At 63.6% G+C, this 48,475-nt stretch carries 80 protein-coding genes and 5 tRNA genes; 47 read left to right on the forward strand and 38 right to left on the reverse strand.

Going from position 1 to position 48,475, the window contains the following annotated elements; all coding sequences use genetic code 11:
• Nucleotides 1-1,059: 1,059 nt before the first annotated feature.
• The 46 genes from H3V53_RS29350 to H3V53_RS29565 all read left to right on the forward strand — a co-directional run bounded on the left by H3V53_RS29350 (nt 1,060) and on the right by H3V53_RS29565 (nt 21,048).
• The gene (locus tag H3V53_RS29350) at nt 1,060-1,371 is read left to right on the forward strand and encodes a hypothetical protein (RefSeq protein ID WP_336600907.1); all 312 of its coding nucleotides are present in this window, start codon (nt 1,060-1,062) and stop codon (nt 1,369-1,371) included.
• A 135-nt stretch (nt 1,372-1,506) separates the two neighbouring features.
• Nucleotides 1,507-2,229, forward strand: a complete 723-nt coding sequence (locus H3V53_RS29355) for a GP88 family protein (protein ID WP_015979670.1) — start codon at nt 1,507-1,509, stop codon at nt 2,227-2,229.
• A 7-nt stretch (nt 2,230-2,236) separates the two neighbouring features.
• Nucleotides 2,237-2,401 carry a DUF5419 family protein gene (locus tag H3V53_RS29360; RefSeq protein ID WP_015979669.1) on the forward strand — a complete coding sequence of 55 codons (165 nt, stop codon included), beginning with the start codon at nt 2,237-2,239 and terminating at the stop codon, nt 2,399-2,401.
• A gap of 2 nt (nt 2,402-2,403) precedes the next feature.
• Entirely contained in the window at nt 2,404-2,670 is a 267-nt protein-coding gene (locus H3V53_RS29365; RefSeq protein ID WP_336600908.1) for a hypothetical protein, read from the forward strand.
• A gap of 14 nt (nt 2,671-2,684) precedes the next feature.
• Nucleotides 2,685-2,879 (forward strand): hypothetical protein, encoded by a 195-nt coding sequence (locus H3V53_RS29370; protein WP_015979667.1) that lies wholly within the window; start codon nt 2,685-2,687, stop codon nt 2,877-2,879.
• Nucleotides 2,880-2,967: 88 nt separating this feature from the next.
• Nucleotides 2,968-3,099 (forward strand): hypothetical protein, encoded by a 132-nt coding sequence (locus H3V53_RS29375; protein ID WP_015979665.1) that lies wholly within the window; start codon nt 2,968-2,970, stop codon nt 3,097-3,099.
• Nucleotides 3,096-3,617, forward strand: coding sequence for a hypothetical protein (locus H3V53_RS29380; protein WP_336600909.1), 522 nt, complete (start codon nt 3,096-3,098; stop codon nt 3,615-3,617). The genes H3V53_RS29375 and H3V53_RS29380 overlap by 4 nt, the downstream gene beginning before the upstream one ends.
• Nucleotides 3,614-4,423 (forward strand): RecB family exonuclease, encoded by an 810-nt coding sequence (locus H3V53_RS29385; RefSeq protein WP_015979663.1) that lies wholly within the window; start codon nt 3,614-3,616, stop codon nt 4,421-4,423. The genes H3V53_RS29380 and H3V53_RS29385 overlap by 4 nt, the downstream gene beginning before the upstream one ends.
• Nucleotides 4,424-4,470: 47 nt before the next feature.
• Complete coding sequence (locus tag H3V53_RS29390) at nt 4,471-4,713, forward strand: hypothetical protein (RefSeq protein WP_015979662.1); 243 nt, start codon at nt 4,471-4,473, stop codon at nt 4,711-4,713.
• A gap of 40 nt (nt 4,714-4,753) precedes the next feature.
• Nucleotides 4,754-4,987, forward strand: coding sequence for a hypothetical protein (locus H3V53_RS29395; protein ID WP_015979661.1), 234 nt, complete (start codon nt 4,754-4,756; stop codon nt 4,985-4,987).
• Nucleotides 4,984-5,124, forward strand: a complete 141-nt coding sequence (locus H3V53_RS29400; protein ID WP_154494649.1) for a hypothetical protein — start codon at nt 4,984-4,986, stop codon at nt 5,122-5,124. Before H3V53_RS29395 ends, H3V53_RS29400 begins: the two co-directional genes overlap by 4 nt.
• A complete protein-coding gene (locus H3V53_RS29405; protein ID WP_015979659.1) occupies nt 5,121-5,720 on the forward strand; it encodes a metallophosphoesterase in 600 nt (199 codons plus the stop codon). Before H3V53_RS29400 ends, H3V53_RS29405 begins: the two co-directional genes overlap by 4 nt.
• A gap of 320 nt (nt 5,721-6,040) precedes the next feature.
• Entirely contained in the window at nt 6,041-6,592 is a 552-nt protein-coding gene (locus H3V53_RS29410) for an AAA family ATPase (RefSeq protein WP_336600910.1), read from the forward strand.
• A 31-nt stretch (nt 6,593-6,623) separates the two neighbouring features.
• Nucleotides 6,624-7,010 (forward strand): beta-sandwich lipoprotein, encoded by a 387-nt coding sequence (locus H3V53_RS29415; RefSeq protein WP_336600911.1) that lies wholly within the window; start codon nt 6,624-6,626, stop codon nt 7,008-7,010.
• Nucleotides 7,011-7,172: 162 nt separating this feature from the next.
• Nucleotides 7,173-7,409, forward strand: coding sequence for a hypothetical protein (locus H3V53_RS29420; protein ID WP_015979657.1), 237 nt, complete (start codon nt 7,173-7,175; stop codon nt 7,407-7,409).
• Complete coding sequence (locus H3V53_RS29425; RefSeq protein WP_015979656.1) at nt 7,406-7,561, forward strand: hypothetical protein; 156 nt, start codon at nt 7,406-7,408, stop codon at nt 7,559-7,561. The genes H3V53_RS29420 and H3V53_RS29425 overlap by 4 nt, the downstream gene beginning before the upstream one ends.
• On the forward strand, nt 7,561-7,938 hold the full coding sequence (locus tag H3V53_RS29430) for a DUF2493 domain-containing protein (protein ID WP_015979655.1): 378 nt from the start codon (nt 7,561-7,563) through the stop codon (nt 7,936-7,938). Before H3V53_RS29425 ends, H3V53_RS29430 begins: the two co-directional genes overlap by 1 nt.
• Complete coding sequence (locus H3V53_RS43760) at nt 7,935-8,597, forward strand: alpha/beta fold hydrolase (protein WP_419539592.1); 663 nt, start codon at nt 7,935-7,937, stop codon at nt 8,595-8,597. The genes H3V53_RS29430 and H3V53_RS43760 overlap by 4 nt, the downstream gene beginning before the upstream one ends.
• A complete protein-coding gene (locus tag H3V53_RS43765; RefSeq protein ID WP_419539593.1) occupies nt 8,578-8,772 on the forward strand; it encodes a hypothetical protein in 195 nt (64 codons plus the stop codon). The genes H3V53_RS43760 and H3V53_RS43765 overlap by 20 nt, the downstream gene beginning before the upstream one ends.
• Nucleotides 8,769-8,912 (forward strand): hypothetical protein, encoded by a 144-nt coding sequence (locus H3V53_RS29440; protein ID WP_015979653.1) that lies wholly within the window; start codon nt 8,769-8,771, stop codon nt 8,910-8,912. Before H3V53_RS43765 ends, H3V53_RS29440 begins: the two co-directional genes overlap by 4 nt.
• Nucleotides 8,913-8,940: 28 nt before the next feature.
• Nucleotides 8,941-9,360 (forward strand): endonuclease VII domain-containing protein, encoded by a 420-nt coding sequence (locus H3V53_RS29445; protein ID WP_336600913.1) that lies wholly within the window; start codon nt 8,941-8,943, stop codon nt 9,358-9,360.
• Entirely contained in the window at nt 9,357-9,746 is a 390-nt protein-coding gene (locus tag H3V53_RS43770; RefSeq protein ID WP_015979651.1) for a CHC2 zinc finger domain-containing protein, read from the forward strand. Before H3V53_RS29445 ends, H3V53_RS43770 begins: the two co-directional genes overlap by 4 nt.
• Before the next feature lie 31 nt (nt 9,747-9,777).
• Nucleotides 9,778-10,206: a toprim domain-containing protein gene (locus H3V53_RS29450; RefSeq protein ID WP_336600914.1), complete on the forward strand. Its 429-nt coding sequence runs from the start codon at nt 9,778-9,780 to the stop codon at nt 10,204-10,206.
• A gap of 8 nt (nt 10,207-10,214) precedes the next feature.
• Entirely contained in the window at nt 10,215-10,478 is a 264-nt protein-coding gene (locus H3V53_RS29455; RefSeq protein WP_229774544.1) for a glutaredoxin domain-containing protein, read from the forward strand.
• Nucleotides 10,475-10,930 carry a DUF6378 domain-containing protein gene (locus tag H3V53_RS29460; protein ID WP_015979648.1) on the forward strand — a complete coding sequence of 152 codons (456 nt, stop codon included), beginning with the start codon at nt 10,475-10,477 and terminating at the stop codon, nt 10,928-10,930. The genes H3V53_RS29455 and H3V53_RS29460 overlap by 4 nt, the downstream gene beginning before the upstream one ends.
• Nucleotides 10,923-11,690, forward strand: coding sequence for a metallophosphoesterase family protein (locus H3V53_RS29465; RefSeq protein WP_015979647.1), 768 nt, complete (start codon nt 10,923-10,925; stop codon nt 11,688-11,690). Before H3V53_RS29460 ends, H3V53_RS29465 begins: the two co-directional genes overlap by 8 nt.
• 3 nt (nt 11,691-11,693) lie before the next feature.
• Nucleotides 11,694-11,846, forward strand: coding sequence for a hypothetical protein (locus H3V53_RS29470; protein WP_015979646.1), 153 nt, complete (start codon nt 11,694-11,696; stop codon nt 11,844-11,846).
• A complete protein-coding gene (locus H3V53_RS29475) occupies nt 11,843-12,550 on the forward strand; it encodes a hypothetical protein (protein ID WP_336600915.1) in 708 nt (235 codons plus the stop codon). Before H3V53_RS29470 ends, H3V53_RS29475 begins: the two co-directional genes overlap by 4 nt.
• Nucleotides 12,534-12,719 carry a hypothetical protein gene (locus H3V53_RS29480; protein WP_015979644.1) on the forward strand — a complete coding sequence of 62 codons (186 nt, stop codon included), beginning with the start codon at nt 12,534-12,536 and terminating at the stop codon, nt 12,717-12,719. Before H3V53_RS29475 ends, H3V53_RS29480 begins: the two co-directional genes overlap by 17 nt.
• The gene (locus H3V53_RS29485) at nt 12,716-12,913 is read left to right on the forward strand and encodes a hypothetical protein (protein WP_015979643.1); all 198 of its coding nucleotides are present in this window, start codon (nt 12,716-12,718) and stop codon (nt 12,911-12,913) included. Before H3V53_RS29480 ends, H3V53_RS29485 begins: the two co-directional genes overlap by 4 nt.
• Entirely contained in the window at nt 12,913-14,994 is a 2,082-nt protein-coding gene (gene nrdJ, locus H3V53_RS29490; RefSeq protein WP_015979642.1) for a ribonucleoside-triphosphate reductase, adenosylcobalamin-dependent, read from the forward strand. Before H3V53_RS29485 ends, nrdJ begins: the two co-directional genes overlap by 1 nt.
• A gap of 11 nt (nt 14,995-15,005) precedes the next feature.
• Nucleotides 15,006-15,584 (forward strand): hypothetical protein, encoded by a 579-nt coding sequence (locus tag H3V53_RS29495; protein WP_336600916.1) that lies wholly within the window; start codon nt 15,006-15,008, stop codon nt 15,582-15,584.
• Between the two features lie 67 nt (nt 15,585-15,651).
• Entirely contained in the window at nt 15,652-16,359 is a 708-nt protein-coding gene (thyX, locus tag H3V53_RS29500; protein ID WP_015979640.1) for an FAD-dependent thymidylate synthase, read from the forward strand.
• Between the two features lie 51 nt (nt 16,360-16,410).
• Nucleotides 16,411-16,569: a hypothetical protein gene (locus H3V53_RS29505; protein WP_229774536.1), complete on the forward strand. Its 159-nt coding sequence runs from the start codon at nt 16,411-16,413 to the stop codon at nt 16,567-16,569.
• Nucleotides 16,569-16,979, forward strand: a complete 411-nt coding sequence (locus H3V53_RS29510) for a helix-turn-helix domain-containing protein (protein WP_015979639.1) — start codon at nt 16,569-16,571, stop codon at nt 16,977-16,979. Before H3V53_RS29505 ends, H3V53_RS29510 begins: the two co-directional genes overlap by 1 nt.
• Nucleotides 16,979-17,314 carry a protein GP44 gene (locus H3V53_RS29515; protein ID WP_015979638.1) on the forward strand — a complete coding sequence of 112 codons (336 nt, stop codon included), beginning with the start codon at nt 16,979-16,981 and terminating at the stop codon, nt 17,312-17,314. Before H3V53_RS29510 ends, H3V53_RS29515 begins: the two co-directional genes overlap by 1 nt.
• 7 nt (nt 17,315-17,321) lie before the next feature.
• The gene (locus H3V53_RS29520; protein ID WP_336600917.1) at nt 17,322-18,596 is read left to right on the forward strand and encodes a DNA polymerase; all 1,275 of its coding nucleotides are present in this window, start codon (nt 17,322-17,324) and stop codon (nt 18,594-18,596) included.
• Nucleotides 18,596-19,144: a DNA polymerase gene (locus tag H3V53_RS29525; RefSeq protein WP_336600918.1), complete on the forward strand. Its 549-nt coding sequence runs from the start codon at nt 18,596-18,598 to the stop codon at nt 19,142-19,144. Before H3V53_RS29520 ends, H3V53_RS29525 begins: the two co-directional genes overlap by 1 nt.
• Before the next feature lie 10 nt (nt 19,145-19,154).
• Nucleotides 19,155-19,295 (forward strand): hypothetical protein, encoded by a 141-nt coding sequence (locus tag H3V53_RS29530; protein WP_015979636.1) that lies wholly within the window; start codon nt 19,155-19,157, stop codon nt 19,293-19,295.
• Nucleotides 19,295-19,501, forward strand: a complete 207-nt coding sequence (locus tag H3V53_RS29535) for a hypothetical protein (RefSeq protein WP_015979635.1) — start codon at nt 19,295-19,297, stop codon at nt 19,499-19,501. Before H3V53_RS29530 ends, H3V53_RS29535 begins: the two co-directional genes overlap by 1 nt.
• On the forward strand, nt 19,501-19,701 hold the full coding sequence (locus H3V53_RS29540) for a hypothetical protein (RefSeq protein ID WP_015979634.1): 201 nt from the start codon (nt 19,501-19,503) through the stop codon (nt 19,699-19,701). Before H3V53_RS29535 ends, H3V53_RS29540 begins: the two co-directional genes overlap by 1 nt.
• The gene (locus H3V53_RS29545) at nt 19,685-19,969 is read left to right on the forward strand and encodes a hypothetical protein (protein ID WP_015979633.1); all 285 of its coding nucleotides are present in this window, start codon (nt 19,685-19,687) and stop codon (nt 19,967-19,969) included. Before H3V53_RS29540 ends, H3V53_RS29545 begins: the two co-directional genes overlap by 17 nt.
• Nucleotides 19,956-20,342, forward strand: a complete 387-nt coding sequence (locus tag H3V53_RS29550; protein WP_015979632.1) for a hypothetical protein — start codon at nt 19,956-19,958, stop codon at nt 20,340-20,342. Before H3V53_RS29545 ends, H3V53_RS29550 begins: the two co-directional genes overlap by 14 nt.
• Entirely contained in the window at nt 20,339-20,491 is a 153-nt protein-coding gene (locus tag H3V53_RS29555; protein ID WP_015979631.1) for a hypothetical protein, read from the forward strand. Before H3V53_RS29550 ends, H3V53_RS29555 begins: the two co-directional genes overlap by 4 nt.
• Complete coding sequence (locus tag H3V53_RS29560) at nt 20,491-20,877, forward strand: deoxycytidylate deaminase (RefSeq protein ID WP_015979630.1); 387 nt, start codon at nt 20,491-20,493, stop codon at nt 20,875-20,877. The genes H3V53_RS29555 and H3V53_RS29560 overlap by 1 nt, the downstream gene beginning before the upstream one ends.
• The gene (locus H3V53_RS29565; protein WP_015979629.1) at nt 20,878-21,048 is read left to right on the forward strand and encodes a helix-turn-helix domain-containing protein; all 171 of its coding nucleotides are present in this window, start codon (nt 20,878-20,880) and stop codon (nt 21,046-21,048) included.
• 123 nt (nt 21,049-21,171) lie between these two features.
• On the opposite strand, the gene H3V53_RS29570 is transcribed toward H3V53_RS29565, so the two are convergent.
• Nucleotides 21,172-21,609 (reverse strand): DUF2637 domain-containing protein, encoded by a 438-nt coding sequence (locus H3V53_RS29570; RefSeq protein ID WP_015979627.1) that lies wholly within the window; start codon nt 21,607-21,609, stop codon nt 21,172-21,174.
• A gap of 390 nt (nt 21,610-21,999) precedes the next feature.
• Here H3V53_RS29570 and H3V53_RS29575 point away from each other — a divergent pair, with 390 nt between their 5' ends.
• Nucleotides 22,000-23,124 carry a tyrosine-type recombinase/integrase gene (locus H3V53_RS29575; protein WP_473766666.1) on the forward strand — a complete coding sequence of 375 codons (1,125 nt, stop codon included), beginning with the start codon at nt 22,000-22,002 and terminating at the stop codon, nt 23,122-23,124.
• Between the two features lie 55 nt (nt 23,125-23,179).
• Here the strand turns inward: H3V53_RS29575 and H3V53_RS29580 are convergent, their stop codons facing one another.
• From H3V53_RS29580 to H3V53_RS29750, 37 genes are all read right to left on the reverse strand, one after another.
• A complete protein-coding gene (locus H3V53_RS29580) occupies nt 23,180-23,383 on the reverse strand; it encodes a hypothetical protein (RefSeq protein ID WP_015979626.1) in 204 nt (67 codons plus the stop codon).
• An 8-nt stretch (nt 23,384-23,391) separates the two neighbouring features.
• Nucleotides 23,392-24,063 (reverse strand): glycine-rich domain-containing protein, encoded by a 672-nt coding sequence (locus H3V53_RS29585; protein WP_336600919.1) that lies wholly within the window; start codon nt 24,061-24,063, stop codon nt 23,392-23,394.
• Nucleotides 24,063-25,916, reverse strand: a complete 1,854-nt coding sequence (locus H3V53_RS29590) for a DUF7257 domain-containing protein (protein ID WP_336600920.1) — start codon at nt 25,914-25,916, stop codon at nt 24,063-24,065. The genes H3V53_RS29585 and H3V53_RS29590 overlap by 1 nt, the downstream gene beginning before the upstream one ends.
• The gene (locus tag H3V53_RS29595) at nt 25,913-26,179 is read right to left on the reverse strand and encodes a DUF2746 domain-containing protein (RefSeq protein WP_015979623.1); all 267 of its coding nucleotides are present in this window, start codon (nt 26,177-26,179) and stop codon (nt 25,913-25,915) included. The genes H3V53_RS29590 and H3V53_RS29595 overlap by 4 nt, the downstream gene beginning before the upstream one ends.
• On the reverse strand, nt 26,176-26,619 hold the full coding sequence (locus H3V53_RS29600) for a phage gene 29 protein family protein (protein WP_015979622.1): 444 nt from the start codon (nt 26,617-26,619) through the stop codon (nt 26,176-26,178). The genes H3V53_RS29595 and H3V53_RS29600 overlap by 4 nt, the downstream gene beginning before the upstream one ends.
• A 16-nt stretch (nt 26,620-26,635) precedes the next feature.
• Nucleotides 26,636-28,450 carry a Gp37-like protein gene (locus H3V53_RS29605; RefSeq protein ID WP_336600921.1) on the reverse strand — a complete coding sequence of 605 codons (1,815 nt, stop codon included), beginning with the start codon at nt 28,448-28,450 and terminating at the stop codon, nt 26,636-26,638.
• Between the two features lie 63 nt (nt 28,451-28,513).
• Nucleotides 28,514-29,434 (reverse strand): hypothetical protein, encoded by a 921-nt coding sequence (locus tag H3V53_RS29610; RefSeq protein WP_336600922.1) that lies wholly within the window; start codon nt 29,432-29,434, stop codon nt 28,514-28,516.
• A gap of 20 nt (nt 29,435-29,454) precedes the next feature.
• Nucleotides 29,455-31,968, reverse strand: coding sequence for a phage tail protein (locus H3V53_RS29615; protein ID WP_336600923.1), 2,514 nt, complete (start codon nt 31,966-31,968; stop codon nt 29,455-29,457).
• Nucleotides 31,958-32,344: a hypothetical protein gene (locus tag H3V53_RS29620; RefSeq protein ID WP_336600924.1), complete on the reverse strand. Its 387-nt coding sequence runs from the start codon at nt 32,342-32,344 to the stop codon at nt 31,958-31,960. Before H3V53_RS29620 ends, H3V53_RS29615 begins: the two co-directional genes overlap by 11 nt.
• A gap of 32 nt (nt 32,345-32,376) precedes the next feature.
• The gene (locus H3V53_RS29625) at nt 32,377-32,781 is read right to left on the reverse strand and encodes a phage tail assembly protein (RefSeq protein WP_015979617.1); all 405 of its coding nucleotides are present in this window, start codon (nt 32,779-32,781) and stop codon (nt 32,377-32,379) included.
• Between the two features lie 113 nt (nt 32,782-32,894).
• A complete protein-coding gene (locus H3V53_RS29630) occupies nt 32,895-33,491 on the reverse strand; it encodes a phage tail tube protein (RefSeq protein WP_336600925.1) in 597 nt (198 codons plus the stop codon).
• A gap of 15 nt (nt 33,492-33,506) precedes the next feature.
• A complete protein-coding gene (locus tag H3V53_RS29635) occupies nt 33,507-33,926 on the reverse strand; it encodes a hypothetical protein (protein ID WP_015979615.1) in 420 nt (139 codons plus the stop codon).
• 9 nt (nt 33,927-33,935) lie between these two features.
• Nucleotides 33,936-34,271 (reverse strand): DUF5403 family protein, encoded by a 336-nt coding sequence (locus tag H3V53_RS29640; protein WP_015979614.1) that lies wholly within the window; start codon nt 34,269-34,271, stop codon nt 33,936-33,938.
• On the reverse strand, nt 34,271-34,639 hold the full coding sequence (locus H3V53_RS29645; protein WP_336600926.1) for a hypothetical protein: 369 nt from the start codon (nt 34,637-34,639) through the stop codon (nt 34,271-34,273). Before H3V53_RS29645 ends, H3V53_RS29640 begins: the two co-directional genes overlap by 1 nt.
• Nucleotides 34,639-34,833, reverse strand: coding sequence for a hypothetical protein (locus tag H3V53_RS29650; protein WP_015979612.1), 195 nt, complete (start codon nt 34,831-34,833; stop codon nt 34,639-34,641). The genes H3V53_RS29645 and H3V53_RS29650 overlap by 1 nt, the downstream gene beginning before the upstream one ends.
• Entirely contained in the window at nt 34,830-35,204 is a 375-nt protein-coding gene (locus tag H3V53_RS29655; protein ID WP_154494663.1) for a Gp19/Gp15/Gp42 family protein, read from the reverse strand. The genes H3V53_RS29650 and H3V53_RS29655 overlap by 4 nt, the downstream gene beginning before the upstream one ends.
• A gap of 3 nt (nt 35,205-35,207) precedes the next feature.
• Entirely contained in the window at nt 35,208-35,363 is a 156-nt protein-coding gene (locus H3V53_RS43775; RefSeq protein ID WP_015979610.1) for a DUF7302 family protein, read from the reverse strand.
• Nucleotides 35,364-35,432: 69 nt separating this feature from the next.
• The gene (locus H3V53_RS29660) at nt 35,433-36,389 is read right to left on the reverse strand and encodes a phage major capsid protein (protein ID WP_015979609.1); all 957 of its coding nucleotides are present in this window, start codon (nt 36,387-36,389) and stop codon (nt 35,433-35,435) included.
• Nucleotides 36,390-36,429: 40 nt separating this feature from the next.
• Entirely contained in the window at nt 36,430-36,951 is a 522-nt protein-coding gene (locus H3V53_RS29665) for a hypothetical protein (RefSeq protein ID WP_336600927.1), read from the reverse strand.
• Nucleotides 36,952-37,002: 51 nt separating this feature from the next.
• On the reverse strand, nt 37,003-37,863 hold the full coding sequence (locus tag H3V53_RS29670) for a VG15 protein (protein ID WP_473766667.1): 861 nt from the start codon (nt 37,861-37,863) through the stop codon (nt 37,003-37,005).
• Nucleotides 37,860-38,036, reverse strand: coding sequence for a hypothetical protein (locus H3V53_RS29675; protein WP_336600928.1), 177 nt, complete (start codon nt 38,034-38,036; stop codon nt 37,860-37,862). Before H3V53_RS29675 ends, H3V53_RS29670 begins: the two co-directional genes overlap by 4 nt.
• 26 nt (nt 38,037-38,062) lie before the next feature.
• On the reverse strand, nt 38,063-39,316 hold the full coding sequence (locus H3V53_RS29680) for a phage portal protein (RefSeq protein WP_336600929.1): 1,254 nt from the start codon (nt 39,314-39,316) through the stop codon (nt 38,063-38,065).
• Nucleotides 39,313-41,100 (reverse strand): gp13, encoded by a 1,788-nt coding sequence (locus H3V53_RS29685; RefSeq protein ID WP_015979605.1) that lies wholly within the window; start codon nt 41,098-41,100, stop codon nt 39,313-39,315. The genes H3V53_RS29680 and H3V53_RS29685 overlap by 4 nt, the downstream gene beginning before the upstream one ends.
• Nucleotides 41,101-41,113: 13 nt before the next feature.
• Entirely contained in the window at nt 41,114-41,878 is a 765-nt protein-coding gene (locus H3V53_RS29690) for a cutinase family protein (RefSeq protein WP_015979604.1), read from the reverse strand.
• Nucleotides 41,875-42,300 carry a phage holin family protein gene (locus tag H3V53_RS29695; protein ID WP_015979603.1) on the reverse strand — a complete coding sequence of 142 codons (426 nt, stop codon included), beginning with the start codon at nt 42,298-42,300 and terminating at the stop codon, nt 41,875-41,877. Before H3V53_RS29695 ends, H3V53_RS29690 begins: the two co-directional genes overlap by 4 nt.
• The gene (locus tag H3V53_RS29700) at nt 42,297-43,778 is read right to left on the reverse strand and encodes a glycoside hydrolase family 19 protein (protein ID WP_015979602.1); all 1,482 of its coding nucleotides are present in this window, start codon (nt 43,776-43,778) and stop codon (nt 42,297-42,299) included. Before H3V53_RS29700 ends, H3V53_RS29695 begins: the two co-directional genes overlap by 4 nt.
• Before the next feature lie 26 nt (nt 43,779-43,804).
• Nucleotides 43,805-43,884 (reverse strand) — tRNA-Tyr (locus H3V53_RS29705).
• A gap of 4 nt (nt 43,885-43,888) precedes the next feature.
• A tRNA-Glu gene (locus tag H3V53_RS29710) sits at nt 43,889-43,961 on the reverse strand.
• A gap of 35 nt (nt 43,962-43,996) precedes the next feature.
• Nucleotides 43,997-44,068 (reverse strand) — tRNA-Gln (locus H3V53_RS29715).
• A 7-nt stretch (nt 44,069-44,075) separates the two neighbouring features.
• Nucleotides 44,076-44,151: transfer RNA gene (locus H3V53_RS29720), tRNA-Trp, on the reverse strand.
• A 40-nt stretch (nt 44,152-44,191) separates the two neighbouring features.
• Nucleotides 44,192-44,266 (reverse strand) — tRNA-Asn (locus tag H3V53_RS29725).
• Nucleotides 44,267-44,275: 9 nt separating this feature from the next.
• Nucleotides 44,276-45,244, reverse strand: coding sequence for an LtfC-like domain-containing protein (locus H3V53_RS29730; protein WP_336600930.1), 969 nt, complete (start codon nt 45,242-45,244; stop codon nt 44,276-44,278).
• A gap of 63 nt (nt 45,245-45,307) precedes the next feature.
• Nucleotides 45,308-45,799 (reverse strand): phage terminase small subunit, encoded by a 492-nt coding sequence (locus tag H3V53_RS29735; protein ID WP_336600931.1) that lies wholly within the window; start codon nt 45,797-45,799, stop codon nt 45,308-45,310.
• A gap of 35 nt (nt 45,800-45,834) precedes the next feature.
• The gene (locus H3V53_RS43780) at nt 45,835-46,131 is read right to left on the reverse strand and encodes an HNH endonuclease signature motif containing protein (protein WP_015979599.1); all 297 of its coding nucleotides are present in this window, start codon (nt 46,129-46,131) and stop codon (nt 45,835-45,837) included.
• The gene (locus H3V53_RS29740) at nt 46,128-46,379 is read right to left on the reverse strand and encodes a hypothetical protein (RefSeq protein ID WP_015979598.1); all 252 of its coding nucleotides are present in this window, start codon (nt 46,377-46,379) and stop codon (nt 46,128-46,130) included. Before H3V53_RS29740 ends, H3V53_RS43780 begins: the two co-directional genes overlap by 4 nt.
• Nucleotides 46,379-47,326, reverse strand: a complete 948-nt coding sequence (locus H3V53_RS29745) for a hypothetical protein (RefSeq protein ID WP_336600932.1) — start codon at nt 47,324-47,326, stop codon at nt 46,379-46,381. Before H3V53_RS29745 ends, H3V53_RS29740 begins: the two co-directional genes overlap by 1 nt.
• Nucleotides 47,272-48,015, reverse strand: a complete 744-nt coding sequence (locus tag H3V53_RS29750; protein WP_336600933.1) for a DUF4417 domain-containing protein — start codon at nt 48,013-48,015, stop codon at nt 47,272-47,274. Before H3V53_RS29750 ends, H3V53_RS29745 begins: the two co-directional genes overlap by 55 nt.
• Nucleotides 48,016-48,475: the final 460 nt, after the last annotated feature.

A 48,475-nucleotide genomic window follows, 5' to 3' on the forward strand; every position in this document is an offset into this window, starting at 1 on the left:
CAGGAAGGCGCCCCTGGGGGGAACCCCCCTACCCCCCCGTGACCTGCGACGATGGCATGCACAGCAAACGCTCACGGCACGCGTGCCTCGAGGGGCACACGATGCCCAGCAACCGAGGACACATGCACGCATACGCGTGCTGACCTGCGACGATGCGAATGCCGGCCTCAGCTCACAGCTAACTCACACGCATACTGTGCCCATACGCTGACCAGCGCATACACACCAGCGCACACGGCACACCACACCAGCACGTGACCAGCTCACACACGTGTGCAAGGGCATACCGATGCGATAGTGAGCAGCCTATGGACCTGCGACGACGGTGCTTATTTCGCTTATTTCGGTGGGCGACTGGACAGCCACCCGGCGACGACAGCGACAGCGTGACGACAGCCCGACAGCCCGCGATTGTGCAGCTCACAGCACCCATACCGGGCACATAACGAGCAGCCTATGCACGCGGCTACCGGCCGCTAGTGGGTTGCGTCTGGCCTGCCACACGTGCCCTACGTGCCCTTTACAGCCACCCGGACAGCGGCGTAACCGCACGTCACACACCAATTTGCAATTCGGGCTTGACAGCTACCCGGCCGTGGTGTTTACTTGTGTCATCGCAGCAAGCACGACGCGATAGGCGGATCGGAAACGATCGCGCCGGATCCGGTGAAAATCCGGTGTGATTCTCCGCTTGACAGCCACCGACTAGTCCGGTAGAGTGAGAATCACGCAAGACCGGGAAGGGCCGCAGCCCGACCCAACATTCGCGAATGGCTTCGACAGCATTCGCGGGTGAGGCGGAAGTCCGATGCCGATAAAGTGCGGACACTGCGGATAACTGAATGTAGACCTGTGGCGAGGATCCGATAGATTCTGTTGACCCACGGGGAGAACAAAAGACTACCGGGTAGCTCTGGCGCGATGGAATGATCGCTGAGCTATGGTCTGGCGGATACCTGAGCTTTGGTATCGCGGCATCACGACTACCAGGTTCGATTCCTGGCTACCCACTACCTGAGCTTTGATTCTTGACTTGACAGCTACCGGAAGGGGTGAGCTATGTCCGTCTTCACCGAGCACCGCGAGGTTCGCGTCACGGCACGCGAGTCCATCAAGACACCGTTCGTCGCACCTGAGCTGTCGCCGGTTCGCACCGTCGACGCTGAGCTGGAGAAGGGCACCAAGGGGTGGACTGACTTCAGCAACAAGCCGGAAGTGGTCAACGTCCCGACCTCCGAGATCGCTGCAGAGCGTGAGGCTGCCCTGGTCGAAGACATCACGATCACTGGCGACACCGTCATCCGCAAGGCACCGCGTAAGAACGCTCCGAAGGTTCGCCACCCCCGGCCGACGAAACGTCGCTGGGCCTGAGACTTGACAGCCACCGAGAAAGGATTCACTATGTCCTCCGAGCGCAAGGTGTACATCGACGGCAAGATCTACGTCTGCCGAGGCACCAACATCATTCGCGTCCGCTGACTTGACAGCCACCGAAGGGTTTTAGACATGGCATCGCTGAAGCGATCGAACGACCGCAAAGTCACCAACTACGTCCACGTCACCAAAGGCGGCAACGCCACCGTAGGCATCGCGAACAGCATCGGTCTGCCCAGTGGGCAAGGGTTCTCCTGCCCGGACGCGACCGCGTTCTGTGCCAAGGTGTGCTACGCGGGCAAGCTGGAGAAGGTCCGCAAAGCCGTGAGCAGTGTGCTGCTGCACAACTGGGAGCTGTTGCGTGACGCTGACTTGACAGACACCGTGACCCTGCTGTCCGAGATGATGGCAGACTTCGTCAAGGATTGCGACAAGAAGAAGGCTCCGAAGCTGTTCCGTATCCACTGGGATGGCGACTTCTTCAGCCCGACCTACGTCGCAGCGTGGGCGCGTGTCATCCGAGACTTCAGCGACGTGCAGTTCTGGGCCTACACCAGGGTTCAGACCGCAGCGGTCTACCTGCACGCACAGAAGCTGTCGAACCTGTCGCTGTACTTCAGCGCGGATCCCGACAACGTAGACGTGGCCCGGTTCCTGGAAGGCAAGGGCATCAACATCGCCTACGTCGACACGACGTTCGCCGAAGGCAAGGCACAGTTCCCGACGGCCGTGCGCTGCCCGGAGCTGAACAACCGAGACTTCGACCTGATCAACGCCAAGGGATCGGCCTGCGCTAGGTGCGGTCTGTGCATCAACGGACGCAAGAGCGTTCTGTTCTCCACCACCAAGAAGTGAGGTAGCTGTGAGCTTCCACCTGTGGATGGCCAACCTGGACGCCTACATGCAAGAGACGTTCGGGGTCGGCCGACGAGACATCGCGGACTGGACCTACCACGACGCGTACGACGACGGGCTGACCTTCCGTGAGGCTGCCCACCAAGCCATCGCCAACGAGCTGGGGAGCTGATCATGGCCAACAACTACCGCTACGTCGAAGCTGTGCGTGACGCCGAAGGGTTCATCATCGACGGCGATTACGCCGCGTGGGACTGCTCATGGTGCGGCCATGAGGTGCAGAGGTACCGAGGCCAGAGCGACGTGGACTGTCGCAACTGCGGTGCCTGCTACAACGCCAGCGGCCAGAGGCTTCGCGACGACTGGCGCGGCAACCCGTCCGCGTGGGACGACGAGGTCGGTGACCTCGAAGGCTTCGAACTCCAGCACTCCGACTACTGAGAGGTACCTGACCTGTGTTCACCTTGACTGCCACCCGTGACCGCGACGGCAAGAATACGAAGGTATCGGCGAGCCATCGCCAGATCCTCATCGACCACCTCGAAGCTGCCGCTTCGCGCAACGGCCTGGTCATCGACCAGCTCGGCGATGGAGGTCACATCTACCTTCGCGGCGAAGCCGTTGGTACGTGGGAGGTTTCGGCCTCATGAACGTCGAGATCATGGTTGCCATGCGCCGCGCTCGGCGGCTGGGCATGAACCCCTGGAAGACACCGCCTGCCAAGCCGAAGGGATCGAAGTGATCAACGTCGAAGACGAAGCGATGGAGCGCGAAGGCGAGGACCGCGAGATCCTCGCGGCCATCGAAGTCTTGAGTCGGACCCGACGCTTCAGCGTCAAAGACAACTACCTGGATGACTGGATCGCATGAACCCCAAGCCAATTCGCGTCTTCGTCTACAAGAACCTGCACTTCACGCACCGTGAGGGCAAGCCGTGGTACTCCGTCCAAGCCTTGGAAGGCGACTTCAAGGGTCGAGTCATCCACCGCAGCGGCCACGTTCTGCTGGCCCACGCGAAAGGTGTGGTGAGGCCGGCCGGCCGTGAGCGTGTGCGCCGTGAAGGCAAGAAGAACGTCCACGCTGGCCTGGTCGGCGAGCTGATCACCCTGCTGCTCGCGTACCGGAGCCCGCTGTGCCGAGACACGAAGCCGATGTATCGGCCTGTCGCCGAGGAGATTCTGAAGGCCGACCAGGTTGACGTGCTCGCACGTGGCTTCCGGCATGACGACAACATGATGCACGGGAGAGGAGAGTTCTTGGTAGCCAGGCTGAGGCCACACAGTTTCGTTGAGTCCCCGATGTGCCCATCGCTGGATGAGATCCGAGAGGTCGTGGGCTCGACGGTGGAGACTGCGTTGACCGGCAACGGCGAAATGGCCGCGCCGTGACGCAGATCAAGCTTCCGCTGCGCTCGGTGAGCCAGATCAACCAGTACACGAAGTGCCCGATGGCGTACAAGCTCGCTCGGATCGACAAGGTGTGGCAGCGGCCAGCGGCCTGGCTGCCGCAGGGGACCGCGTTCCACGCTGTCGCCGAGGCGGTCGAGGTATGGGAGTCCTACGGCATGCCGCTTACGCTTGACGAGGCCAAGGACATGTTCCGCTGGCACTACGCCAACGACGTTGGAGCCTTCACCGAGGAGACCCCGAACTTCGAGTGGTGGACGTGGTCAGGTCCGTACAACGGCCAGCGAGACATCGAGCGCCGGTACACCGTCGGCCTGGAGCAGGTCGAGAAGTTCTTCGCGTGGCGGGGGACTCCCGGCCAGGAGATCTGGGTGACCCCGGACGGTACGCCAGCGATCGAGCTGTACTTCGAAATCGAACTCGACGGGATCCTGGTTCGCGGATACATCGACGCCGTCGTCGTGGTCGACGGGGAGCTTCGAGTCCGGGACTACAAGACCGGGAACCAACCGGGAGACGACTTCCAGCTCGGCGTGTACGCGCTCGCGGTCGCGATGACTTACGGTGTCGAGGCTCCGAAGACCGGCGACTACTTCATGGTGGGGAAGAAGGGCAAGGCACCGAAGCCGACCAAGCCCTACGACCTGACGAAGTGGACGCGTGAAGCCATCACCGAGGAGTTCCACAGGGTCGAGGAAGGCATCGCAGCCTCGATGTTCGACCCGTTGCCGGAACCGGACAAATGCAAATTCTGTGATGTGTCCTACAGTTGCCCCGTTTTTAAGTGATCGCAACTTGACAGCCACCCGCAGACTCCTTCCCCATTAAGGCAGGCATGAAGGAATACCGGAAGACGCTCGATCTCAGCACCGGGACGAGCTACACCTACGTGGAGCTGGGTCCGATCCCAGACATGCCGAAGTGGCACCAGTCGGCCCAGCCCTCGCGCTGGCCGTTCCCGACGCCAGAAGCGGCGTTCCGGTTCGCTCGCGCTCACAGCGAGGAGCGGCCCGACCGGGAAGTCATCATCGCCTACCCAGATGGTCGGCGGTGGAACGGCAAGGAGTGGGTCGCGTGAACATCGTCATCGAACTTGACAGCCACCAAGAGGAGAAGGCATGAAGAAGGATTGGGATCCCAACGACCCGAAGCTGAAGTCGCCGTACGCGCCGCATGAGACGGCGGCGGTCCTGCGGATGCACCGCGTCGGATTCAAGGGTGCTCACACCATGAAGCTGCTGAAGCTTCGAGGCACCCAACTGATGAACCAGATCCAGCGAGCGATGGACGCGGAGCAGGCGGCGCACCGAGCTGGCCGGCCGATCCATGACGCGGGGGTGGTCAAGCAGTGATCCGAGACAAGATCCTGGCGATCCTGATGGGGCTCCCGACGAAGATCGACGGGGATGACCTCTTCATCGCGGTCGACCAGATCGAAGAGTTCATCTGGCAGACCTACGGTCGGCCCGACGTGAGGGAGCCAGCGTGAGCAACGTCTGGTTCACCTCCGACCTACACATCGGCCACGCCAAGGTAGCGGAGGACCGAGACTGGGCTGGCCCGGACCACGACCTCCACCTCGCGGAGCTGTGGGACGAACAGGTCGGCAAGGAAGATGTGGTCTGGATCCTGGGGGACATCAGCTCAGGCGGCACCCGAGCGCAGCTCGATGCTCTGGGCTGGCTGCTGAACCGGCCAGGCCGCAAGCGGCTGATCCTGGGCAACCATGATCGGCCTCACCCGATGTACCGGGACGCTCCCCGGCTGTCCCGGCTGTACTGGAACGTGCTCGATTACATGTCGACGGCCGCGAGGCTTCGCGTCCCCCTCGACGGAGGCGGTCACACCAACGTGCTGCTGAGCCACTTCCCGTACGTCGGCGACCACACCGCCGAGCAACGCTTCACGCAGTGGCGGCTGCGGGATGAAGGATTGATCCTACTGCACGGCCACACGCACTCCCGGATCATTCGGTCGACCATGACCAACCCACGGCAGATCCACGTCGGGCTGGACGCCTGGCACGACCTGGTGCCGATGGACGAGGTCCGCGAGATGGTCAACGACATCGAGGAGGGTCTGTGAGCTTCAACAACGTCATCCCCGGTTGGATGCTCCGGGAGATGCTCGAACGAGAAAAGGAGGAGGACGCTGTACACACCGAGGCAGAGCCTGTACATCCGAGGGAACGCGGGTGACCCACTCCCAACGGTGTGGAACGCACTTGATCAGAAGGGGACTCGTCTACGACGAGGTCAGTTGGTCCTTGTATGCGCCGGTCCTGGCACTGGTAAATCGGCTTTTGTCCTGGCTTACGCGCTGAAGTCGAAGGTACCGACGCTGTACTTCTCGGCGGACTCCGACGCGTTCACCCAGATCTCGCGGTCAGTCTCCATCCTGAGCGGATGTCGCTCGAGCGATCGACGCGGGCAGTCCGGGAACAGAGCATCGAGGAGTCGATTGCCAACGACCTCGATGAGATCCCGATCCGGTTCAACTACAAGGCATCTCCGTCGTTGGACGAGATCGAGAACGCCCTCGCAGCGTACGACGCGCTCTACGAGGACTTCCCTGCGCTGATCGTCGTGGACAACATCACCAACGTCCGCACCGAGTCGGGGGACGGGGATGACCCGTTCAGCGGCCTGGAGTCGCTGATGGACTATCTGCACGAAATGGCCAGGGAGACTGGCTCTTGCGTGATCGGGCTCCACCACGTCACCGGCCCGTACAACGACGGCGACAAAGCGATCCCGCTAGGAGGGATCAAGGGTCAGATCGGGCGTGTGCCCGAGATGGTCCTCACGCTCCATCGCGAGTCGGACGGCTTCGGCCCGGACTCGCTCAACGTCTCCACGGTCAAGAACCGGGGTGGCAAGTCTGATCCGTCGGGGAATGACTACGCCGCCTTGGAGTTCATCGGAGACACCATGCAGATCAACGACTTCGATCACTGACTTGACAGCCACCAACCAGAAAGTAGCGCACATGAAGAAAGCCATCGCCACCGCAGCCATCGCCCTCGCCGCCGGTCTGGGCTTGGTCGGGTGTACCTCCGACGCCGACGTGGCCTCAGAGAACCTGGGCAAGGCCGCTGACAACTTCGAGATCCCGCGCCGGATCGTGTTCTTCAACGGGATCACCGATAAGTACCTGCTGGAGATCCAGGGTCGGTGCTCCATCGAGCCCGACACCGGAGCCCAGAAGCTGGACGTGACCTGCAAGCAGAACGGCCAGTTCAAGAAGCACTTCCTGGGCCTGTCGGACAACGTCACGTACTTCGTGGAGCAGATCGAAGGCGCGAACGTCTCCGACGACTTCTACCAGGTCAACTTCAAGCCGCAGCCCATCCTCCCGGACATCGAGCTTCGTTGACCAAGGGGGTTGGGGGCGCAGGGCGTCACCGTACGTGACCTAGGCTCTCGCGTCTGCTCGGTAAGGCGAGCGCACGGGAACCGCCCTGGCTTAAACGACAAACGGTCATGTGCCCCAACCCTTTTCATCCATCCCTTGACAGCCACCGAAAGGAACACCCAGATGACCACTCCGAACGCCATGCCCCGCAAGGCCAACCCGCTGCACCAGCAGGTGCTGGGCGCGCTGATCAAGACGCGTCCGACCGTCTGGACGCACAAGGCGATCGACCCGGAGAGCCCGGATCCGAAGAAGCCTCGGGTGATCGAGACCAAGGTCCACGGCCGCGAGGTCACCGGCCTGGCCCGCAACGTCTCGGAGGAGAACGTCGACCGACTGGCCAAGAGGTGGATCAAGTGAAGTACGGAGTCCGCTACCCGCGCAGCGGAGTTCACGAATGCCCGTTCGGGATTCTGCAGGCCCAGCAGATCGAGTACCTGGCGATCATCAACGGCGTCTACGGCGCGAAGTTGGTCGAGTCCGAGGACGGGCTGCATTGGAGGGAGATCTGATGCGTCGGGTACTGATCACCGGCTCGCGAGTCTGGAAGGACCGCACCACGGTGTGGGACGCCCTGGCTGACGAGCTGCACCGGTCCCCGTATGGCCTGGTGGTGGTTCACGGCGGCGCTCGCGGCGCTGACGACATCGCTGACCGCTGGGCTTGGGGGATGCGCCAGGAAGGCTTCAACGTCACCCCGGAGCTGCACCGTGCGGACTGGGAGTGGCACGGCAAGAAGGCTGGCGTCCTCCGCAACATCGAGATGGTGAGGGCTGGGGCTGATGTCTGCCTGGCGTTCCCTCTCGGTAGGTCAGTCGGCACGCGCCACTGCATGCGTGAGGCCCAGAAGGCTGGCATTCCTGTCATCAACTTCGGAGACAAGCCATGAAGCACGAAACCATCGTCCTCGCTGACGGTTTCCGCGTCGGGGTCTCAACGGTAGGCACCGGCGCCCCGCTGGTGTTCCTGCACGGGCTCTCGGTGAGCGCCAAGGCGTACGAGGAGATGCTGACCCGGCTCGCCGAGCACGGGTTCCGAGTCATCGCACTCGACGCGGCCAACCACGGCCGCAGCGGCTCACTGCCGACCGGCCACACGGTCGAGGACATGACCCGCGTGACCCTCAAGACGTTGGACGAACTTGACATCCACCGAGCGATCTTCGCGGGCCACTCGATGGGGGGGCGGCATGGTGGTCGAAATCGCGGCGCGTCACCCGCACAGAGTCGCGGCAGCGGTCCTGCTGGACGCGGCTGCTGGCCAGGAACACCACGACAACATCAAGGTGGGCCACTACGCCACGCTGGCGTTCCGAGCTGCCAAGAAGCTCGGGGAGGCCGTGACCGACATCGCCGGCGACGGCTACGAGGCCATGCACCTGCGAGATACCGGCGAGAAGCTGAGCTTCCTTGGAATGCTGCGGGATTCGGTGTCCGGGCTCAGGTTCGTTCGCGCTGCGTTCGCGCTGATGAAGGCCGACACGACACCGCTGCTGCACGCGATGTACCGCCACGGCGTACCGACCGCCGTGCTCCACGGGCTGCATGATCAGATCGTTCCGTACGAGGCCGGCCTGAGCACGGCCAAGATCACCAACGCCTCCTTCTACGGAGTCGACGGCTTCCACTCATGGATGCTGGCTGACCCGGAGCTGGCGGCTGATCTCATCGCGCTGGCTCTGCTGGATCTGTTCCCACGGCGATACATCACAGGTGCCGGATGAACCCGGTGCTGTTCGCGCTCGACGCACACATCATCGCGTGTGCGGTGCTGTCGTACTTCTGCCTGCTGATGGACAACCCGAAGGGGAGCGATGGGGAGAGCCGCGAAGAGGACTCCGGGGTACCGGGTGCAGAATCGTAAGCACAAACGGAAGCCGTGCAAAGACTGTGTGGCCCAAGGGTTGCCGCTCACACGGGACGCCAAGTATCCCGGCCCACGGTGCGCCACGCACCACCGGGAGTTCAAGGCTGCTCGCAGCTCAACGAGCTGGGAGACCCGGATCCTGGCCACCTACGGCATCACCGCTGAAGAGTACTGGGCCATCTATGAGTTCCAGGGTGGCCGCTGCTACATCTGCCAGCGGGCGAACGGAAAGAGGAAACGGCTATCGGTAGACCATGACCACAAGACGGGCATCGTTCGAGGGCTGCTCTGCACGATGTGCAACAAGTACATCCTCGGCTGGGCGCGGGATTGCATCGAGATGCTCCAGCGAGCGATCGACTACCTGCGTAAGCCCCCGGCCGTCCAGGTCATCGGGGAGCGCATAGCGCCGATCGAGGCCGACAAGCTGAGGAGTCAAACTTGACAGCCACCGGCATCGCGGAGGTCATCCAGCGGTACTACCCGGACTGGGATCCTCCACCGGATCACTACGAGTGGAACAAGTGCCTGTGCCCCTTTCACGGGGACGAAACACCCTCGGCCGCAGTCAGTTACGACCTCCAAGGGTTCAACTGCCTGGCCTGCGGAGTCCGAGGGGACGTGATCTCGATCATCCGACACGAAGAGGAGGTGAGTTTTGCAGAGGCTGTCCGAATCGCAGAGGGACTATCTGTGGGAGGCAACATCCCAGTACAGAGGAAGCCTGCACGGAAGCCCAGCCGCCGAGTATTTGGAGAGTCGCGGTCTTCAGGTTCATCAGGTTCTACCGTTCGGCCTGGGATTCGTGGGAGATCCACTCCCTGGTCATGAGATGTACCGAGGCTGCCTGGCGATCCCGTACATGCGGTGGTCGCCCTGGCGTAACTGGTCGGTTGCAGCGATCCGGTATCGCCGTCTGGACGACGGCAAGCCGAAGTACATGACCATGCCGGGGGATAAGCCCCGGCTGTACAACACGGTCGCACTGACCCGCTACTCGCGGGACATGGCGATCACCGAAGGTGAGATCGACGCGATTACCGCTGAGCTGTGCGGGATCCCGACGGTCGGCGTTCCAGGGGCTCAGATGTGGAAGCCGCACTTCCGCGAGCTGTTCCTCGGGTATCGCAACGTGAACATCCTGGCTGACGGCGACGAGCCCGGTATGGAGTTCGCGAAGTCGGTGGCCAAGACGCTGCCGAACGCACGAATCATCCCCATGCCAGAAGGCGAGGATGTCAACTCACTAGTCACATCGCAGGGCAAAGACGCTCTGCTGGAAAGGATCTGATGCGAACGATGTTCACACCGATCACGATCTACACCCAGCCGGGTTGCCGCCCGTGCCACCGGATCCAGCAGTTCCTGGACGACGCTGGGGTCGAGTACGACGTGGTCGACCTGACGCGCAACGCCGAGGCCAAGACGTACGTCCAGGACGTACTGAAGGCGTCCTCGGTTCCGGTCATCGTGACCGACCATTTCGAGCCGATCATCGGCTATCAACCCGACAAGGTCGATGAGTTGATCGACTACTACACCGCATCGGAGACCGGACTGTGAGTGAATCCATCCTCGAGGAAGCTCAGCGCCTCATCCACGGTGAGCGCAACAAGAACTACGGCCACCCGCGAGAGAACTTCAAGGACATCGCCCTGCTGTTCTCGGGCTACCTGGAGAAGGAGATCTCCGACATCGACGTGGCCAACCTGATGATCCTGATGAAGATCGCCAGGGTCAAAGGCACCGGCTACCACCGTGATTCGTTCACCGACATGGCCGGTTACGCCGGTTGCGTCGAGCGGATCTACGAGGAGCCTGTCGAGGGCGAACCTCGCCAGTGGGACACCTTGGCCGACGTACCGAAGGACGTGAAGACCGTGCGGAGCGCGGGCAACGCGTTCTGGTCGCGGTACCCCGACTACAACGAGCGCCTGTGGGGGCACCGCGACGGTTTCAAGCTCGACCACGCCAAGATCTCCGAGGGTCCGTTCGTGGAGGTACTGGGTGAGTAAGCGCATCGTCGTCATCTCCGACACGCAGATCCCGTTCGATGACCGCAAGCAGCTCAAGGCTGTGGTCGGGTTCATCGGCGACACCCAGCCCGACGAGGTCGTCCACATCGGCGACCTGATGGACTACCCGAGCCCGTCTCGGTGGACCAAGGGTTCGTCGGAGGAGTTCGCCCAGCGGATCAAGCCCGATTCGGAGCAGGCCAAGACGAGGTTCCTGGCCCCGCTGCGGGCCGTGTACGACGGCCCTGTCGGCGTCCACGAAGGCAACCACGACCGCCGGCCGTTCGACTATCTGCACAAGTTCGCACCAGCTCTGGTCGAGTACGCCGACCAGTTCAAGTTCGAGAACCTCTTGGACTTCGACGGTTTCGGCGTGACGGTGCTGCCTGAGTTCTACAAGGTGGCTCCGGGCTGGATCTCGACGCACGGCCACCGTGGCGGCGTCCGGGTGACGCAGAAGTCGGCTGACACCGCGTACAACGCGATGCAGCGGTTCGGCACGTCGGTGATCATCGGTCACACCCACCGGCAAGGCATCAAGCCCCACACCTGGGGCTACGGAGGCCACCAGAAGGTGCTGTGGTCGATGGAGGTCGGCAACCTGATGAACATGAAACTGGCCCAGTACCTCAAGGGTGCAACGGCCAACTGGCAGAGCGGGTTTGGTCTGTTGACGGTTGACGGCAACCACGTCAAGCCCGAGCTGGTTCCGATCGTCGGAGGCCGATTCTCGGTCGACGGCCACGTCTGGGAGGTCTGAAACTTGACAGCCACCAAGCTGCCGTACCTGCACAAGAACGCACGGTCGCGGCGGATCAGCTCCAGCGAGGTCCGTGAGGTCTTCGCCGAGGAGATCACCCGCAACCTCGACCGTCGTCTGGACAGGGAGGAGTACCTACGGAAGGTGATGCCTTGACAGGCGACATCAACAAGCTCTTCATGCGGGCCACCCGCAAAGCGATGATCGGCTGGGAGACCAACCTGACAGCGGACGAGATCGTCCAGGAGCTGTGGGTCTGGTACCTCGAAAGTCCGTACATCCAGAAGAAGCTCGGCGAGCTGCGGCCCGGTGAGGCCGTGATCTACGTCCGCAAGCAGGTCCACAACATCCTGTCGGGCTCGGCCAAGGCCAGGGATCTCTTCCAGGAGCGCAGCCACTACTCGTCGGACAACGTCAAGGACGCGCTGCGGGGTGAGTCGACCAATCGGTACCTGGTCGACATCCTGCCGCTGGCGATGAAGGAACTGGGCTCCAAGAACGAGCGCCACGCAGAGGCGATCAGGGTTCGGTACGACGACGGCGTCGTCCCGGAGAGGGGTTCGGCTGCCGAGGCGATGCTGAAGCGAGCCGTGAAGTCGCTCACCGAGCACGTCAACATCATCGCGATCACCGCTGGTGTTGAGCGAGATGACAACGGCAAGGTCATCGTCAAGGACGGCCCTGGCAGCAAGCACGCCATCTTCCCTGACATCCGAAAGGTGCAGGGGGAGGGCCACTCTGACCCGACGGCGAACATCGCGATCATGCTGGTCGAGCACCCCGAGCTGCGCGACGAGTACCTCTACGAGCCGCCGATCCCGGAGTTCCTGGGAGGGAGGTGCTATGCAAAATCTGCTTGATCCCACGTTCAACGGGATGCCTGGCTCGGAGATGTACCGAGCCGAGGTGTTCCCGGAGCTGTTCCCACACCAGAAGCCGATGCTCCTGGAGAACTGGTCGCAGGACGACCTGGAGCAGTACGTCGGCGGCGTGTTCACCCCTGGCTACGGCCAGCGGAGGCCGACGTGAAGAAGGGCACCAAGGTCATCGTCCAGCGCGACGAGACCAAGTACCCCGCCAGAGGCACATGGCGCTGGTTCCGGGGCAAGAAGGGCGTCGTTGTCACCGGCCTGATCGGTGGCGATGAGTACGGTGTCTCGTTCTCCAAGGGCGATTCGGCTGACGCCTATTTCAAGGCATACGAACTGACTGAGAGGAAGTAGTGACAGAGGGTGAAATCCCTTGGGGGCCAACAGGAGAGCTTGTCTACAATCGGACGTACTCCAGGGTTAAGCCTGACGGAACGCGAGAAACTTGGCCGGAAACTGTGGAGCGAGTGGTTTCTGGGAACCTCGCGCTTGTTGATAGTCGGTATCAGCTCCCAGGAGAGCGAGAAGATCTGCTCCGACTCATGCGGGAGTTCAAGATCCTGCCCGCTGGTCGACATCTGTGGGCGTCGGGCGTCAAGAACGCCCAGCACCTGTTCAACTGCTGGGTGAGCGGGTGGACCGAGAAGCCCTCGGACCACTTCGAATTCACGTTCATGCGCCTCATGGAGGGCGGTGGCGTCGGGGCGAACTACTCGAACCGATTCCTCGCTGACTACCCGCACGTGAAGCAGGAGCTGGAAGTCCACATCGTCTGCGACGAGGACCACGACGACTACGCTGACCTGGCCGAGGCGGGTCAGTTGTCGAGCCGCTACGACTCTGACTGGGTCGATGCGTTCGTGATCGAGGACTCCCGCGAGGGCTGGGCAGCCGCCTTGGTCGACCTGATCGACACCCACTACCGGGATGATGTCGCCCACAAGGAGCGCGTCTACGACGTGTCCCGCGTCCGGGCGGCGGGTCGCAAGCTGAAGACGTTCGGCGGCACGGCCTCTGGGCCGGTGCCTCTGGCGAAGATGCTGACCGAGGTCTCCGAGATCCTGAGCCGGTGTGCCCGCGAAGGCGAGCAGTACAGGTTCGAGGACGGCGGTGCGCTGACCGGTCTCGATGCGATGGAGATCGACCACGCCATCGCGCAGTGTGTGGTGGCAGGCGGTGTTCGCCGGTCGGCTCGCATGGCGATGATGCACTGGGCGGACTGGCAGGTCGAGACGTTCACCAACATCAAGCAGGACAGCGGATCTCACTGGACCACGAACATCTCCGTCGAGGTGGACGATGCGTTCTGGAGCCTGGCCAAGGCTCCTGTCGACCCGCTCAACCCGCGCTCCACGAAGGCACACCGGGTGCTGAAGGCTCTCTCCGAGGGAGCCGTACGCAACGGCGAGCCGGGGATGTGGGACAGCAGCCTGTCCAACGTCGGTGAGCCCAACGAGGTCGTCTGCACCAACCCGTGTGGAGAGATCACGCTGGAGCCGTGGGAGCCCTGCAACCTAGGGCACATCAACCTCGCGGCGTTCGTTACCGACGCCGGGAAGACCGACTACATCGACCTGATCCGAGCCCACCGTCTGATGACGCGGTTCCTGATCCGGGCGACGTTCTCAGCGGTCGCTGATCCGAAGAGCCGAGAGGTTCTGGATCGCAACCGGCGCATCGGTGTTGGGCACCTCGGAGTGGCCTCCTATTTGGCCCTGACAGGCCGAAGGTATTCGCAGGCACCCGGAGACAAGCGGTTCACCGCTTTCTTGCGGGAGATGGCCGCTGAGGTCGACAGAGCGGCCGAGGAGTTCAGCCATGAGTTGCGGATCCCGGTGCCGGTCAAGAAGCGCACGGTGGCCCCGACAGGGACCATCGCGAAGATGCCTGGAGTCAGTGAGGGTATCCACCCGATCTTCTCCCGGTACTTCATCCGGCGCATCCGGTTCTCGGTGCTGGACAACGACCAGTTCCTCACCGCGTCCCAGTACGCGGCTGACGGGTACCACGTCGAGAAGGACCAGTACGACAAGTCAGGCAACACCTGGGTGGTCGAGATCCCGACGAAGGACACCTTGGTCGAGGCCGTGGCCGCACGGTTCGGCCGAGACGCCGAGGACATCGTGGAGTCAGCCAACGAGCTGACGCTGCACCAGCTCCTGGCGTTCCAGGCGCTCTACCAGACGTGCTGGGCCGACAACGCTGTGAGCTTCACGGCCAACGTCGACCCGGACGCCTACGAGGGCGTGGATGTCGCCGCCGATCTGCAGAGGTTCTCTGGGCTGATCAAGGGCTCCACGATCTTCCCGGAGGAGAGCTTCCCGCAGGCTCCCTACGAGCGAATCACCAAGCAGCAGTACGAGGCTGCTGCGATCAAAGCCGTCGCTGACGGTGTCGATGAAGAGTGCGCCAACGGCGCATGCCCCATTAAGTGAGAGGAAACCAATTGTCCTACGAAGACCCGTTCGCCAGCGCGCCGGTCGACACCGCTCCTGCTGAAGAAGCGCAGCAGCAGACGCCGACTGAGTCGCCCTGGGATCCCCCTGCCCAGCAGACCCAGACCGTGGAGGTGCGGCCTGCGCCGGCCGACGCGTTGTCGATCACGTTCAAGGGTGACGGCAGCTACTCCGCGCCGTGGCTGGTGCCGAAGTACGCCAGCGTCACGGAGGCTCTGGTCGACCTGGGCGTTGATCCCGACGAGGTTGCCAAGCTGGGCCAGGGCCAGAAGTGGTTCGCCCTGATGGACCGGGTGACCAAGATGGCCGATCACTTCGCCAACCTGGGTGGCGGCAGCAAGCCGAACTCCGGTGGCGGCGGTAGCGGCGGCGGTGGCCAGCAGCGCCAGTCTCGGGCTCCGCAGCAGGCGCAGGAAGCCCCTGGCGGCGAAGAGCGGTTCTGCAAGCACGGCAAGATGGAGTTCAAGTCCGGTGTCTCCAAGGCGGGGAACACCTACGCGCTGTTCTCCTGCACCGCTCCTCGCAACGAGCAGTGCCCCGCGCAGTACCCCAGCAAGAAAAACGGCTGATCCACGCTTGACAGCCACCGGGGGCCAGCAACGACGACTGGCCCCCTCACAACTCTGAGCGGAGAGTATGAAAGTCCAACTGATCGCATCCACGATCCTCGAAGACCCGAGCTGGGCAGGCACCGACTACGTCGGTGATGACGAAACCGTCACGTCGGCAGACGAACTCGCGGAGTTCGCTGGCCGGAACTGCTACCTCAGCTTCGACCGACCGAACCCCAAGACGCGGGAGAACGTCGACTACCTCAACCACATCCTCGACGTGGGCCATGAGTCGGTGCTGGAGCATTCCAGCGCGACGTTCTACATCGAGGCCAGCCGGTCGGTCCTGACCGAACTGGAGCGTCACAGGCACCTGAGCTTCTCGGTGGTGTCGCAGCGGTACGTCGATCCCACGGAGCTGGGAATCCATGTGCCCCCGGCGTTTACGGAGCTGTCGGGCTCCGACGCCGACAAGGCCAAGGAAGTCCTGCTGGACGTTCAGTCGTTCGCCCAGGAGGCGTACGAGTACCTCGTCCACATCTTCAGCGATGCCGGATTCCCCCGGAAGAAGGCGCGTGAAGCGGCTCGGGCCGTTCTGCCGAACATGACCAACTCGCCGATGGTCGTCACGGGCAACCACCGGGCGTGGCGGTACGTCATCAAGAACCGCTGGCATGAGGCCGCGGATGCCGAAATCCGGGAACTGGCAGGGGAATTGCTTCGGCAGCTCCGGGAGATCGCTCCCAACACCTACCAGGACATCCCCACCGAACCCTACAGCTACGGAGGCTGAGCATGTCGCAACGAGCAACCATCGTCAACCTCGCCAACGGCCGCTACCAAGGTGCTCAACGGCGAGCCGATCCTCGACACCCAAGAGGGTGTCCTGATCATCGCGTTCGAAGACGGCACGTCCCGAACCATCAACTGGGACTTCGTCCTCGACTTCTACTACATGACCGCCGAGGAGACCGAGCGGTTCCGTCGAGAGGGAGGCCGCTGATGCGGAAGAAGCACCTGAGAGAAGCGAACACCAAGCTCGCCCGAGACCTCGGGGTCGCCAAGGTTGAACTGGCGCAGGAGATCCAGAAGAACGAAGACCTGACCGCCGCGAACGGTCGGTTGGTCACTGCGGTCAACCGCCAGGTGGCTGTGAACCAGAACCTGCGGTCGGAGAACGCCGATCTGCGGAGTCAGCTCGACACCGCGAGGCGGACCTTCGGTGAAGCGTTCGTCAAAGGCAGCTTGGCTCCGGTCGGCCCGAACCGGCCGAACCGCCAGAAGCTCACCGAGCGTGAGGTCCGGGACATCCGGGAGGCGTACCGGGGTGGCATGAAGCAGAAGGATCTCGCCGACAACTACGGCGTGAACCCCGCCACCATCTCGCGCACCGTCCGGGGGATCTACCACTGATGGCCGATCGGATCCAGGTAGTGATCGCGCTGCCGCGTGATGAGGCGCTACCGATCGATGTGCAGGCTGTTGGCCTGCGGCGCATGGCGATTGACCTGATGAAGGAGGTCGCCGATGTCGAAGAGAACACCGTCCGGTACACGGGCGGCACCGACAACGCCACGATCAACTTCGGTGGCGAGATCGGACTCCTGACGACCTGGCAGCACAACCTGCTGGCTGCCCGGTTCGTCGCTGACGGCACGGCCAAGAAGGAGGTCGTCGGCCCAATCGTCCACAGGGACACAGTCACTCGCGTTCATTCGTCGGCCTCGGTCGAACGGAACCCGTACTAGGAGAAGCATGATCGAGCTGCGGCATGAGGTCCAAGGAGACCTCGTCACCATCAACGTCGTTGAACACCCAGAGGATCTGGACGGCTTCCGCGACTTCATCCGGGCTCATCAGAACTGCCTCGCCGTCGACACCGAAACCACCGGGCTGGACATCTACAGCGCCGACTTCCGTTGCCGCCTAGTCCAGTTCGGTACTCAGACCGAATCCTGGGTGCTGCCCATCGAGGATCTGGAGATGCTGGGGCGGGAGGAGGTGCATGAGGCGCTCGACGTGCTGAACAAGATCGTGATGCAGAACGCCTCGTACGACCTCCAGGTGCTCGACCGGTGCTTCGGGATCAAGATGGAGTCGCTCTGGCCTAAGATCCTGGATACGCAGATCCTGGCGAAGCTGGTGGACCCCCGGCCTTTCGGGGCCGGTGGGTTCGGCCACTCGCTGGAGGAGCTGATCGCGGAGTTCATCTCGAAGGAGCAGGCTGAGAACGTCAAGGGGCTCATGGCCAAGCTGGCCAAGGAGCACAAGACGACCAAGGCCAAGATCTGGTCGACCATCGACCTGTACCACCCGGAGTACCTGACGTACGCGGGGATGGACACGGTCTTCACGGCCCGGATCTGCAGTGCGCTGGCACCGCTGGTGCCCGACGTGAGCCGGCCGTTGGTGCCGTACGAGCACAAGATCTCCGAGATCTGCAGCTACATCGACCGGCGCGGGTTCCTGCTCGACGTGGAGTACTCGCAGCAGCTTGCCGACAAGTGGCTGGGGGAGCAGCAGGTCTGGGAGGCCGTGCTCCTCAACGAGTACGGGATCGAGAAGGTCAACGCGACCGAGGATGTCGCGGAGGCGTTCGAGGAGCTGGGACACAAGTTCACCGCGTTCACCGACTCCGGTAAGCGGAAGGTGGACAAGGGGTTCTACGCGGACATGATCGCTGCGGGAGGCGAGAAAGCTCACCTGGCCGAGATGGTCCAGGAGGCCAAGAAGCTCGGGAAGTGGCGCACGTCGTGGGTCCAGACGTTCCTGGACACTCGGGACTCCGAGGACCGGTGCCACACGTTCGTCAACCCGCTGCAGGCGCGGACCTCGCGCATGTCGATCACTGGCATCCCGGCGCAGACGCTGCCCGCGTCCGACTGGACGGTGCGTCGGTGCTTCCTCGCTGACCCCGGTCACGTCATGGCCTCGATCGACTACCAGGCGCAGGAGCTTCGCGTCCTGGCCGCGCTCTCGGGCGACCGGACGATGATCCAGGCGTTCAAGGACGGTGCGGACCTCCACTGATGACAGCTCGCGCTGCCTTCGGGGACCACATCACCAAGGACGACCCGGAGCGGAAGTATGCCAAGACGGTGAACTTCGGCCGGGTCTACGGCGGTGGGGCCAACACGGTGGCCGAGCAGACTGGGATCTCGATCGAGACCGCGAAGCAGGTCGTGGACGGGTTCGACAAGGCGTATCCCGGAGTGACGCGGTACAGCCGCAAGCTCGCCAACGAGGCGAAGCGCAACGGGTACATCATCAACCCGATGGGCCGGCGGCTGCCGGTGGACCGCTCTCGGACGTACTCGGCGCTGAACTACCAGATCCAGTCCACGTCTCGGGATGTGACCTGCAAGGCGCTGATTCGCCTCCACGAAGCCGGATTCACCCCGTACCTACGTCTGCCCATCCACGACGAGATCGTCGCGTCTCTGCCCGCTGAGAAGGCCAACTGGGGCGCTCGCGAGATCGCTCGACTGATGGCCGAGGAGATGGGTCCGGTGCTGATCGGCACCGACCCCGAAGTTGGAAAGCGTTCGTGGGGCTCGCTCTACGGCGCTGATTACTGAGGAGGGCAACTTGACAGACACCAACTACCTGGAAGAAGCCAAGAGGGTGGCTCGTCGCCGTCGGATGACCTTCGACGCGGACTTCGAGCTGAAGGTGGCGCAGTTGAACGCGCTCATCGCAATCGCAGAACTACTGAAGGAGAAGAACTGATGGCACAAGCCAACGTAGTGCTGCCCGCACCGAACGGGAAGCTCACCGAGGAGCTGATGGGTCTGGCGATCCACAAGCTCAGCCAGCTAGGCACGATCGAGGGAGACGAGATCGGCGTCTACACCGCCGATGTCCCCGAAGGTCGGCCTCCCGGCTTCTACTTCGAGTTCCGGGCCAACATCATCCCGTACCTGGGTCGGCGCTGATGGCCGACGACGTAAAGGTCAACTGGGAGTTCGAGTTTCGTGTTCGGACTCCCGACGGCAAGGTGCTGACCCACAAGTCGTTCTCTGCGTTCGAGCACATGGCTCCGGTCTGGTTCGGGGGCCACGTCAACCAGGTCGTGGACCAGGTGTTCGAGGCCCTCACCAAGGAGGGGTACATCAACGATGCACCATTTTCCTGATGTCGTGGTGACAGACCGGGCCGTCTTCTTCGACGGCCAGGAGCTGCCCTGGTACATCGCCGAGGAGGGCATCACCTTCCAGGTGAGCAACACCGGAATCCACACGCTGACAGTCGATTTCCTTGTCGAGGATGTGGCGTTCAAGAGCCAGTGGGAGATCAACCACGACGGCGAGTGGGCGTGGCTGAAGCGGACGGTTGCCCTGGAGATGCGCGTGCAGCAGCGAGCGTTCGACCGAATCATGAAGGAGTTCGATGTACGAGGCTGAGGACCACGAGTTCTTCGACGTGCTGTACCAGCAGTGGTCGCACACCACGGAGGCCAAATCCCGCTACTGGGTGGTCGAGTTCGACGGTGACGAGCACCTGCAGTGGCAGGTCTTCGCTGTCGACCAGACCGACGGCAGCAAGCTGTGGCTCGGCTCATTCCACCGGGAGCAGGACGCGGACTTCGTCGCGGGTCTCCACGGAGCCCTCCCGGACCTGATCCGTCGACTGCACGACGCTACCGACGAGGCCGTCCGCAAGGACGAGGCCAACGACATCGCACAAGGCCAGCTCGCCGAGGCGCTGCTGGAGAACCAAGGGCTCAAGGCCCAAATCCTCGAACTGGAACGACAACTCGACAAGGAGACCTCATGAAGACCATCGCAGTCCTGCTGCTCGTCGTCGCTTTCGCCCTGGGCCTCACGGCCTGTGACGGTGGCGGCTCCGCACCCGGTTACACCGGCCCGAACGGCGTGATCTTCGTGCCCGCCGGGGGCGGCGTCAACGTGCCGATCTTCTTCTGATGAGTCGACCGGACTGGGACGAGTACTTCCTCGGGATCGCCACGGCAGCGGCCCAGCGATCGGACTGTGAAAGGAGCAAGGTTGGTGCAGTCGTCGTCAAGGACCGACGAGTTCGCGGAACTGGCTACAACGGAGCGCCTGCGGGAGCTGCAGGATGCAGTACGTGCCCTCGCCGACTCTCTGGGGCGGTTCCTGGAGTCAGTGACTACAGCAGCGGAGCAACTCGATGCGTGGCTGTCCACGCTGAGGCAAACGCACTGCTCTACTGCGACCGCGAAGACCTCATCGGAGCGACCCTCTACGTCACCCGAGAGCCCTGCTACGCCTGCTCGAACCTGATCGCTGCATCCGGGATCGAGCGCGTCGTCTACCCCAAGGAGAGCTGAATGCCGCAGAGAGCATCCATCCAACAGACCGCCGACTTCCTCGGCGTGAGCACCAAGACGGTGCGCCGCTACATCGCCGACGGCCGGCTCAAGGCCGTGCGGCTCGGCCCCAGGCTGATCCGCGTCGAACGTGACTCCGTCGAGGCGCTGATGCGCCCCATCGGTAAGTGAGCTACCCGGTAGCACCCTCTGGGCTCTGGAGGGGCTGGCTTCGTGCTGGCCCTTCTGGAGCCCTTTTTTTGTGCCTCCTAAATACATAGTCTGTCTATGTACTTTATGCCCGGTCGGGCGCAGTCAAGCTGCTTCGGCAAAACCCCTGGTCAGAAGAGGCTCTGAGATCGATTCTGAGCCACTTTCCTGGGCCTCCCGGTAGAGGAGGACCGTCAGATGCGTCGATGCGAGGAGCCACAACGGCGGAATCGCCGCGATCACCATCGCGATGAGCCCGTGAGGCTGGGCGTGGGCCACGTTGCCCGCGACCGACATCAGCGACGAGAGGATCAGCAGCGCCCAGGCGTACCAACCGTGTCGGCTCAGGGCCACGGTCGCCATCGTCGCGACGAGGATGCCTCCGTCGATAACGAGCGGGACCATCCACGACTGAGCCACTCCGTTGGCCGCTGACAGCTCGCTCAGCGCGGTGAAACTGAGGCTGAAGGCCAGACCGCCGACGGCGACGGTTCCGGCCGTTGCGACCTTAAGTGCGACCTTGTCACGTGAGAGAATCTTCACTGCACCAGCTCCGATCTGGTGTACCGCCCCTCGTCTGTTGCAGCAGGCGGGGGGCTTTCTTCGTCTGTCGGAGGTCGAAGGTAGCAGATGTGTCGCTGTATCCGGGCAGCATAAATGCAGGTCATTAGTGTCGCTCTAAGGTCGCGGCCCCCTCTCGGGGATCCGGTCCTCGGGCTAAAAACCACCTCTGACCTGTGGAGCGGGCGACGGGAATCGAACCCGCGTAGCTAGTTTGGAAGTAAGGGGGTCGGCGTGTCACATTCTCCCAGCTCAGACCCTGTTTTTAGCTCTGACCCTGTGCGACCTTGAAGTGGACAAAAATGCCTGTTCACGGACACGCAAAGACGTCTGAAGGTCGCAATAAGGTCGCATTCCGGTAGCCTGTTTCGCATGGCAGCAAGACGGAGAGGATGGGGATCGCTGCGGACCCAGCGCAGCGGTCGAGTGCAAGCGTCGTACGTCAGCCCGATCGACGGGCAGCGGTACTTCGGGCCGAGGAACTACGACAACCGGATGGACGCCGAAGCGTGGCTCGCGTCTGAGAAGCGGCTGATCGACAACGAGGAGTGGACCCCGCCGGCCGAGCGCGAGAAGAAGGCTGCGGCGAGTGCCATCACGGTCGAGGAGTACACCAAGAAGTGGATCGCCGAGCGAGACCTCGCTGGCGGCACCAAGGATCTCTACAGCACGCACGCTCGCAAGCGGATCTACCCGGTGTTGGGCGACACCCCGGTCGCCGAGATGACCCCCGCCCTTGTCCGGGCGTGGTGGGCCGGGATGGGTAAGCAGTACCCGACGGCACGGCGGCACGCCTACAACGTACTCCGGGCGGTCATGAATACCGCTGTAGAGGACAAGCTGGTGTCGGAGAACCCGTGCCGGATCGAGCAGAAGGCACCCGCTGAGCGCGACGTGGAAGCCCTCACACCGGAGGAGCTGGACGTAGTGGCCGGGGAGGTGTTCGAGCACTACCGCGTGGCCGTCTACATCCTGGCGTGGACCAGCCTGCGGTTCGGTGAGCTGATCGAGATCCGCCGCAAGGACATCGTGGATGACGGCGAGACGATGAAGCTCCGCGTGCGCCGGGGCGCGGCCCGCGTCGGCGAGAAGATCGTCGTCGGCAACACCAAGACCGTCAGGTCCAAGCGGCCGGTGACCGTGCCGCCTCACGTCGCGGCGATGATCCGCGAGCACATGGCTGACCGGACGAAGATGAACAAGGGGCCGGAAGCTCTCCTGGTGACCACCACGCGGGGGCAGCGGCTGTCGAAGTCTGCGTTCACTCGCTCGCTGAAGAAGGGCTACGCCAAGATCGGTCGACCGGACCTCCGCATCCACGACCTCCGGGCCGTGGGAGCCACGCTGGCGGCTCAGGCCGGTGCGACGACCAAGGAGCTGATGGTGCGCCTCGGGCACACGACTCCGCGCATGGCGATGAAGTACCAGATGGCCTCAGCAGCCCGTGACGAGGAGATAGCGAGGCGAATGTCGGAGCTGGCAGGGATTACCCCCTGAAACGCAAAAAGCCCCCCCTCCCAAGGCCATACAGCCTCAAGAGGGGGGTTTCTTGTCACTCAGTCCACACGGTCCATTGGATCTTGGGCGTGTAGACGATCTGCAGATTGCGGATGCTGGGGTTGTCGATCATCGTCGGCAGGCTCGCCTCGTACCCGGCCCGAGCCTCTGCGAGGCTGGCTGCGGGAACTATGACCTCCACCCACGGACCATCGGGTGTCTGTTGGCCCTCGTACCGGAGGGCGTAGTCGTACTCCATCGTCCTCCTTAGTACGCCAGGAACCACGCCTGGCCACGGGCACCGGGACCACCGGCCAAACCGGTGATACCCACTGAGACCGTTGCGGCTGCGCCGCCGCCACCAGGTGCGTACCCGATACCACTTGGGGTGAGCTGCCCAGCGCCGCCGTCGTAGGTCCGGTCTCGGTACACCATGTCGGCAGGATTCGGGGACTTACCTCCGAAGTCCAGGTTCCTCGAATTGCCTCCAGCACCACCGGCAGCGATGAGCGTGCCACCGCCCGAGAAGGTGGCTGTGGTGTCGCCCCCTTTGCCGCCCGCGCCGGTCTGTCCGAAGATGTAACCAGGCCCTGCGGTACCACCAGCGCCGATGACGCCAGTGATCTGTGTGACCGCCCACGGGATGTCGACGCCACGCCTGAGCGTGGCCGTCACCCAGGAACCGCCGAAGCCGCCTTGGCCCCACGCAGTGGCGGAGCCCATGCCTTGTCCACCACCGCCAGCTCCGAGGAGAATCACGTCGATGAACTCGGCCTGTGCCGGGATGTTGTAGGTGTACGCGCCGACCGCCGTGACCGGAGTCAGCACCGGGTCGAACGCTGGCCACACCTGGTCGTTGCCGAGGCTGACCTTCAGGATGGGGACGGTGTTCCACGAGATGGCCCGAATGCCTTCGAGCCCTGACGAGATCCCCGCCATTACGCCGTCCTGAAGTACAGGGTGTTGGCGTCTTTCGTTGGGAGAGCTTGGAACTGGGCCTCAGTCCCGATCCAGATCGTCACAGAGTTCGGTATCGGAACGCCCGCGATTACCCGCACTGCGTTCACGGCTCCGAGACCCAGTGCTGCCACTGGGATGTCGGTGAGCGTGTTGTCAGCCCCGGAGATCGTCTTGTTCGTCAGCACGGCGGGAGCCGACATCTTCTGGGCATCCGACGTGTTGTCGACCAGGTGGAGCCCTACAGCGACCTTATTCAGCGGCTGCCACGTCTTGTCGCCGCGCCAGTACTGCGCGACGGTCCCTGCCGGGATAGCCGCCTCGGCACCGAGGTTGGCGCGGGCTTCGGCCGCGCTGGTAGCACCTGTGCCGCCGTTGGGGATCTGCAGGATGCCGACGACGCCGGTTTCGAGGTGGACCGAGCCGCCACCGAGACCGCTGGGGTCGTTGTCGTTGATCGTGACGCGGGTGACCGAACTCGGGGTGCCCTGGCCGAGGTTGCGGTTACGGGCCTGGCCTTCCCAGCCCCAGCGCCGGAAGCCAGCGCCGATAGCCGACAGGAGCCCGTCGTCGGACCACAGGGCCAGTCGAGAGCCGTTCTTGTAGAACTCGACCTTCTCGATGCCGTCGACCGTGCCAGCGACCAACGTGAAGATGGTCCCGGCTCCCCAGGAGCAGTTGAACGCCGAGCCGACGAAGTGGTCAGAGCCGCTACGCCGGTAGCCCAACTGCGCGAGGTTCGCGCCACCGACCTCGACATAGACCCCGTCGGTGATGCCGACCGTAGGCGCGTTGTCGTTGACGCGCAGCCACAACCGGATGTGTGAGCCGCCCCGGAAGGGGCCTGCAGCCTCACCGGGGATGGTGCCGACGACGAGCGTCATCTTCTGGTAGTCGGTGACCGTCTTCTCGTCGGCCGGGTCCGTACGGACGAACCGTGCGGTGTTCTGTGTGGCTCCCTGGTCGGTCCACTCGGCCTGATGGCCGTCCTTGATCGCGTAGTAGCCTCTGCCCGATCCGTAGCCGCCGCCGGTATAGAACTCGGCCCAGCCGGGGCCGACCGCCGTGGTGTTGACTCGCTCGAAGTCATCCCCGCCAGCGATGTCGGTGTGGTCCTGTGCGTCCAGGCGAGCCTGCAGCTCGGCGATGGCAGACGAGTTCGACTGAGTCGTACCGGCCAGCTCACCGAGCTGCTCGGCCGGCTCAACGACGGTCTGGTCCTCGCCCGGGCTGCGCCCGGTCAGGGCCGACCAGAAGTGGTTCCACGTCTGCTGGAGCCCGGAGGCTACCTGGCTCGCGGTGTCCTGCAGCCACTCGATCTCGTCGCTGAGGTCGAAGATCCGGTCAAGCAGGTCGCCCTTGGGGTCGATGCCGAGGGCCTGCAGCAGCATGTCCACGATGGTCTGGATCGTGTTGTTCACGGTCTCCAGGGCGCTCGTCAGACCGTTGACCAGAGCCTGGGGGATCTCCCCGATGACCTCTCCGGGTTCGGTCAGCAGCCGCTGGAGGAACACCTGGAACTCTGCGAGCTTCAGGAACAGCGGACCTTCGCTGAGCGCGTCCATGATCGCATCGACAGCACCGGTAACGGTGTCGAACGCGCCTTCGGCCCAGTCCGGGATCATCTCCTTGAACCCCTGCAGCGCCTCCAGAGGCAGCTTCAGCAGGTGCTCGCGGAGGAGGGTGATCGCGTTGTCGAGTCGGACAGGCGGCATCGTGAACAGCGACCGAATGATCTGCTCGGTGTAGTCCTGGCCGAAGCTGAAATCACCGCCGCCGATCTCGAATGCGCCGTCAGCTCCGATCGCTTCGAGTGGGTTGGTTGGGAATGTCAAGCGCACCTCTTTTCGTCACCAGCGATGCGTTCGCGGCGCTCGATGTTCAGCGCCTCATGTAGAAGTCGGATGTCCTCGCGGACCTCTTTGAACCCTCGGGTGATCTCGTCGCGGAGGTTCTCGTCGTGCGAGTTCGATACCTGGCTGTCGATCTTCTTGATCTTGAACCAGAACGGAAGCAACGCAGGCAGTACCGAACAGAACACGGCGAAGAACAAAAGTGCTGTCTCCCAAGGGTTATCGGGGTTGAATAGCTCCGTCACTCCACGACCTCGGCCATCGCTGGGCCGGGGCGGTCGTTCTTGATCCACCCGTCTCGTTCGTACTGTGCGAGCATCGCTCGGTTCTCCTGGTCTGTGAGCTTGCGAATGTCTGGGATACGCACGGGTTCTGGGTCGGGAGCGTCCTTCTCGGCCCACCTCGCTGCGTTGTTCATGTCGTGCCGCTGGCCTCGGAAGGCCGGCTGGAACTTGATCTGCTGGTCAGGAAGCTGACTGACGTGGATGTTGCCGTCCTCATCAGCCAGCTCCCGGAGCCAGTCGACATGCCGAAAGCCGCACTTCCACAAGTGCTCTGACCAATCCGCCAGGTACGCCGGATGCGTGATCGCCCCGACGCCTGCAATCAACGGGAGATTGCGGAGCGCCCAGACGACGTGCTGTCGCGGGTCGTTCGGATTGTGAGTCTCTTGTGACGGAATCATGCGGCGTGCCTTTCGGTTAGAGAATCCCCGCTTGTCCCATAGCGCCGTTGAAACGCTTGATCTCTTCGAGGATGTGCAGAGCTGGGTTCTTCGGTTCGCGGTATCCGATCTCGATCTCCAACGGCTTCATGCCGTCTTTGTCGATGCGGTACTTGACCTTTCGGATCCGCTCCACGAACAACTGATGCTCGACCGGGTAGCCGAGCACCGATGTGCCGACGCGATCTCCGATCCAGCAGTGCCCGTAGGGCTTTGGTGCGAAGATGTACGGTGCCGCGTCAGACACCTTGAGCGTGTGAGCCGTTCGGGCTCGGGTCTTGTGGATCTGGGCTGCGATGGCCGCGAACGCCGAGAGGGTGAACGCCTTCATCGGGCTGTCCACCATGTTCTCGTAGTAGTGGAAGTCGCCCAGGCCGGTGACGATGTCCTCAAGCCCCGCAATGGGAAGCGAGATACCCATCGCACGCAGCGTCGGGACTTCCATGAACGCGCCGAACACGTCGGAGTAGAGCGGGTTCAGGACCGCATCCATCAGACCGCCCAGCGGGGGCAGGTCGATCGCGCCACCGACCGCGCCGAGCACGGCGAGCTGGCTGTTGATGAACGAGGTCAGCAGATCGCCACCGATGTTCACCAGGGCCGAGATCCCCTCGTTGATGCCCGGAGCGGACTGTCCACCGGCCAGGAAGCTGGTGTCGGTTGCCTCGTAGTACGAGAACTCCGACGACTTGATCCCGGTCAGTGGCCCCTCTTCGAACACGACGTGCGGAGCCCTCGGGCTGGTGCCCAGGAACCACGGGGAGTAGTACTCGCCGGGGAACGTGTAGTCACCCGTGAATACGTCGACCCCTTCGACCTGGCCGTCTCCAGCCAGGTTGACGACCGCCCGGACGAACCCGGTGAGCCAGGAGCCGCCGAAGGCGGTCTCGGTGCCCCAGCCAGAGTTGTCCTCGATGTCCCAGACCACGCAGCCATCCCGAAGTGGGATGAGCTGCAACAGATCTTCGACGGGGTCGATGCCCCACAGACCCTTCAGGTCATCGAACGGGTGCGGGTCGCGGTCCTTGATGTACCGGCGACACGTCAGCGTGAGCTGGTGGTCCTCAAGGATCTGCTTCGCCGTGTCGTAGAACGTCCCGAACCGGCTGAACACCATCGTGATGGGCGAGTTGTCCAGCAGGAAGGGGAACGGCTTGACAATGTTCCGCCATTTGCTGGGGTTGAAGCTCGGCCCCATCCACTCCCAGATGTCCGTCGGATCGTCGGGGATCGTCCACAGGGACGTTTCCAGTCGCAGCAGGTTCACGAACAGCGTGACCAGCAAGCACCACTTGGCCGGCCCGAAGATGATCCAGATCTTGGGGAACTGCAGCTCAGGGCGCAGGAACGGGTTGCACCAGACACGGATGTGCTTGGTCTGCTCGAAGTCGTGCAAAAACACGATCTCCAGGTAGCAGTCCCCGGAGTCCTCCTTGACCACCCGGTAGTGGTCCATCATCCCGCTCCATCGAGCGCCTTGCTTCTCGACGTTGAGGATGACGTTGCGCTTTGCTCGACCCCGGTGGTTCATCACCCACTTGGCCAGGTAGTGGCTCAGCGAGAGCTGCAGCGTGGCTACGCCGGTCTCGTTCTCGATGAACTCCCACTCCAGCAGTCGCTCACCCGCGACGAGGCCGCGCAGACGGAAGTCGCCGTCGCGCAGCTCTACGTCCGGTGGCTTCAGTCGCTCCTGCTCGCGCTTGCAGCGCCGCAGTTGGATCTTCCGCCAGAGATCTTCAGCCTGGGCAACGCTCGTCAGGCCACTCATTCGAGACCCCAGCAGCGCGACCACGGCCTCGGGAGCCGAAGGGTAACCACTTGTCCCGGAGCGCATCCCGATGCGTCTATGACGAACTCACGCTCCTCTGTGTACGGGGGGGATCATGTTGCGGAACCGGACACCGTTCATCCGCGCCCACACCGGGGAGCCCGACTCGGAGCTGATCTGCTCCTCGCGTCGGTCGGTGTCGATGATGCAGTTCTCGCCGTAGATCAACCCCGGCGTCTTGAGCCGGCGGTTGGCGAACTCCTCGTCCTCGAACGAGTAGTCCGGGATGACGAACTGCGTGAACGGAGCGGTCTCCCACGGGATCTCGACTCCCGGCGGGAACGGCCAGGGGAAGTCAGGGATCTTCTCGGTGGAGCCGGGAACGGTCCACTTCGGTGCGATGTACTGGTCGGTGGGGTTGAGCCCGCCCTGCTCGCGGCCGACCTTGATCCGCAGCGTCTCCTTGGGCAGTTCCTCCCACGGCCACGGCGGTGTCCAGAAGTTCGGGTCGAACCTGGTATCGGTCTTGGTCTTGACCGAGAACACTCGGTCGTCCTCGTACCAGAACGGGTCGTACGAGATGCACGACATCACCGTCAGGTTGATGGTGTTGCCACGCGGGTCGGTCTTCATCTCGACCTTGGGGGACTCGAACAGCGCCAGGTACAGGTACCGGGTACCGGAGTCCGGGGTGGTGACGTAGAGCTTGCAGACGCGGTTGAACGCCCATGCCTTACGCCACACGGAGTCTCGCGACAGCCAGGACCGTGGTCCCTGCTTCGCGTCGTTGAGGATCTGAACCCCGAAGACGATGTCGCGCTTCAGAACTCGGTGTCCCAGGTAGCGAGCACCGGGGTAGTTCCCCGGCTCTTCGTAGACGACCTTGACGGGAGGGTCGTAGAAACAACCCTCCACGTCTGTGGCCAGGAACACGCCCTGGTCACCGGTCGTCAAGTTGAAGCGCTCACCGTTGACACCTTCGAGTTCAACGATGGTGTCGGTGATCAATGGTTACCTCCTGGTGGATGTCAAGCTCGGCCCACGACCGACAGCGCGTTCTTGGATTCCTCGCGGTCCTTGATCGACAGCGCCTCATCGACAGAGCCGATCTGGAAGATGTACTGAATCCCCTCGGTGATGGCCTTGGAGATCGCACCGTCCCCGGAGATACCCAGGTCCGTAAGGAACTGCTTCCCAGTCGCTTTCGCGAAGTCGACCGGTGCGTTCATCAAGCCGGAAGCCGCCTTCACGAGCGGGTCATCGCCCGCTGCGCCGACGTAGTCCTCCTCGTTCTTGATGCGGTCCCTCTGGTACGCGAGGATGTCCTTCTGCGCCTTGATCTGGTCGAGCTGCGCCTGCAGCGCCGCACGGCCGGCCTTGTCCTCCTTGGGAATTGCGTTCTTCTCGACCTGGATCCGCTTGCGCTCCTGCTCCAGCGCAGCCGAGTACTGCTTCAATTCCTTGGTGCTGATACCAGCGAGGATCCCGGAGGGGTCCACGCCAGACTCCATCGCCTGAGACAGCTCAGCCGCCAGGGCCTTGGCCTTCTCGATGACGGGCTGGAACCCTTCCTCGAAGCCGTTGCCGAAGCCCTCGGCCGTGAACTGACCGATCTCAGCGAACACCCTTGACGGAGAGTGGATCCCGAGGAAGCCGGTCACAGCGTTCTTCACGCTGCTGGCCAGTTCCTTGGCCTTGCTCACCGCAGAGCTGATCATCGAACCGATGCCGTTGATCAGACCCTGGACGACGTTCTTGCCCGCCTCGATCAGCCAGGAGCCTGCGTCATCGAACCAGCTCTTGATCTTGCCGGGGAGCTGTCCGACGAAGTCGGAGACCTGCTGCACACCGCTGGACCAGGAGCCGACCCACTCGGCGACTGCGCCGACGCAGTCTGCCAGGACGCCAACCAGCCGGGAGATGCCACCGATCAGGAACGACGCGATGGACGCGCCAGCCTGCACCACGGCCGCAGCCAGGTTGATGACGATCTGGACCACCGGCACGATGACCGGCATCAGCTTGGTGAACGCCTGGACGATCTGAACCAGCGACGGAGCGAGCTGTGCGATCGCGGGGATCAGCGTCTGGAACGCTGGGATCAGCGACGAGATGATCGTCGGGGCCAACTGAATGACCGCACCTACGATCTGGCCGAACGCTTCCCCGATCTGGGGCAGGTACGGGCCGAGCGAGGTGACCAGCGTTTCGGAGAGCTGCTTGAAGCTGTCCACCAGCGTGGGCAGCATCGGCTGAATCGCCTGCAGCGCAGTGGTAAGCGCAGTGCCGAGGGTCTCAGCGACCACGGTCAGCACAGGCCCCAGAGCCTGCAGAGCGCCCGTCAGCATCGTGCCGAGGGTGTCGGCCAGCGTGGTGAACGCTGGCGTCAGCGCCGTGATGATCGGAGCGAGCTGAGTGCCCAGAGTCCCGAGGACGTTGCCGAGCAAGCTCGACACCGAAGTCAGCGCGGGCATCAGCGCGATGAACAGATCACCGATCCCGTTGACGAGCGTCGACAGCGGACCACCGAGCTGACCCATCGCCTGCAGACCGGACTCCATGAGCCGGTTGAACAGGTTCAGGATGCTGCCTAGGGTCTGCGAAAGCCCTTGCATGGCACCGTCGAACACGCCGTTGGACGTGACGCGGTTGACCATGTCGTTGAAACCGTTGGCGAACTCCTGCAGAGGAGCGAGGAGATGTCCGAACGCGTTGGCTCCTGCGTTGGACAACGTCAGGAACGCCTGCGTGCCGGTCGAGATGACCGGCCCGAGCCCGGTGAAGAACTCGCCAGTGCGGTCGAGGATGTTCTGGAGCTGCTGGAGCCCCGGACCCTGCGACACCACGTCGGTGAAGCCCTTGGCGATGTTCACTATGCCGGTGGCGACGTTCTGCAAGTTCGGGGTGAGGGTCGTCAGCAACCCACCGAGCTGCTGGAAGACCGGGGTGAGGCCAGTCTGGAACGTCGAGGAGACGGTGGTCTTGGCCGCTTCCAGCGCGGGCATCATGGTCTCGGCTGCCGCCTTGATGCCGTCCATGCCGAGTGCGACCACACCGGCTCCAGCGCCGAACGCTGACAGCAGCGACGGCAGGCCAGCCAGTAGGCCAGCCACCAAGCCGACAAGCGGCGCGGCGATGGCGACGATCCCGACGCCGATCCACGCTGTGCGGGTCAGACCCAGGAACGACTTGTCCAGGTGCTGAACCTGAGACGACGCCTTCGCGGCGTCATCACCAAGACTGCTCAGTCCCTTCTTACCGCCGAGCAGGCGGCTCAGGAAGCCGCCCTTGGTGTCCTTGTCGACGTTGACATCGACGGGGATGTTGACACCTCGGGCAGCCTCGGTCTTGAGCTGCATCATCAGCCGCTTGAAGTCGGCCTTGGCCTGGGCCGCGTTCAGGTCGGCGTTGACCGGAACGTCGGCCGACAGCTCCCGCTCGATCTTCTCCAGATCGGTCTTCAGCTCACGACGGAACTCTTTGGTGTTGGGGCTGACCTTGACGGAGATCCGTGCGACCTCTACGCCAGCACTATTCGGCATTCGCCTCCTCCCTTTCCCTCTTCTCTCGCGCAGCCTTCTTCGCGGCCACTACCATCGCGGCGAACGAACCTGGCTTCGGCGTTGTCTTCTCAAAGTCGTCGGGACGCGGGTATGCCTTGGGTGCCTTCGGCTTTGGCTTCTTCGGATCCCGGTTGGCCATCAGGAGGATGTGGTTGCCCGCCTGGACTGCGTCGTAGATGTCCGCGAGCGCGTACCGGTCCTCATCCCAACCTCGGTACTGCTGACCACCTCGACGCTCCGCGTAGAACGCGCCTGTCTTCGGGAGGTGAATCACCAGATTCAGGACGTACCTGGGGGACAGCGGATCTTCATCTCTGAACAGATCGCGCAGGTCGACCCCGTGGTACTCGGACAAGTCAGAGAGAATCGCCCCGCCGAACTTGTCGATCAGCTCGGCGAGGGCGCGGCTTCCCCCAGTTGCGTCTCCACCATCCAGGTCCGCAGTACGGTCGCGTACAGCTCGGCCCGGATCCTGGGATCCTCTTCCTCGTCCAGCGCGGCGATCAGCTTCTTGGGCTTCGTGGCGATCAGCCGGAAGACCTTGGCGACGATCTCGCAAATGCGGAGCGAGTACTCGTCCACCAGCTCCTCGGCCTCCTCGTCGTCCTCGTCAATGTCGGGGATGTCCTCGACCTCCTTGACGGCCTCGACCACGGCTTCGCGGGCCTTCTGGCCCAGCTTCAGCAGCGGCTTCAGCTCGACGGTCACATCTTCGGAGATCCCGATCGTGACGGGCTCGTACTTCTTCTTGACCTCTTCGCGGAATGCGTCGATCGTGAATACGTTTGTCATGGCGAACCTTTCAGAGTGTGTGGCGGGCTAGATGGCGGGAGGAGGGGGAGGCAAGGCCCGCCAAGGAAACCTCCCCCTCCGGGGTAGACAGCCTGGTGGCTGTCAAGTTTGGGTCAGGCTCCACCGCCCGGCGAGAGGCCGAACAGATCCTCGTTGATCCACGAGAACGGAAGCTCGTCTTCGTGGTCGAGGTAGGTGAAGCGAACCGGCAGTGCGGCAAGGTCATCGATCGGCAGCTCGATCGCGTCGTCGCGACGGACACCGGCCTTGTGGGCGTGGTGGCTAAGGCGCATGTCGCCGTCTTCGATCACGACCAGGACCGCCTTCTCGTTGGTCTGGCCGGTCTTCACACCGAACACACCGGGGGTCGTGGAGGCGTTCGGGCCGTAGTACAGGCCGAGCGACTGCTCATCGAACTGGTGCAGCAGGACCACGACGTAGTCGATCGGATCCTCGGTGGTGATCTCGCGGAGCTTCTTCTTCTGCCAGGAGCCCTTGACCTCGGAATCGCCGCCCTCGAAGCCGAACTCGGGGAGCGTGCCTCGGCTGGTGTGGCCGACGCTCGACCAGCCGGTGGCTCCAGTCCAGGTCGACGGGTCGGACAGGTCGATGGTCTTCAGTTCGGCCGGCGTAGGTGCAGCGGTGCCTGCTTCGGCGACGTACACATACCCGACCGCAGCAGTCAAAACTGCATCGTCGTTTTCTGCCATGTGGCTACCTTTCGGTTAGGTGGTGGATCTCGGTGTGCGGACGCCGAGCCTGATCAGGCCCTGGATTCGCCAGGAGTCCTGGTAGAGGGAGCTGAACTGGGTGGCGCCCATCGTTTCGAAGATCGAACTCAAATACCCTGCGGGAGTTTGTGTTCCGTTCTTCACCGCGTCGTACAGCACCTCAAGTGCTGTCTCGTACAGCTCCTCGCATTCGATGAGCCCGTCAGTGGAGTACGCCGACATCTCGACCACCGGCAGCGAGTGCAGCTTCGGGGCGTTGGCGTTCCTGATCCCGCCGATGCGGCGGATGTTGATCATCGGGAACTCACGGAAGTCGATGTCGGGAACCCAGGTCACAATCGTGACCCCGGCGAGTCGAGGGTCTTCTCGGAGGATCGGAGCAACCACACTTTGTACTCGGGGCATCGCCCCCATGTGTCCTCCTTACGAGACGGTGCCGCCGATGGCGGCTCGGGTCAGGATGTATTCGGGGTCAGGCGGTTTCGTGTCGGTGCCCGCGAAGAACCCGGACGGGGCGTGGCCGAACTCAAGGGCGAACGCGTTGGGCGCGTGCAGGACCGTGTGGAAGTCCACATCGCCGTCGACCTCTTCGATCGATGCCGGGAAGTACCCCTCTTTGGTGATACGGGTCGTCTTGTTCGCTCTGGCCAGGTTGGTTCGAGCACGGCGGGTGACGCCGTCTCGCTCCTCCTTGACCCGCTTGCGGACATCGACGTGCCTGGCCGCGACCTTGTTCGCGTTCGCGTAGACCTTCGCCATCAGAACCTCTTGATCGTGTAGTCGACCCGCGCCAGTGCGGGCGATGAGTCGTACTCGGTGGCGTCTCCAAAGAGCGCCCACCGCTGGCCCTTCCACTCGATCTGGGTCTGAGCGCCGAGGATCCCGTGCTCCTTGGTGAAGGAGCGAGGGAACCGCATCCGGTAGACCTTCTCGGTCGTGAACCCCTCGTTGTCCTGCTCAGCACGTCGTGCCGACGTACCGGACTGGTTGGCGACCTGGAAGCGTGCGATCGCTTGGATCGGGGTCTTCGACGGCTGGGTCTTCTTGTTCCCGTCCGCGTCGATGACCAGCTCTTCGGGGTAGACGAGCACCGGCTGGTACCGGGCTCCGGTATCGAGGAGGCTCATCAGATGTACGTCGCTTTCGGCTTGGGCTGGCGAGAGACGTTGCCGAACTCGATGCGCCAGTCGTGGACGCAGTAGCAGACCGGAGGATCCGCTTCGTGGTCGCACATCGCGGCGTCGACTTGGTCAGGTGTGACCGCCAGGAGAAACCCCGGCGGGTACTTGATCGGAGCCCGCTGAACGTCGCTGGCGCTCATGTCGGCATCACGATGTTCGGGACGATGGTGGACATGCGCGAGAGTCGGTTGACTCCCAAGGTCGTCCACTCTTCGCCAAGGATGACGAGCTTGCCCTGAGACAGATCAGCCTGGAGCTGGTAGGTGTACGCCCCGTCGGTCTCCGAGAGGTAGCCCTCCGGGTTACGCACCAGACGCAGCACCGCGTCGGCCTCGATGTCGATCAGATCGGCCCGGAAGATGTCCGAAGACACCCTGGCGTCCAGATCTGGGATCCGACGCCGGATCATGCGCTCGACCTGTTCGAGTCGGCGCTCGATCAGCGCCATGACTTCTGGCTCAGGCTCCTTGGCCCACAACGTCACAACGTCGTCAGCGGTCGCGTAGGCCATGTGTTACTCCTCGGTCGCAGGCTCCTGCTTCGGAGCGGGTTTGGGTTTGGTGGTGCGAGGCTTCCGAGGACGCTTCCAACCGCCAGCCGCGATCAGGCGCTGGGCGTACTCGTCGGAGACCTCCGCGAACCCACCGTTGACGGTGGATTGGATCCGCATGAAGTCCTCTCAGACACCCCAGGAAGGGGCCGCGTGAACGGCCCCCTCCCGGTGGATGTCAAGTTAGGCTCAGCCCTCGCCGCCGCCGCTGACCACGTTGGTCAGAGCGACGAACGCCTCGGCGTCGTTGCAGTGGAACGCGTACTCAGCCTCGACACGGACTGCGACGAGGTTGTGCTGCCACAGCGAGACGAAGTTCGGGCTCTCGACGGTGCCCAGGTTCAGGGTCGCCTGATCCGTCACGTCGAAGGACAGACCGCCGATCTGGCCCCAGATGAGCTGGGAGAAGTCACCCATGAAGCCGACCGTGGTGCCCTCCACGACGTGGTCGCTGAGGATGGTCGGACGGGCGACGATCCGGCCCGAACGGAACGGGCTCGCGGCCTCACCGTAGGTCGACTCGATGAACAGCGGGCGACCGTTCTGGTCCTTCGCGCCGTTCAGGATCGGCTCGGTGATGTCGTCCAGAAGGGTGTGGGTCCACTTCTTGCCGTCGTTCACCAGCAGGCTCAGGCCGTTCACGGCCACCTGGTCGTACACGGTCGTGGCACCGGTGGTGTCAGCAATCGAGATGGCCTTGGTGGTCTGGCCGATGTAGGTCGGGAACGGGCTGTCGGTGCCGTGCATCGCCGCGCCGTCGAACGCCATCGCGAAGGCGGTCGCCACCTTGGTACGCATGGTTCCCAGGTAGTTGGCGGGGTTGGCACGGACGGTCTCCGCAGACGCCACGAAGATCGTCGCGATCTTGTGGGGCGCGATGGTCTGCGAAGTCATGTTGCCCTTGGTGATGGGCTTCATGTCACCCTCACCGATCCACTGGGCACTCACGTCGCCGACCCAGTGCGGGATCTTCTGGCCCGTGGTACCCATCGGCACCTTCTGGGCGAACTGCTGGACGATCGAGGTCTTCTCGGCCTCGGCGAAGTAGTCCTTCGCCTGCTCGGGCTCCAGGTAGCCCTTGAACATGGTATCGCCGGTCTGGGCGATCTGAGCGTGATCAACTGCGAAAGCAGTGCCTGCGGCCATCTGCTAATCTCCTTGTCTAGGAATGGGTTTCAGCTCGACATCACTTGATGCCGAGAACGCCCTTCATGGCGTTGAGGATCGGGTCACCGTTGAGCGGCAGTTCCTGCCGACCACCGAAGCCCTGGGTGGGGTCGAAACCGGAAACCGGCTTCTTGTCGAAACCGCCGATCAGTTCGAGGTTCTTCTTCGCGGACTCGGCGATCGAGTCGGCGTCCTCGCCCTGCAAGATGTCAACGAACGCGAGCACCTTGTCGCTGGGAACCTTTGCGGCAAGCGAGGTCTCCAGCTTCTGCAGCCGGATCCAAGCCTGTCCCAGCTCGTTCTCCAGCTCGGTGATTCGAGTGTCGCGAGCAGCGAGTTCAGCGGTGTGAGCGTCGTTCGCCGCCTTGACTGCGGCTTCGACTGCGTCCTTCTTGGCAACCCGAGCAGCAGCGGCCTCCTGGCGAAGCTCCTTGACGTATGCCTCGTCGTAGGTCTTCGGAGTCGGTTCCAGCGGCTTGTCAGTGACCACCGGGGTCGGGTCGCCGGCCGGAGTGCCTTCGGTAGTTGCGGTGTCGGACATGTGTTTTCGCCTCCTGGGCATGGTTGATGAACCCACCTGGGGTTCGGGGGATTACGCAGCGAGTGCGTAGTCGGACATTGCGAACTCGCCGCGATACAAGCGGCGACGGAGAGCGTTGATCGTCTCCTTGTTCTCGTTTTTGGAGCGGGCCTTGCCAGATGCAATGAGCTGGCTGGCTTCTTTCCCAGCGTCGATCCAGAGCTGCAGAGCGCGTTCCTGTGCGGCCTTTCCGGGCCAGTTCTCCACGTCGAAGACAGGCACCACCAGGCAGTCGCACCCTGCGTGCCACTCCTCGATGTGGGGCTTGGTCTCTTCGCGGAACTTCTCCAGATCGCGGCCAGCCTCGTTCCAGAGGTCGACCACGGTCTCGGTGTCGAGGTGAAGACCCCCGCTATCCGCCGAAAGGTACTCGGGGCCACGGGAAATCAGCATCAGACACCAGGCGCATGTTTCGCGCCCGGTGGCGACCCTCGCCCAGCCCTTCACGATCTTAGGAGCTGGGTCGTTCTTGACAGCGCCGATGATCTGTCGGCGACCTGCCATCTCCACTTCGCGCACTGTCGCCAAGGTCAGCTTGGTGACCGCAGCTTGAGGAGAGTCGGCCTGCGACAACCCCTTTCGTGCGGGCTCCATGTTCCTGACGAACCACTCCCACTGGAGGTCGCTCCGCAACCTCTCGTTGCGGGGAAGCTCCGGGTGGTGGAGTCTGCGCTGGGAGTCGTAGAAGTCCCGGCCCAGGTCGGCAGCTTCCGCATACCGACGCTGGACCTCTGGGAACAACACCTGCAGTAGCCGCAGCCACTCCGCGATGGAGAGAGCTGGGCGGATGAAGAGACTGGCGAACCGCTGGACGTACCCGGCGAGCCCCGCAGTGATCACGGCCTGGGCCGCTGCATACTGCTCAGGCGTCAGGCGGAATCACCCCCTTCGATGGCCGGTTGTGGCTTGGGAGCTGGCGTGGGGTTGGGGGAGCCTGGGACCGTCGGGTCGGCGTCGACCATCGTGCCCAGCAGGCCGAGGCCCATCGCGGCCTCTTCCTCGTCCCAGCGGCGCATCTCCTCGCGCTCGGCGATGGAGTAGCCCATGTCCTTGCGAGCCCGCTCACGCGGGATCACGCCCTGGCCGTTGCCATAGAGCTTCGTGGCGGCGTCAGCCTTCGCGGCGTACGTCGGGTGCTCGGGTCACGCCAGACCGTCTCCATGCGGAGCATGTCCGGGGGAACGTCGCCACCCTTCATCAGCCGGTAGGCCAGGCGCATCGCCTCTTCCCACGCACCGCCGAAGATCGCGTTCTTCCGCTCGACCTTCTTGATCAGGCGGCTCTCTGCGGCCCTGATGGCCTCAGCGGAGGCCGGATTGTCAGCGGCGGTACTCAGGTACTGGGGAGGGAGTCCCGTGTACGCAGCGACCTGTTTGGCGATCTGATCGAGTGCGTTGGTGAAGTTGGCCAGCTCGGCTGCCGAGAACTGCTGGATCTTGCCTTCGGCGTCCTCGAACGCCAGGATGCGGGCGAGGTACGCGTCGAACAGCGTCTGTCCGGTCTCGGGGTCTACGCCGATCTCTTCGGGCTTGATGCCGAAGATCAGTCGCTGGGGCACGCCCATCAGCTCCGCAGTCGCCTGCATCAGCATCAGGATTCGAGCCGCCGCGTCGGTCATCGACCGAAGCTCCGGGGTGATCTCAGAGGTGCCGTACAGGTCCGAGAGCCGGGTCCGGTTCGGAAGCGGGACCACCGGGACCGCGCCGAGCCCGTGGGGGTCGCTAAACCACTCCACCCACTCGCCTTCGGCCCGGAACCACCCGAACGTCTCGTTGGGGGTGTAGAGCGTGGCAGCCTGGATCTCGTTGCCCTCTGCGTCGTACGCGACACGAATTGCCTTGGCCGGCCGACCGATCCGAGGATCGATCTCGGCGTACATGCGCGTCGGGGGCTCCACCCGGATCAGCGGGACGTTCGGATCCCACCCAAGGTCGATCTGGGGGTCAGGGCGGCTGATCGTGATGTACGACCGGCCGTGGACGTAAGCGTCGGTGTAGCCCAGCGGGGCCTCGATGTCGAGGTTGTTCGCCTGCCACCACTGCCACAGCTCTTCGTCCGCCTCGTCGGCGTCCCCGAGCCGGAAACCCTCGACAGCCTGTCGCTCTGCGATCGAGTCGACGTACAGCCGGGGGTATCCGACGTGAGCCAGCAGTGACTGCATCTGGACGGGCACCGTGACGCCGATGGCCTCTGGTCGGCGCTCAGCCTCGTAGTAGCTGGTGTTCGATCGGAGGTTCTGGTTCTGGTCCTCGAACGCCGAGACCATCTCGTCTCGGGCGATCGCCGGATCAGCGATCTCCTCCTGTCCGGGGAGCGGGGCTGTCATCGGACGGCCACCACCCGGCCCGTGCGGGCCTTCTTGCTCATGAGGTAGTCCTGTCTCGCCCCGAACGCGAGGACAGCGCAGACTGCAGCGTCGATCTTCTTGCTGGAGTCCTTGGTGACCTTGCGAATCGCGATGGCGTCGTAGGTAGTTGGGTGTCGTTTGGCGTTCAGGACGTGCTGCCGAAGCACCGGGTTGCCGTCGTGCCAGACCTCGCCTTCGAGGACCGCGTCCTCCAGGCGCTCACAGTCGAACGCGAATCGCTTCTGCTGACCGCGCATGTCGAACGCCACCGGGTTGTTCGGGCTGGCGTTGACCTTGAGCTTCTTCTTGTAGGTCCGGCCCCAGGAGTCGACGTATGCCTCGAACTCCTTCACGTCGGCGCGGAACGCGACCACGTCGTACCGGGAGAACGCGGAATGCACTGCAGCGTCCACGAACTCGCGGGGCACTTCGCCGCCGTACTTCTGGGGATCCCAGATGTCGATGACGAACAGCAGGCCGTCGGAGACCCGGCAGCCGACCAGAGCCGTCCAGTCGTTGGACTTGGACCCGTCGAACCCGAGGGTGATCTTCTGGCCCCGGTCCAGCGGAGCCAGCTCGAAGCCCATCTTGTCGAGGTACTTGTCCGGGTCGGCGAAGCAGCGGTTCCACTCCTGCGGTGACAGCCAGGAGTCCTCGGCCGCGTTGACCTGGTTGAGGAACTTGCGCCGTGACTCGGTGATCGAGTTCTTGGTCGACAGGATCGACTTGATGATGTCGTCAATCGGCAGCCACGTGGAGTCGCCTCGGGCGATCAACAGCCCCTCGCGGAGCTTCTCGATGCCCTCCCGGAACCCGTCGGGATTCTCCTTCTCAGAAGGGATCTCGGAGATCGGGGTGTCGGCCGGCGCTTCGAGAGCGTCGTACATCATGCCTGTGTCGACGGACTTCCCGGACTGCACGTCCTGCCACTCGACGTACGCCTTCTCGGCGACCGTCTCGGTGCCGGGGATGTGGGCGTTGCAGATCGACAGGGTGCGAGAGCCCTCGACCTTGGTCATGTTGCCTTCGATGACCTCGGCCATCGCGTGGCCTTCGTTGGCCTTGCCGTCAGGCCCCTGGCCCCACCACTGGGTCTCGTTCTGAACGACGAACGTCGGGCGGTTACCCTCCATCGATGCTGGTGAGGAGGTTGCTGCCTCGATGCGGCCACCGGCCGCGGAGTAGATGATGAACCGGTTGACATCGAGTCCGTACTCGGTCTTCAGCTTCTTGCTGATCATCACCGGGAACAGCGAGAACGTGTTCTTCGTCTGGTCCTGGCTGACGGCCGCGACGGTGATCCACGCTGCGGGGCGCGGCTTGCCGATCGCCTGACCGGTCTCATCGAAGTGTGAGAATGCTACTGGGCCACAGAGTTCGGCGAGACACAGCGCGGCGGTGAACGGGTCTTTGCCCCATCCCTTGAGCCGCCGGATCACGCCTTCGCGGTAGACGTACTGGCCCTTCTCGTCTACGGCGTACCACCAGAGGACCAGGCGTACCTGCTCGTCGGTGGGGATGAACATGTTCTCGTTCTCAAGCAGTCCTGCTTCGGACAGCGAGATCAAAACCTTGAGGCGGTTCGGATCGTCATGTCCCCCAGGGGTATTGACGTACTCCGACAGCCATTTCAAGACGCCCCATCCAAGGGTCATCTTGGGATCCGGCAGATGCCAATCTCCGTCGACCGTCTTCTGCCATGACGGGCCGATAATGTGAGGCGGAGACGGGGCAAGCTCCGGGTGGTGATTGTCGAGGCTCACCCCGCCTCCTTTCTCAGATCTGTCGTAGGAACTCGACCGCCGGGTAGCGGTTGTAGAGGTGCGGCCACTTGTCGCCCATACGAGAGCGGGCGAAGAACGTGAGGGCGTCGATGATGGCTCCCGCCAACGCAATTCCCTCGGTGATCGGACGCTGGCCAAGCTCGATGAGCTGGGCTACCACGGAGTCCCGGCCACCGATGAAGCCGCTGGCCTTCATCACGATCCGGCCGATGGCGACCTCGTATTCGTGCAGGTCGTCCTCTTTGATGGAGGCGTACATGTCACCGTCGTGGGCGTAGTCGCGGACCTCGAAGCCGTACTGCTCCAGGTTTTCGAGCCGGTCCTCGAGGATTCCGAGGGTGTCAGGGGCAGCGACCGGGTGGATCCACTCGTCAGAGTGGGCAAAGCCCTTCTGCCGCATGGGATTACCCCAGAAGATGACCTTCTTGAGCCGGTGCAGGAACCTGTGGAGCCTGCCCGTCGGAGGCAGGATGTGGTGCTTGAGCACCTGGCCAACCACGATGGCTCCCTGCGAGTAACCCGCCATCGCGAAGTCCGCGTAGGGGTCCGCGTCCAGCTTCAGCTCGATCTGCAGGATCAGCTCGGCGACACCCTTCTCGACCGACGGCCACATCGGGAAGGCCGCAGCGGGGTAGTTGCCGATGGGCTGCCACCGGTAGATGTCAAGTACGTCGCGTGCCGTATCGGCAGGCAGGCCAGGCCCGAGGGGATCGGGCTGGCCCGTGCCGTGAACGGTGAACAGCCAGGGCTTGCTCATCGGTTCCAGGGCTGCGTGTGCGGGTCGAACGGCTGGCTGTAGGCCGGTTGGATGCCGTTGAGGATCTGGCTGGCCAGCGGGCCGAGCTGGGGGACCGCGCCGTTGACAGCGGACTCCAGAGCCTGCTTGACGCGCTCGACCTCAGCCTCAGCGTTCTGCTTGGCCGCGAGCACCTGCTCGACGCCCCTGGTGACCTGATCCACCGGGGAGGTGGTCAGCGTGCCATCCTTGCGCTGCTGGTTGACCTTGACAGCGGCCGTGGCCGGTGCGGCTGCGCCGACCAGGTTGAGAGCGCCAGCGACGATGTCGCCGATGTTCGCGGCTGCGCCCGCGTCGATCCCGCCCCAGATCAGGGCGATGCCCAGGATGCCGGGGACGAGAGTGCCGACGTAGTAGAGCGTTTCACGGATCTTGGGGCTCATAGGGCTCCATTCCTGGCGATGTACGCCTGTAGGTACTCGGGGTTGGCTGCCTCGATCTGGGCCAGCACGTTCCGAGCGCGTGCGATGAACTCGGGGGAGCGATCCCTACCAAGTCCCTTGGCGGCGCGGACAACTCGCTCCAGCTCGCGGAGGTCACCGGCTCGCGCCGATTCCTCGACGTAGCGGGCGTGCCCCATGCCGTCGCCGTTCTTGATCAGCTCATGGAGCTGCCAGAGGTTGCTCCGGGGCTCCGAGCCGTCCGGGTTCTGCGGGTCGCCGTAGGGGGACTGCGTCACGACGGTGTTGAACAGCGCCCCGTGGATCTCGCGGATGAACCGCTGAATCGTTGGATCAGCCAATTCGTCGTCATCTCCGATCAGAGTCAGTAGTTGGTCGCCCACAGCGAGGGCCAGGTTGTACCGGCGTCGGCGGTCATCGAGGTTGGTGAGCCCGCCGTTGATCCGGCGCGTGACCGTTTCGAGGTCGCGGCGGTCGCTGAGTGCGTTGATGTCTGGGCGCTCGACGGTCCAGTACCAGGCGGCACCGATGCCTGCCCAGCGCAGCTCCGACAGCTCCAGCGGGTGAACCACGAAGTAGTCGGGCGTGGGGACCAGGCCCCTGCCGTGAGCCCACCGGGAGAAGTCCCGGTAGTTGTCCTTGCCCGTGATCATGATCCAGGATCGGCCCTTGTAGAGCCGACCGTCTCCGTCGACCTCCGGGGTGTTGCCGAGGTCGGTTCGGGTGTCGTAGGCGTCCCCGCTGGCGTACTCCGCAGTGGCCTTGAAATCGTCTGACTCATGGCCGATCTGGGCGAGCCACATCGCGATGCGATTCGGGTTGGTGCAGTCGGCCTGGATGAGGCCGTCACGCACGGCCGGCAGCAGTGCTACCGCTCGGTTGTACGCGAGACCCGTTGCGCGAGCGAGGATTTCGGCAGCGTCGACACTCTGCGTCGGGCCGTCTTCAAGCTTCGCGTCCAGGTACCAGAAGTCGTGGAAGAGCGGGTCGTTCCAGGCGCGTGCGCCGTCGTAGAGGAACACCCCCACGCCGTTGACTTCTCCTCGGGACTCCCAGTCGACGCCTCGTTGCGAGACCTTCACCGGGCCACCGGGGATGTCCATCGTCATCAGCGTGCAAGCGGTGTGCGAGTACCGGCCCCCGCCGCCGTGCTGGAGCCCGACGAGCATGACCGGGGTGAATCCCAGGGCCGCAACGCCTCCCGGAGGGAGTCGCCTGAACCCGAGGTCGTAGACGATCTTGTGGTCGAGCCGGAAGCTCTCAGTCGAGCCGTACCGGTTTCCGATCCAGTCCTTCCGACCGCCGTACCAGGCTGCCGTCTGCAGAACCAGACCCGAGCAGTCGGTGGTGTCTCGGGGGTTGAGTGTGAACGCCCCGCCGTAGCCGTACCTGTTGCCAGCGCGAGCGCGGCACATGTCGTGGACCCACTGCGCGTGGTCGCGTGTGACTATGAGCGTCATGGGTTCCTTTCGTGGTGGCTGTCAAGTCGCGAGAGCAGGACTCGAACCTGCGAAGCCGAAGCGTCTGATTTACAGTCAGATCCCGTTGCCGCTTGGGTATCTCGCGTTTGTAGTCCCTGCGGGATTCGAACCCGCGATCTTCTGGGTGAGGGCCAGGTGAGTTATCCGCTACTCCAAGGGACCGAAAGACCCAGCCCCACAAGGGAACTGGGTGGGTGCTCCCCGCCAAGGACTCGAACCTCAATTACCTGGTCCAGAGCCAGGCGTCTTACCGATTAGACGAACGGGGAAGGGTGGTGGCATACACGCCAGGAGTCGAACCTGGAACCGGCGGCTTTGGAGACCGCTGCTCTACCAATTGAGCTACGTGTACTTGGTGCGGGGGCTCCCCACGCTCTGGGGAACCGCCCGCTTGGCTGACGAGGAAGGACTCGAACCTTCAACCGTCCGGTTAACAGCCGGATGCTCTGCCATTGAGCTACACGTCAGTGGTGCGCCTACCGGGGTTGCCGGTAGACGACGCCGAGTTGTTTGGGGTCACCGCCGGCCGCTTCGCCGGTCGGCAGATGAACCAACTGCCAGCGGCAGCGGTTCGGGATCTTGTCGGCCTCTTCGGACTCGACCTTGATCGAGGCGGTCACGCCGTCGATCGTGAACGGCCAGATGGTCAGGCGGTCCTTGCCTGGCTCGACCACCGAGACGGTGATGGCCTTCGAGGTGCCCGTGAGACCGGCCGCGTTCGCCGTGGAGGCGGGTACCGGCGTCTCGGCCAGCTCGCCGACGAACTCGATGTCGTAGGTCCGGTTCCAGTAGAAGTCGACGTTGACGGTGTTCACCGCGCCGATCAGCCCGGAGAAGCCGTTGAAGAAGTTCTTGACCGCCGTCGAGGTCACGTCGACCGCGAAGGTGACGACGCCGACCTCATCGAACGAGCGCCGCGAGGTCACCTTGAGCTGGAAGTTCAGGGTGTCGGTGACCGTCATCTCCACGTCGACCCCGAGGAGCTGGTCGAACGCATCGAAGAAGTCGTTCGTGGCCTTGTTGATCGTGTTGACCAACTGCTCGGTCAGCGGCTTGCGGGCGTTCAGGTTGAAGTTCAGCGTCCACGCGGGGAACAGCGAGACCGGATGCACCAGGCCGTTACCGGCCCCGAGCGCCGCGTCGATGGCGTCCTGGATGTCACCGGCCAGACCCTGCGGGTTCTCGGACACGTCGTTGTAGTCGATGGCCGGGGTGTCGGTGCCGTTGAGGTTCAGGGTGTACGTGCCACCTGTGGCCCCGGTGATGTACACCTGGTGCAGCGCGTTGTGCTCGCCGCCGGTCTCCAGTTCGAGGAACAGGTCGCCCGCAGGCCAGGGGGTGGGCTGCTTGGTGACCGGGTCGAGGTGGGGGATCGACCAGCGGAAGTCGCGGCCGGTGACCAGGCAGAGCATCTCCAGGTCGAACGGGTTGCCGAGGTCGGCCATGCGGATCCTTTCAAGTTCGGAGGGTCAACCCCCGGCGGGGGAGCAGTCGGTAGCGGCAACCGCTCAGAACCCCGCCAGGGGGACCATCACCCCCCCGCCGCTCGCCTTGGCGAGGCGCTGCTTGAGCACGTCGGTCACGTCAACGACCTTCCCGCCGGTCGGGTCGGCGGGTGCCCGCTCGATCTCCAGGCGGACCCGTCGCCGGTCGCCTTCGGTCAGCAGCAGTGCGGAGAGCATCTGGTTGATCGCGGTCAGCTTCATCGCACCGATGGGCTTGCCCTGGTGCTTGGCCGCGATGAGTTCTTGGTTCAGTGTGTAGAGAGCGAGGCGAGCGAACTGCCAGTCGGTCGGTTCGTAGAACTTCACGGCTGCCGATTGCTTGATCGCGTCGTACATCTCTTCGATGAGCGGATGGGTCTCGCCCATGTAGCTCATGTCGCCGAGTTCCGGGATCTCCACCGTCCCGATCATCGAGATCGTTTCGGTCGGGTTCTCCGGGGTGTTGCGACGAACGCGTTCTTCGTCGCGCTTTCCGATGGGGCCACGTGTGCCCACAGTCACCTCCTGGGTGGAGCAGGCACCTGGCCCGCTTAACGACGCCCAGGGTGGCGTTGTTCTGGTCGCTTCCTCCGGGCCTTGAGTTCCCGCCGTCGGGCTACGCCCTCAGCGGCTGACTTCTTGCCGTGGCAGACACGGCAGATCGCTTGCAGGTTAGACCGCGAGTGGTCGTTCCCTGGCTTCTTGTGGTCTACGTCGGTGGCAGCCCGGACGCAGCCGGGGCCGTCGACCTCACACAGCCACCCGGCAGCAGAAAGGACCGGGAGCCGGTAATTCAGCTCCCAGTCCTCCGGTAGTTCTTGCCGACGCTTCGAGCCGGCCCAACTCACTCTGCGGCTGCCTCCGCGATGATCTGTGCTTCGATCTGGCTGGCGTGTTCCGCCTCAGCCAACTGCTCGTCGCTGACCTCGACCTGGCCGTCACCCGAGTACTCAAGGATCTCCAGGCCCTCCCAGCCACCCCACTTGGTGGCCGAGAGGCGGGTGATCACGTGGCCATTCTCGGCCACGAACGCCCTCGGGTGCGTTTCGACCGCGAGAAAGCCCTCGATGGTGTGTGTCGCTTGCATCAGCGCCATTACGATTCCACCTCCCACGGTATTCCGAGCTTGTCCAGTTTATCAGTCAGGAAAGAGCTGGGCGGCTGAGTGAATACGACCTTCTCGATGTCTTCGAGAATAACGCCGTCGTGAATTTGCGATTCGATGAAATTCGATTCGGCGTATTTCTTGAAGCTCTCGTAGATCGCCTGCATGTTCTCTTCGCGAGACTTATTCGGGTCTACGAGGTTCTTGATCGCATTCGGATTCGCCCACAGGCCGAGGCCGTCACCCGGCTTTCCGGGGAACACGCTGTCGCTCGACATCAGCGAGTCGCCGATGGTCACAGTGACCCGGTCACGCACCTCGGGCTTGAGGTAGAGCTTGGTGCTGCCGTACATGCTCATGCCCTTGGGCTTGACGCCGTCGAACTCCAGCGCGGAGTAGACCGGCGGGACGTGGCCCTTGCCGAACCACGCCTCCTCGTACAGAGCGCGCTGACCGGGGGTGTCGCCACCGGCCGAGAAGCCGACCTCGAACAGCGAGGAGATCCGGCCCGAGTCCAGGAGCTTGTCCAGGTGCTTCGTGCGGTGGACCACCTGCGCCTGGCTCAGGATCTTGGACATGGCGTCGTCCATCGCCTGCTTCAGGGTGTCGTAGCGGGTGGAGTCGTCGTCCTCCAACTGCTCCCACGGCCCTCGAACGTATCCGAGCATCTGGTCCCTCTTCGCTATGCGCTTGGCATCCGACGGTGAGTGCTGGTCGCGGGCGGCGACCGCCAGCGCGTTGAACGCCGCACGCTTCTGCGCGGGGTCCATCGGGCTGTTGTAGGTCCAGTCTGGCGTCTGGCTGCCGGTCGAACCACCGAACCCGCCGCCAGCTCCGCTGCCGCCGCCACCGAGTACACCACCGGTGCCTGCGTTGCCGGTGCCTAAACCGCCCCGGCCGCTTCCGGCGGCTCCACCGCCGCCTCTAAGTCCACCCACGCCGCCTGCCCCGGCTCCTTGCCGGGTGCTGTTGCGTCCTCGGGTTCCAGGGGCACCGCCGCTACCGGCGGATCCTCTTCCGCCCATGCGTCGGATACCTGCTTTCGTCGTCTGTCCCAGTAGGTCGGGTACTCCTTGACCTCGGGAAGGTTCATGTCGTCGCAGTACCGCAGCCGGCCGTAGGCCAGCAGCAGTCGCGGTTGCTTGCGATCGAGGAGTTCCTGGAGGCCAGCGCGGAAAAGCGCCTGGTCGACCTTCGAGGAGCGGATGCCCATCGAGCTGATCGCGACCGTGGCCCCCTCCGGGATCCCGTCGAAGCAGAAGTCGAACGTGTCTGGGGTCGCCCAGCACGCGGTTGGGAGCACCTCGATCCCTTGCGACTGCCAGTACGCGCCGCACCAGCGGCTGCGGTAGACGTTCCAGACCGCTGCGGCCCGTGGCATGTCCCGCCAGAGGCTGAAATCGGGCGTCAGAGCAGCTCCAACCGCTTGCACGCGGGGGAGAAGGCGCTCCGGGCTCGACCAGACGGTCTCGAATCGGTAGTCGTCAAGGAAGAAGTGCAGTGCGCCGCCCGAAACGGCGGCGTATTCGCGATGTCGCGGCATGTTCCAGGCCGCGAGGTTGGCCGGAACGTAGGTTGTCGGCCGCAGATCGGGGATCTCGTACGCGGATGAGCTTGGGAACGTCATCCGAAGGTTGAGAACGTCGAACTTCCCCGGTTGAGTGCTCCAGTACGCACTCGAACGAGTGCCGTACACGGTTGCGTCACCCCTTCAATAAGCCGCGCTTCAGGCGCGGCGCTAGATCCGGCGGTTGCCGGATCAATTCCCCGGCCCTTGTTGGGCCGGTTATTACTCAGGAGCGCCCGAAAGGCGCTCTTAGCGAGCCGCCTGAAGCGGCTCTTAGGAGGGGCCTTCAGCCCCTCATTAATAGGGAAGGAGTCTGCGTTTGACAGCCACCCCACGGAGTGGCGTAGATCACCTTGACAGATACCGGGCCTGTATGGCCCGTAGCCGATTCCGGGGGTATAACTCCCCGTGGGTCGCGAGTTCGTGGCTCCTGGTGGCTCACAGCGCCTGGGCGAGGCGCTCTAGCGTCGGCCCGTGCTTCTGATCGACTTGGAAACCCGTACAGGATGGCTCGGCCGCA

The organism is Paraburkholderia bengalensis (assembly GCF_037126505.1).
GTDB classification, from domain to species: domain Bacteria; phylum Pseudomonadota; class Gammaproteobacteria; order Burkholderiales; family Burkholderiaceae; genus Paraburkholderia; species Paraburkholderia bengalensis.

Excerpts from the sequence above, each read along its gene's own strand:
- H3V53_RS29350 (WP_336600907.1), top strand. The coding sequence starts at position 1,060 with ATGTCCGTCTTCACCGAGCACCGCGAGGTTCGCGTCACGGCACGCGAG.
- H3V53_RS29355 (WP_015979670.1), top strand. The coding sequence starts at position 1,507 with ATGGCATCGCTGAAGCGATCGAACGACCGCAAAGTCACCAACTACGTC.
- H3V53_RS29365 (WP_336600908.1), top strand. The coding sequence starts at position 2,404 with ATGGCCAACAACTACCGCTACGTCGAAGCTGTGCGTGACGCCGAAGGG.
- H3V53_RS29380 (WP_336600909.1), top strand. The coding sequence starts at position 3,096 with ATGAACCCCAAGCCAATTCGCGTCTTCGTCTACAAGAACCTGCACTTC.
- H3V53_RS29390 (WP_015979662.1), top strand. The coding sequence starts at position 4,471 with ATGAAGGAATACCGGAAGACGCTCGATCTCAGCACCGGGACGAGCTAC.
- H3V53_RS29395 (WP_015979661.1), top strand. The coding sequence starts at position 4,754 with ATGAAGAAGGATTGGGATCCCAACGACCCGAAGCTGAAGTCGCCGTAC.
- H3V53_RS29410 (WP_336600910.1), top strand. The coding sequence starts at position 6,041 with ATGTCGCTCGAGCGATCGACGCGGGCAGTCCGGGAACAGAGCATCGAG.
- H3V53_RS29415 (WP_336600911.1), top strand. The coding sequence starts at position 6,624 with ATGAAGAAAGCCATCGCCACCGCAGCCATCGCCCTCGCCGCCGGTCTG.
- H3V53_RS29420 (WP_015979657.1), top strand. The coding sequence starts at position 7,173 with ATGACCACTCCGAACGCCATGCCCCGCAAGGCCAACCCGCTGCACCAG.
- H3V53_RS29430 (WP_015979655.1), top strand. The coding sequence starts at position 7,561 with ATGCGTCGGGTACTGATCACCGGCTCGCGAGTCTGGAAGGACCGCACC.
- H3V53_RS43760 (WP_419539592.1), top strand. The coding sequence starts at position 7,935 with ATGAAGCACGAAACCATCGTCCTCGCTGACGGTTTCCGCGTCGGGGTC.
- H3V53_RS29440 (WP_015979653.1), top strand. The coding sequence starts at position 8,769 with ATGAACCCGGTGCTGTTCGCGCTCGACGCACACATCATCGCGTGTGCG.
- H3V53_RS29450 (WP_336600914.1), top strand. The coding sequence starts at position 9,778 with ATGCGGTGGTCGCCCTGGCGTAACTGGTCGGTTGCAGCGATCCGGTAT.
- H3V53_RS29455 (WP_229774544.1), top strand. The coding sequence starts at position 10,215 with ATGTTCACACCGATCACGATCTACACCCAGCCGGGTTGCCGCCCGTGC.
- H3V53_RS29480 (WP_015979644.1), top strand. The coding sequence starts at position 12,534 with ATGCAAAATCTGCTTGATCCCACGTTCAACGGGATGCCTGGCTCGGAG.
- thyX (WP_015979640.1), top strand. The coding sequence starts at position 15,652 with ATGAAAGTCCAACTGATCGCATCCACGATCCTCGAAGACCCGAGCTGG.
- H3V53_RS29510 (WP_015979639.1), top strand. The coding sequence starts at position 16,569 with ATGCGGAAGAAGCACCTGAGAGAAGCGAACACCAAGCTCGCCCGAGAC.
- H3V53_RS29515 (WP_015979638.1), top strand. The coding sequence starts at position 16,979 with ATGGCCGATCGGATCCAGGTAGTGATCGCGCTGCCGCGTGATGAGGCG.
- H3V53_RS29520 (WP_336600917.1), top strand. The coding sequence starts at position 17,322 with ATGATCGAGCTGCGGCATGAGGTCCAAGGAGACCTCGTCACCATCAAC.
- H3V53_RS29525 (WP_336600918.1), top strand. The coding sequence starts at position 18,596 with ATGACAGCTCGCGCTGCCTTCGGGGACCACATCACCAAGGACGACCCG.
- H3V53_RS29535 (WP_015979635.1), top strand. The coding sequence starts at position 19,295 with ATGGCACAAGCCAACGTAGTGCTGCCCGCACCGAACGGGAAGCTCACC.
- H3V53_RS29540 (WP_015979634.1), top strand. The coding sequence starts at position 19,501 with ATGGCCGACGACGTAAAGGTCAACTGGGAGTTCGAGTTTCGTGTTCGG.
- H3V53_RS29545 (WP_015979633.1), top strand. The coding sequence starts at position 19,685 with ATGCACCATTTTCCTGATGTCGTGGTGACAGACCGGGCCGTCTTCTTC.
- H3V53_RS29550 (WP_015979632.1), top strand. The coding sequence starts at position 19,956 with ATGTACGAGGCTGAGGACCACGAGTTCTTCGACGTGCTGTACCAGCAG.
- H3V53_RS29555 (WP_015979631.1), top strand. The coding sequence starts at position 20,339 with ATGAAGACCATCGCAGTCCTGCTGCTCGTCGTCGCTTTCGCCCTGGGC.
- H3V53_RS29560 (WP_015979630.1), top strand. The coding sequence starts at position 20,491 with ATGAGTCGACCGGACTGGGACGAGTACTTCCTCGGGATCGCCACGGCA.
- H3V53_RS29565 (WP_015979629.1), top strand. The coding sequence starts at position 20,878 with ATGCCGCAGAGAGCATCCATCCAACAGACCGCCGACTTCCTCGGCGTG.
- H3V53_RS29575 (WP_473766666.1), top strand. The coding sequence starts at position 22,000 with ATGGCAGCAAGACGGAGAGGATGGGGATCGCTGCGGACCCAGCGCAGC.
- H3V53_RS29580 (WP_015979626.1), bottom strand. The coding sequence starts at position 23,383 with ATGGAGTACGACTACGCCCTCCGGTACGAGGGCCAACAGACACCCGAT.
- H3V53_RS29585 (WP_336600919.1), bottom strand. The coding sequence starts at position 24,063 with ATGGCGGGGATCTCGTCAGGGCTCGAAGGCATTCGGGCCATCTCGTGG.
- H3V53_RS29600 (WP_015979622.1), bottom strand. The coding sequence starts at position 26,619 with ATGATTCCGTCACAAGAGACTCACAATCCGAACGACCCGCGACAGCAC.
- H3V53_RS29615 (WP_336600923.1), bottom strand. The coding sequence starts at position 31,968 with ATGCCGAATAGTGCTGGCGTAGAGGTCGCACGGATCTCCGTCAAGGTC.
- H3V53_RS29625 (WP_015979617.1), bottom strand. The coding sequence starts at position 32,781 with ATGACAAACGTATTCACGATCGACGCATTCCGCGAAGAGGTCAAGAAG.
- H3V53_RS29630 (WP_336600925.1), bottom strand. The coding sequence starts at position 33,491 with ATGGCAGAAAACGACGATGCAGTTTTGACTGCTGCGGTCGGGTATGTG.
- H3V53_RS29635 (WP_015979615.1), bottom strand. The coding sequence starts at position 33,926 with ATGGGGGCGATGCCCCGAGTACAAAGTGTGGTTGCTCCGATCCTCCGA.
- H3V53_RS29640 (WP_015979614.1), bottom strand. The coding sequence starts at position 34,271 with ATGGCGAAGGTCTACGCGAACGCGAACAAGGTCGCGGCCAGGCACGTC.
- H3V53_RS29645 (WP_336600926.1), bottom strand. The coding sequence starts at position 34,639 with ATGAGCCTCCTCGATACCGGAGCCCGGTACCAGCCGGTGCTCGTCTAC.
- H3V53_RS29650 (WP_015979612.1), bottom strand. The coding sequence starts at position 34,833 with ATGAGCGCCAGCGACGTTCAGCGGGCTCCGATCAAGTACCCGCCGGGG.
- H3V53_RS29655 (WP_154494663.1), bottom strand. The coding sequence starts at position 35,204 with ATGGCCTACGCGACCGCTGACGACGTTGTGACGTTGTGGGCCAAGGAG.
- H3V53_RS43775 (WP_015979610.1), bottom strand. The coding sequence starts at position 35,363 with ATGCGGATCCAATCCACCGTCAACGGTGGGTTCGCGGAGGTCTCCGAC.
- H3V53_RS29660 (WP_015979609.1), bottom strand. The coding sequence starts at position 36,389 with ATGGCCGCAGGCACTGCTTTCGCAGTTGATCACGCTCAGATCGCCCAG.
- H3V53_RS29665 (WP_336600927.1), bottom strand. The coding sequence starts at position 36,951 with ATGTCCGACACCGCAACTACCGAAGGCACTCCGGCCGGCGACCCGACC.
- H3V53_RS29675 (WP_336600928.1), bottom strand. The coding sequence starts at position 38,036 with ATGGGCTACTCCATCGCCGAGCGCGAGGAGATGCGCCGCTGGGACGAG.
- H3V53_RS29680 (WP_336600929.1), bottom strand. The coding sequence starts at position 39,316 with ATGACAGCCCCGCTCCCCGGACAGGAGGAGATCGCTGATCCGGCGATC.
- H3V53_RS29690 (WP_015979604.1), bottom strand. The coding sequence starts at position 41,878 with ATGAGCAAGCCCTGGCTGTTCACCGTTCACGGCACGGGCCAGCCCGAT.
- H3V53_RS29695 (WP_015979603.1), bottom strand. The coding sequence starts at position 42,300 with ATGAGCCCCAAGATCCGTGAAACGCTCTACTACGTCGGCACTCTCGTC.
- H3V53_RS29700 (WP_015979602.1), bottom strand. The coding sequence starts at position 43,778 with ATGACGCTCATAGTCACACGCGACCACGCGCAGTGGGTCCACGACATG.
- H3V53_RS29730 (WP_336600930.1), bottom strand. The coding sequence starts at position 45,244 with ATGGCCGACCTCGGCAACCCGTTCGACCTGGAGATGCTCTGCCTGGTC.
- H3V53_RS29740 (WP_015979598.1), bottom strand. The coding sequence starts at position 46,379 with ATGGCGCTGATGCAAGCGACACACACCATCGAGGGCTTTCTCGCGGTC.
- H3V53_RS29750 (WP_336600933.1), bottom strand. The coding sequence starts at position 48,015 with ATGACGTTCCCAAGCTCATCCGCGTACGAGATCCCCGATCTGCGGCCG.